Source organism: Paraglaciecola sp. 2405UD69-4 (assembly GCF_047525415.1).
GTDB lineage: Bacteria > Pseudomonadota > Gammaproteobacteria > Enterobacterales > Alteromonadaceae > Paraglaciecola.
In genome coordinates this window covers 1-57,671 of record NZ_JBLIXM010000005.1, presented here as the reverse complement: position 1 = coordinate 57,671, position 57,671 = coordinate 1, and the positions used below count along the sequence as shown (strand labels likewise).

The 57,671-nt window shown below is 39.8% G+C and carries 57 protein-coding genes; 35 read left to right on the top strand and 22 right to left on the bottom strand.

The window, feature by feature from the left end:
* Positions 1-93: 93 nt before the first annotated feature.
* Positions 94-822: a DUF1499 domain-containing protein gene (locus tag ACMUMK_RS15635; protein WP_414702081.1), complete on the top strand. Its 729-nt coding sequence runs from the start codon at positions 94-96 to the stop codon at positions 820-822.
* A 103-nt stretch (positions 823-925) separates the two neighbouring features.
* Positions 926-1,513 carry a cytochrome b gene (locus ACMUMK_RS15630; protein WP_414702080.1) on the top strand — a complete coding sequence of 196 codons (588 nt, stop codon included), beginning with the start codon at positions 926-928 and terminating at the stop codon, positions 1,511-1,513.
* Between the two features lie 300 nt (positions 1,514-1,813).
* On the opposite strand, the gene ACMUMK_RS15625 is transcribed toward ACMUMK_RS15630, so the two are convergent.
* Complete coding sequence (locus ACMUMK_RS15625; protein ID WP_414702079.1) at positions 1,814-2,089, bottom strand: DUF1330 domain-containing protein; 276 nt, start codon at positions 2,087-2,089, stop codon at positions 1,814-1,816.
* Positions 2,090-2,181: 92 nt separating this feature from the next.
* On the opposite strand from ACMUMK_RS15625, the gene ACMUMK_RS15620 reads away from it, so the two are divergent.
* The 6 genes from ACMUMK_RS15620 to ACMUMK_RS15595 all read left to right on the top strand — a co-directional run bounded on the left by ACMUMK_RS15620 (position 2,182) and on the right by ACMUMK_RS15595 (position 6,975).
* Entirely contained in the window at positions 2,182-3,084 is a 903-nt protein-coding gene (locus tag ACMUMK_RS15620; RefSeq protein WP_414702078.1) for a LysR family transcriptional regulator, read from the top strand.
* Between the two features lie 85 nt (positions 3,085-3,169).
* The gene (locus ACMUMK_RS15615) at positions 3,170-3,415 is read left to right on the top strand and encodes a Rho-binding antiterminator (RefSeq protein WP_414702077.1); all 246 of its coding nucleotides are present in this window, start codon (positions 3,170-3,172) and stop codon (positions 3,413-3,415) included.
* An 81-nt stretch (positions 3,416-3,496) separates the two neighbouring features.
* Positions 3,497-4,483: an NAD(P)/FAD-dependent oxidoreductase gene (locus tag ACMUMK_RS15610; RefSeq protein WP_414702076.1), complete on the top strand. Its 987-nt coding sequence runs from the start codon at positions 3,497-3,499 to the stop codon at positions 4,481-4,483.
* A gap of 104 nt (positions 4,484-4,587) precedes the next feature.
* Positions 4,588-4,773: a DUF2970 domain-containing protein gene (locus ACMUMK_RS15605; RefSeq protein ID WP_414702075.1), complete on the top strand. Its 186-nt coding sequence runs from the start codon at positions 4,588-4,590 to the stop codon at positions 4,771-4,773.
* A 218-nt stretch (positions 4,774-4,991) separates the two neighbouring features.
* A complete protein-coding gene (locus ACMUMK_RS15600; protein ID WP_414702074.1) occupies positions 4,992-6,458 on the top strand; it encodes a methyl-accepting chemotaxis protein in 1,467 nt (488 codons plus the stop codon).
* Positions 6,451-6,975, top strand: a complete 525-nt coding sequence (locus ACMUMK_RS15595) for a DUF6436 domain-containing protein (protein WP_414702073.1) — start codon at positions 6,451-6,453, stop codon at positions 6,973-6,975. Before ACMUMK_RS15600 ends, ACMUMK_RS15595 begins: the two co-directional genes overlap by 8 nt.
* 9 nt (positions 6,976-6,984) lie before the next feature.
* Here ACMUMK_RS15595 and ACMUMK_RS15590 read toward each other — a convergent pair whose 3' ends face one another.
* Complete coding sequence (locus ACMUMK_RS15590) at positions 6,985-7,677, bottom strand: Crp/Fnr family transcriptional regulator (protein WP_414702072.1); 693 nt, start codon at positions 7,675-7,677, stop codon at positions 6,985-6,987.
* Between the two features lie 106 nt (positions 7,678-7,783).
* Here ACMUMK_RS15590 and ACMUMK_RS15585 point away from each other — a divergent pair, with 106 nt between their 5' ends.
* The gene (locus ACMUMK_RS15585) at positions 7,784-8,539 is read left to right on the top strand and encodes a class II aldolase/adducin family protein (protein ID WP_414702071.1); all 756 of its coding nucleotides are present in this window, start codon (positions 7,784-7,786) and stop codon (positions 8,537-8,539) included.
* 131 nt (positions 8,540-8,670) lie between these two features.
* Here the strand turns inward: ACMUMK_RS15585 and ACMUMK_RS15580 are convergent, their stop codons facing one another.
* On the bottom strand, positions 8,671-9,447 hold the full coding sequence (locus ACMUMK_RS15580; RefSeq protein WP_414702070.1) for a hypothetical protein: 777 nt from the start codon (positions 9,445-9,447) through the stop codon (positions 8,671-8,673).
* A gap of 192 nt (positions 9,448-9,639) precedes the next feature.
* On the opposite strand from ACMUMK_RS15580, the gene ACMUMK_RS15575 reads away from it, so the two are divergent.
* From ACMUMK_RS15575 to ACMUMK_RS15555, 5 genes are all read left to right on the top strand, one after another.
* Positions 9,640-10,767: a 4-phosphoerythronate dehydrogenase gene (locus ACMUMK_RS15575; RefSeq protein WP_414702069.1), complete on the top strand. Its 1,128-nt coding sequence runs from the start codon at positions 9,640-9,642 to the stop codon at positions 10,765-10,767.
* Between the two features lie 57 nt (positions 10,768-10,824).
* Positions 10,825-11,841, top strand: coding sequence for an aspartate-semialdehyde dehydrogenase (locus tag ACMUMK_RS15570; protein WP_414702068.1), 1,017 nt, complete (start codon positions 10,825-10,827; stop codon positions 11,839-11,841).
* A gap of 423 nt (positions 11,842-12,264) precedes the next feature.
* Entirely contained in the window at positions 12,265-16,110 is a 3,846-nt protein-coding gene (locus ACMUMK_RS15565; protein WP_414702067.1) for a FimV/HubP family polar landmark protein, read from the top strand.
* A gap of 143 nt (positions 16,111-16,253) precedes the next feature.
* Positions 16,254-16,895 (top strand): methylamine utilization protein, encoded by a 642-nt coding sequence (locus ACMUMK_RS15560; RefSeq protein WP_414702066.1) that lies wholly within the window; start codon positions 16,254-16,256, stop codon positions 16,893-16,895.
* Positions 16,888-18,156 carry a hypothetical protein gene (locus tag ACMUMK_RS15555; RefSeq protein ID WP_414702065.1) on the top strand — a complete coding sequence of 423 codons (1,269 nt, stop codon included), beginning with the start codon at positions 16,888-16,890 and terminating at the stop codon, positions 18,154-18,156. Before ACMUMK_RS15560 ends, ACMUMK_RS15555 begins: the two co-directional genes overlap by 8 nt.
* A 24-nt stretch (positions 18,157-18,180) precedes the next feature.
* On the opposite strand, the gene ACMUMK_RS15550 is transcribed toward ACMUMK_RS15555, so the two are convergent.
* Positions 18,181-18,492, bottom strand: coding sequence for a cupin (locus ACMUMK_RS15550; protein WP_414702064.1), 312 nt, complete (start codon positions 18,490-18,492; stop codon positions 18,181-18,183).
* Positions 18,493-18,711, bottom strand: coding sequence for a DUF1272 domain-containing protein (locus ACMUMK_RS15545; protein WP_414702063.1), 219 nt, complete (start codon positions 18,709-18,711; stop codon positions 18,493-18,495).
* 110 nt (positions 18,712-18,821) lie between these two features.
* Between ACMUMK_RS15545 and ACMUMK_RS15540 the strand changes: the two genes are divergently transcribed.
* Entirely contained in the window at positions 18,822-19,799 is a 978-nt protein-coding gene (locus ACMUMK_RS15540; RefSeq protein WP_414702062.1) for a GlxA family transcriptional regulator, read from the top strand.
* A 67-nt stretch (positions 19,800-19,866) separates the two neighbouring features.
* On the opposite strand, the gene ACMUMK_RS15535 is transcribed toward ACMUMK_RS15540, so the two are convergent.
* From ACMUMK_RS15535 to ACMUMK_RS15525, 3 genes are all read right to left on the bottom strand, one after another.
* Entirely contained in the window at positions 19,867-20,607 is a 741-nt protein-coding gene (locus ACMUMK_RS15535) for a YdiY family protein (RefSeq protein WP_414702061.1), read from the bottom strand.
* Between the two features lie 100 nt (positions 20,608-20,707).
* Positions 20,708-21,412, bottom strand: coding sequence for a YdiY family protein (locus ACMUMK_RS15530; protein WP_414702060.1), 705 nt, complete (start codon positions 21,410-21,412; stop codon positions 20,708-20,710).
* A 207-nt stretch (positions 21,413-21,619) separates the two neighbouring features.
* Positions 21,620-22,465, bottom strand: a complete 846-nt coding sequence (locus ACMUMK_RS15525; protein ID WP_414702059.1) for an HDOD domain-containing protein — start codon at positions 22,463-22,465, stop codon at positions 21,620-21,622.
* Positions 22,466-22,803: 338 nt separating this feature from the next.
* Here ACMUMK_RS15525 and ACMUMK_RS15520 point away from each other — a divergent pair, with 338 nt between their 5' ends.
* A complete protein-coding gene (locus ACMUMK_RS15520) occupies positions 22,804-23,730 on the top strand; it encodes an alpha/beta fold hydrolase (protein WP_414702058.1) in 927 nt (308 codons plus the stop codon).
* 76 nt (positions 23,731-23,806) lie between these two features.
* On the opposite strand, the gene ACMUMK_RS15515 is transcribed toward ACMUMK_RS15520, so the two are convergent.
* The 3 genes from ACMUMK_RS15515 to ACMUMK_RS15505 form a co-directional block, all read right to left on the bottom strand.
* Positions 23,807-24,070, bottom strand: coding sequence for a DUF1289 domain-containing protein (locus ACMUMK_RS15515; protein WP_414702057.1), 264 nt, complete (start codon positions 24,068-24,070; stop codon positions 23,807-23,809).
* A gap of 21 nt (positions 24,071-24,091) precedes the next feature.
* Positions 24,092-24,790: a hypothetical protein gene (locus tag ACMUMK_RS15510; RefSeq protein ID WP_414702056.1), complete on the bottom strand. Its 699-nt coding sequence runs from the start codon at positions 24,788-24,790 to the stop codon at positions 24,092-24,094.
* 69 nt (positions 24,791-24,859) lie between these two features.
* Positions 24,860-26,920: a M13 family metallopeptidase gene (locus tag ACMUMK_RS15505; RefSeq protein ID WP_414702055.1), complete on the bottom strand. Its 2,061-nt coding sequence runs from the start codon at positions 26,918-26,920 to the stop codon at positions 24,860-24,862.
* Between the two features lie 195 nt (positions 26,921-27,115).
* Between ACMUMK_RS15505 and bglX the strand changes: the two genes are divergently transcribed.
* The 3 genes from bglX to ACMUMK_RS15490 all read left to right on the top strand — a co-directional run bounded on the left by bglX (position 27,116) and on the right by ACMUMK_RS15490 (position 30,580).
* Positions 27,116-29,500 (top strand): beta-glucosidase BglX, encoded by a 2,385-nt coding sequence (bglX, locus tag ACMUMK_RS15500; protein WP_414702054.1) that lies wholly within the window; start codon positions 27,116-27,118, stop codon positions 29,498-29,500.
* Between the two features lie 73 nt (positions 29,501-29,573).
* The gene (locus ACMUMK_RS15495) at positions 29,574-30,023 is read left to right on the top strand and encodes a DUF302 domain-containing protein (RefSeq protein ID WP_414702053.1); all 450 of its coding nucleotides are present in this window, start codon (positions 29,574-29,576) and stop codon (positions 30,021-30,023) included.
* Positions 30,024-30,151: 128 nt separating this feature from the next.
* On the top strand, positions 30,152-30,580 hold the full coding sequence (locus ACMUMK_RS15490; RefSeq protein ID WP_414702052.1) for a DUF6515 family protein: 429 nt from the start codon (positions 30,152-30,154) through the stop codon (positions 30,578-30,580).
* A gap of 76 nt (positions 30,581-30,656) precedes the next feature.
* Here ACMUMK_RS15490 and ACMUMK_RS15485 read toward each other — a convergent pair whose 3' ends face one another.
* The 7 genes from ACMUMK_RS15485 to ampD form a co-directional block, all read right to left on the bottom strand.
* The gene (locus ACMUMK_RS15485; protein ID WP_414702051.1) at positions 30,657-31,409 is read right to left on the bottom strand and encodes a hydratase; all 753 of its coding nucleotides are present in this window, start codon (positions 31,407-31,409) and stop codon (positions 30,657-30,659) included.
* 79 nt (positions 31,410-31,488) lie between these two features.
* Positions 31,489-32,919: a dihydrolipoyl dehydrogenase gene (lpdA, locus tag ACMUMK_RS15480; RefSeq protein ID WP_414702050.1), complete on the bottom strand. Its 1,431-nt coding sequence runs from the start codon at positions 32,917-32,919 to the stop codon at positions 31,489-31,491.
* 149 nt (positions 32,920-33,068) lie between these two features.
* Positions 33,069-35,039, bottom strand: coding sequence for a pyruvate dehydrogenase complex dihydrolipoyllysine-residue acetyltransferase (aceF, locus tag ACMUMK_RS15475; protein WP_414702049.1), 1,971 nt, complete (start codon positions 35,037-35,039; stop codon positions 33,069-33,071).
* Positions 35,040-35,065: 26 nt separating this feature from the next.
* Positions 35,066-37,741, bottom strand: a complete 2,676-nt coding sequence (gene aceE, locus ACMUMK_RS15470) for a pyruvate dehydrogenase (acetyl-transferring), homodimeric type (protein ID WP_414702048.1) — start codon at positions 37,739-37,741, stop codon at positions 35,066-35,068.
* Positions 37,742-37,841: 100 nt separating this feature from the next.
* Positions 37,842-38,597: a GntR family transcriptional regulator gene (locus ACMUMK_RS15465; RefSeq protein WP_414702047.1), complete on the bottom strand. Its 756-nt coding sequence runs from the start codon at positions 38,595-38,597 to the stop codon at positions 37,842-37,844.
* A gap of 189 nt (positions 38,598-38,786) precedes the next feature.
* Positions 38,787-39,611, bottom strand: coding sequence for a beta-lactamase regulator AmpE (ampE, locus tag ACMUMK_RS15460; protein ID WP_414702046.1), 825 nt, complete (start codon positions 39,609-39,611; stop codon positions 38,787-38,789).
* A gap of 52 nt (positions 39,612-39,663) precedes the next feature.
* Positions 39,664-40,209: a 1,6-anhydro-N-acetylmuramyl-L-alanine amidase AmpD gene (gene ampD, locus ACMUMK_RS15455; RefSeq protein WP_414702045.1), complete on the bottom strand. Its 546-nt coding sequence runs from the start codon at positions 40,207-40,209 to the stop codon at positions 39,664-39,666.
* Between the two features lie 117 nt (positions 40,210-40,326).
* Here ampD and ACMUMK_RS15450 point away from each other — a divergent pair, with 117 nt between their 5' ends.
* The 13 genes from ACMUMK_RS15450 (at position 40,327) to trxC (ending at position 50,774) form a co-directional block, all read left to right on the top strand.
* Entirely contained in the window at positions 40,327-40,830 is a 504-nt protein-coding gene (locus ACMUMK_RS15450) for a TIGR02281 family clan AA aspartic protease (RefSeq protein ID WP_414702044.1), read from the top strand.
* Positions 40,831-40,865: 35 nt separating this feature from the next.
* Positions 40,866-41,711 carry a carboxylating nicotinate-nucleotide diphosphorylase gene (nadC, locus tag ACMUMK_RS15445; RefSeq protein ID WP_414702043.1) on the top strand — a complete coding sequence of 282 codons (846 nt, stop codon included), beginning with the start codon at positions 40,866-40,868 and terminating at the stop codon, positions 41,709-41,711.
* Between the two features lie 190 nt (positions 41,712-41,901).
* Entirely contained in the window at positions 41,902-42,339 is a 438-nt protein-coding gene (locus ACMUMK_RS15440) for a pilin (RefSeq protein WP_414702042.1), read from the top strand.
* A gap of 70 nt (positions 42,340-42,409) precedes the next feature.
* Positions 42,410-43,624 (top strand): type II secretion system F family protein, encoded by a 1,215-nt coding sequence (locus ACMUMK_RS15435; protein ID WP_414702041.1) that lies wholly within the window; start codon positions 42,410-42,412, stop codon positions 43,622-43,624.
* A gap of 109 nt (positions 43,625-43,733) precedes the next feature.
* On the top strand, positions 43,734-44,648 hold the full coding sequence (locus ACMUMK_RS15430) for a prepilin peptidase (RefSeq protein ID WP_414702040.1): 915 nt from the start codon (positions 43,734-43,736) through the stop codon (positions 44,646-44,648).
* Positions 44,645-45,256: a dephospho-CoA kinase gene (gene coaE, locus ACMUMK_RS15425; RefSeq protein ID WP_414702039.1), complete on the top strand. Its 612-nt coding sequence runs from the start codon at positions 44,645-44,647 to the stop codon at positions 45,254-45,256. Before ACMUMK_RS15430 ends, coaE begins: the two co-directional genes overlap by 4 nt.
* A 94-nt stretch (positions 45,257-45,350) precedes the next feature.
* The gene (gene zapD, locus ACMUMK_RS15420; protein WP_414702038.1) at positions 45,351-46,103 is read left to right on the top strand and encodes a cell division protein ZapD; all 753 of its coding nucleotides are present in this window, start codon (positions 45,351-45,353) and stop codon (positions 46,101-46,103) included.
* A 25-nt stretch (positions 46,104-46,128) separates the two neighbouring features.
* Positions 46,129-46,365: a DNA gyrase inhibitor YacG gene (gene yacG, locus ACMUMK_RS15415; protein WP_414702037.1), complete on the top strand. Its 237-nt coding sequence runs from the start codon at positions 46,129-46,131 to the stop codon at positions 46,363-46,365.
* A gap of 133 nt (positions 46,366-46,498) precedes the next feature.
* Positions 46,499-47,239, top strand: a complete 741-nt coding sequence (locus ACMUMK_RS15410; RefSeq protein WP_414702036.1) for a glutathione peroxidase — start codon at positions 46,499-46,501, stop codon at positions 47,237-47,239.
* Positions 47,240-47,526: 287 nt separating this feature from the next.
* Positions 47,527-48,549 carry an alpha/beta hydrolase gene (locus tag ACMUMK_RS15405; protein WP_414702035.1) on the top strand — a complete coding sequence of 341 codons (1,023 nt, stop codon included), beginning with the start codon at positions 47,527-47,529 and terminating at the stop codon, positions 48,547-48,549.
* A complete protein-coding gene (locus ACMUMK_RS15400) occupies positions 48,549-49,088 on the top strand; it encodes a DUF1697 domain-containing protein (RefSeq protein WP_414702034.1) in 540 nt (179 codons plus the stop codon). Before ACMUMK_RS15405 ends, ACMUMK_RS15400 begins: the two co-directional genes overlap by 1 nt.
* A 130-nt stretch (positions 49,089-49,218) precedes the next feature.
* Positions 49,219-50,343 carry a glutathione S-transferase N-terminal domain-containing protein gene (locus ACMUMK_RS15395; RefSeq protein ID WP_414702033.1) on the top strand — a complete coding sequence of 375 codons (1,125 nt, stop codon included), beginning with the start codon at positions 49,219-49,221 and terminating at the stop codon, positions 50,341-50,343.
* Positions 50,343-50,774: a thioredoxin TrxC gene (gene trxC / locus ACMUMK_RS15390; RefSeq protein ID WP_414702032.1), complete on the top strand. Its 432-nt coding sequence runs from the start codon at positions 50,343-50,345 to the stop codon at positions 50,772-50,774. Before ACMUMK_RS15395 ends, trxC begins: the two co-directional genes overlap by 1 nt.
* Before the next feature lie 107 nt (positions 50,775-50,881).
* Here trxC and ACMUMK_RS15385 read toward each other — a convergent pair whose 3' ends face one another.
* Complete coding sequence (locus tag ACMUMK_RS15385) at positions 50,882-51,802, bottom strand: DUF480 domain-containing protein (protein WP_414702237.1); 921 nt, start codon at positions 51,800-51,802, stop codon at positions 50,882-50,884.
* Positions 51,803-52,027: 225 nt separating this feature from the next.
* Here ACMUMK_RS15385 and ACMUMK_RS15380 point away from each other — a divergent pair, with 225 nt between their 5' ends.
* Both ACMUMK_RS15380 and serA read left to right on the top strand, forming a co-directional pair.
* Positions 52,028-52,912, top strand: a complete 885-nt coding sequence (locus ACMUMK_RS15380; protein ID WP_414702031.1) for a WYL domain-containing protein — start codon at positions 52,028-52,030, stop codon at positions 52,910-52,912.
* 216 nt (positions 52,913-53,128) lie between these two features.
* Entirely contained in the window at positions 53,129-54,358 is a 1,230-nt protein-coding gene (gene serA / locus ACMUMK_RS15375; protein WP_414702030.1) for a phosphoglycerate dehydrogenase, read from the top strand.
* Positions 54,359-54,454: 96 nt separating this feature from the next.
* Here serA and ACMUMK_RS15370 read toward each other — a convergent pair whose 3' ends face one another.
* A complete protein-coding gene (locus ACMUMK_RS15370; RefSeq protein WP_414702029.1) occupies positions 54,455-55,183 on the bottom strand; it encodes a 16S rRNA (uracil(1498)-N(3))-methyltransferase in 729 nt (242 codons plus the stop codon).
* A gap of 521 nt (positions 55,184-55,704) precedes the next feature.
* On the opposite strand from ACMUMK_RS15370, the gene ACMUMK_RS15365 reads away from it, so the two are divergent.
* Positions 55,705-56,529: a mechanosensitive ion channel family protein gene (locus ACMUMK_RS15365; RefSeq protein WP_414702028.1), complete on the top strand. Its 825-nt coding sequence runs from the start codon at positions 55,705-55,707 to the stop codon at positions 56,527-56,529.
* A 59-nt stretch (positions 56,530-56,588) separates the two neighbouring features.
* Here the strand turns inward: ACMUMK_RS15365 and ACMUMK_RS15360 are convergent, their stop codons facing one another.
* Both ACMUMK_RS15360 and ACMUMK_RS15355 read right to left on the bottom strand, forming a co-directional pair.
* Positions 56,589-57,266: a M48 family metallopeptidase gene (locus ACMUMK_RS15360; protein WP_414702236.1), complete on the bottom strand. Its 678-nt coding sequence runs from the start codon at positions 57,264-57,266 to the stop codon at positions 56,589-56,591.
* 266 nt (positions 57,267-57,532) lie between these two features.
* A partial coding sequence (locus tag ACMUMK_RS15355) for an integrase core domain-containing protein (protein WP_414702016.1) occupies positions 57,533-57,671 on the bottom strand: 139 nt, incomplete at its 5' end.

Sequence of the window (57,671 nt, the reverse complement as noted above, 5' to 3'; positions counted from 1 at the left end):
TTTATAGTTAGCGTGCTAACATAAGTCGATGTAGCGTCGTATAGAAATAAATTAAAGCGACATTTTTTATTTATTACTTTTAAAGGAAACAACATGGGTCAGGGTTCGTCGCGTATTGGCACTATTTTACTGTCTCTGACTTTTTTGTCGGTGTTAGCCATTTTAATTATGATGTTTGGCGCTCGTTTAGGATTCTGGGATCCTATTGTTGGTTTTGGTTATTTTAGAACTTACCTTAACCCTATTGGTTATGTTTTAGTTGCACTTGGTGTCATTGGCTTTTTGTTAACACGTCGAGGTTCAGGCGCGGTTAAAGCTATCATCACGGCTTTGGTTGGTTTGTGCATTTTGGCACCTATGATCCATGGGATAGTTAAACCTGTAAAACGTGGGCCTCCTATCCATGATATTACAACAGACACTAACAACCCACCTGTGTTTTTATTTTTGGATGACAGCCGAGAAGGAGCTAAAAACACTTTAGTTTATGCCGGTGAAAAAGATGCAGAAATACAGAAAAAGTTATATCCGAATATTGCGCCAATTCAATCTGACTTATCAGCGGGCGCAGCGTTTGAAAAAGCATTGAATATTGCCAAAGATAAGGGCTGGGAAGTGGTTGCGCAAGACTCTGTAGCTCTGCGTTTTGAAGCGATTGCGAGAACCTCTGTGTTTGCATTTATGGATGATGTTGTTGTGGTTGTGACTCCTGCAGTTACAGGTAGCCGTGTAGATATACGTAGTGTGTCTCGTGTGGGCCGCAGTGACCAAGGTGTTAATGCCGCGAGAATCAATGATTTTATTGCAAGCTTTAACCAATAATTCAAATACATGCTTTACGCTTTTTGCTAGTTTATACAAAGAGCGTAAAGGGATTTTGTTATGTTAATCATTTATTTACACAACAATAAAAAGAGAAAATGTTATGGCTTATAAAAATACTGCTGAAAACTATGGTGTTGTGGCAAAGTGGCTTCACTGGGCCACGGCGCTTTTATTTTTAGCTGCTTATGCCAGTGTGTATTACAGAGAGTGGTTTACTGAATCGAGAACGCCTGAAAACTTCTCTGTACTTCAGATTCATTTTTCCATTGGAATAAGTATTGCGGTGGTGGTTTTTCTGCGGGTTTATTGGCGCTTAACTAGCATTACACCTAGTCCAGAACCTGGTACAAAATTAGAGCACTTAGCGGCTCATGCTGGCCACTTCGCTTTGTACGCTGTGATGATTATTATGCCTATTACTGGGTATATTGGAACTGGCTCTAATACTGATTTCTTTTTTATGTTCGAAATTCCAAGCTTTAAGAGTACTTGGTTGTTTGAACAAGTAGTTGCCAATGGTTTGGGGATGGAGTTTGAAGCTTTTGAAAAGCCATTTGATTTAATTCATAAAAGAATCTTAGGTCCGTGGTTAGCTTGGATGCTGATTGTAGGCCATGCAGGCGCCGCTTTTTATCATCATTTTGTTAAGAAAGATCGCACCTTATTGAAGATGACTAGCGGTAAATAAACCTCCTCAGTTTTATTGAATTACTCAGTAATTTTGATTTCAACAGTATGCCCACTCTCAGAGTGGGCAGCCCTGTAAAACCATTCGTATTTATTAATTAGCTTTTTAATCAGCTCTAAACCAAAGCCTAGCTCGTTTGTTATTGGCTCTCGTTCTTTGAAGCCGCTATCTCAAAGGTGCATTTAACGGTGTTTCATCTAGGCTTTCTAAAAAACTGACGCAGATGACACATTGAATTGAAGTTAGTGGGGGAATAGTAAATAACGCCCCTTGCTAGTGCCTGCAATTCAACATTTTCAATCACAATAAATGAAACTGGCTTTGCATGCCTTGTTCTCTTAAAGATATTAAGTCTTGGTAGGCTTTGCTCTTGTACCAGTTTTTAGCGTTTTGCTTATCTGGAAACTCAATAACCGCTTTCATGGGATGTTTTGCATCACCATGTAACACCTCTACAGGCCCTTTGGCTATAAAGATTCCGTTAAAGGGTTTTAAAGTCTCAGCAGCTTGCGCACTGTACTCGGCTAGTTTTATTTTGTTGATAGGAGTGATGTCGACTATGACTAGGGTTTTCATTTTTATGCCTCTTAGTTTGATTAAGTTGACATAGGTTACGGTTGCAATTTAAGTTAAACAATAGATTAAAAATTAACTGGTTGTTTAATTATATGAACACTGTAAAGCTCGCACCTTTGTTGCTTATTTTTGTTGAGGTAGCGAATAAACGCTCCTTTACTGCAGCAGCTAAAAAATTGGGGTTGACCAAGTCAGCTATTAGCCAACAAATTAAACGTCTTGAAGAGGCCACAGGGCAGCAATTACTGATACGTAATACTAGAGGGGTAGTATTGACTGCAGTAGGCGAGAGTTTATTGGCCCGCAGCGAGTTGTTAAGTGAGCAGTTGAGTTTGGCATTAACCGAGCTTGATAATGCTAAAGAGCAGCCTAGTGGAGACTTTAGAGTATCTATTCCTCCCTTTTTTGAGAAGAGTATAGTCATACCAGCCATAAAACAGTTGAGTATAGAGTTTCCAAAGTTAAGGCCAGAAGTGATTATCGCTGGTGAATGGCAAGATTTGATAGAAAACAATTTAGATGCAGCGATTTTTGGTGGAGATATCAAAAACTGTGATTATCGCGCATTGTCTGTTGGTAAAGTCTCAGAGATATTTTGTGCGTCTCCCCGCTATCTTAAACAGTATGGAAAGCTTAGTGAGTTACAACACTTGGCTAAACATAAGTTCATTGCCACGGCTTGGCAGCACGATACATTGCACTTGTTTGATAATAACCTAACTAATAAACAATTAGTTGATGTTCAACATTGGGCAAAGGTGAATACCTTGAGTTCGGCGTTAGAAATGGTGTTGAACGATATGGGAGTAGCTTTGTTTCCAGAGTTTTTGGCTCAAGCTCACCTAACTGATGAGCGAGTCGTGAGGGTATTACCCAATATTCGTGGCCGCGCTTGGCACTTTTATTTTTTACATCAATATAAGGGTGAAAAGCCTGTCCACATTACTCGCTTCTATCATTTGTTTTGTCATTACTTTGCCAAGGCGAGTGCTTAAATTATTTTTTCACACTTTTTGATGATCTAACCAATCCATATGTTAGTTCGCTTCGTATTGGCTTAATTAAAATGAGGACATGTCTATGTTGAGTTGCAGTCAATATGACGAACTTGAAGTGGTATGCCTATACAGATATCCCATTGAGTTAGTGCTCAAGGATAGTAGCTCTCTAGAAGGTGTTGCTATTGATATTCAATACAATACTCTGCGCCAAGAGTGTCTTACGGTGCAGATAATTGATGGTAAAAAATATATACCATTTAATGATGTTCTAAGGTTAAATGTGTGTGTAAAAAATGCAAAGGTGCAGCAAATTTCGTTTGTTTGAGTTTGGCTTTAAACGAATTTTTTGAGTCAATATTTTGTTTAACACTAAGTTGTTTTGTAAAAAGGAATCATTAGCTTACCCATGAAACTCTCTATCGCTATTATCGGGGCGGGATTATCTGGTTTAACCTTAGCTCATAAGTTACAGGGCAAAGCTGAAACCACAATATTTGAGAAGTCCCGTGGTGCTGGTGGGCGTATGTCTACCCGTTATACAGATGATTATCAGTTTGACCACGGTGCGCAGTTTTTCACTGCTAGATCTAAGTCCTTTCAGCAGTTTTTAGCCCCTTTTAGAGACTCTGGGATAGTGCAGCAGTGGTTACCAAAAGTGTTAACTCTGGGAGTGGGTAAAAAACCATACAAACGAGATTGGTTTGAGCCTCATTATGTGGGAGCTCCCAAAATGAACTCCCTCTGTAATCACTTAGCTAAAGCACATAATGTAGAGTTTAATGTTCATGTTTGTGAGATAAAAAAACAAGGCAGCGGCTGGCTGCTAATCGATTCTGACCAAAATGAATATGCCCCTTTTGACTGGGTAGTAAGCTCTGTTCCAGCTAAACAAGCAGCAGAGCTTTTTCCTGTGGAATTTCAAGAATATAGCGAAATTAACGGCGTTACCATGATGGGGTGCTACTGTTTAATGCTAGGGTTTTCTGAACTCCCAAAATTTAACTGGGACGCTGCAAAGGTTAACCATTCGTCTATTGGCTGGTTGTCGGTAGATTCCTCAAAACCGGGCCGGGATTATGGGGCTTGTGTAGTAGTGCACTCCACTAATGAGTGGGCTGAAAAGCATATAGATGAAGATCAAGAATATGTCTCTAAGGCGCTGATGGATGAATTACATAAAGTGGCAGCTATAGATGCGACTGAATCCCAATATCAAAGCTTACATCGTTGGCGGTATGCGAACACTTTTTACAATGAAGACGATGACGACAATGCGAACATGTATTTAATTGACCATAACCTTAATTTGGCCGCTTGTGGCGATTGGTTGATTAAAGGACATGTGGAATCAGCTTATTTAAGCGCCGAGGCATTAGCGAAAGCCCTAGGCTAAGCTTTATGTAAAAAAAATGTTAAGTTTTTAGCTTGTTCTGTGCCACACTTCATACACAGAGTCTAAGGTTAATAACCTTGGACAATTACATTGGGTGAAGTCAGATGAAACAGTTAAATTTTTGGCAAATTATTAAAAGTGTGGCTGCCAGTATGTTAGGAGTACAAAGTCAGGCTAATTACAAAAGTGATTTTGAGCAGCCCTCCTTTATACCCTTTATTGTGGTCGGTGTTTTAATGGTGCTGAGCTTGATTGGTATTTTGATCTGCATTGTAAATTGGCTTGTATGAAAATCATACATGAGACTTGATACACAACAACTTTTTGTATTTTAGTTGGTGGCGAAATTGAGATTGCTAGACTAGATTCTAGGAGGTGGTTCCAAATAAAAGTGAATAGATGTGGTGCTCATTAAGTGATCAGTATTGTTAAGATTCATGTGTTTTTGCCGATATAAATTAACAACAGATAAGTTTTATGATTTTTAACTCTAGGGAAGTTCCGTCCAATGAAATCAACTAATACCTTGTTTACCTATTTGTTTGCAGCTCTTTTTGCTGAAAGCATACTACTCGTATTTTTTTACGGTTCTTTAATTTCTACATTAGTGATTGCAATTCCTGCATTGCTAGTGCCTTTATATTTCCATCGTGTGTTACCTGAAGCGACTATAACAAAGCACGTTACTGCTATTGCAACTATGGTGTTTGTTGCTTTGCACATACATCAAACGGGAGGGCTAATAGAAGTTCACTTTGAGATTTTTATTCTCATGGCACTGTTAATTATTTATAAAGATTGGCGTGTGTTTGTGACCTCTGTCGTAGCAATAGCGGTTCATCATCTTTCATTTTATTTTTTACAATTGAATGATGTAGGCGTGTTTATTTTTGATGAGGACAGATTAGCATTTACCACAGTTCTGATTCATGCGGTGTATGCCATAGCAGAAGCCCTTATTGCAGGTTACATGGCTAACCTCATGGCTAAAGAGAGTAAAGTTGGAGAGGAATTAGCCTTTGTGGCCAAGGATTTAATGGCTGATGAAAACTCCATCAATCTTAATGTAAAAACAGATGCTGGAAATAGCCCAACACTTCATTCTTTTAATGAATTACTCGGGCTGCTGTTTTCAATTATATCGAATGTCAAAGAACAGGTAGTCGAGTTGAATACCAACTCTAATAAGTTAATTAAAACCAAAGGTGATTTAGATAGTTCATCCGCTCAGCGTCAATTAGAGACAGATGTGATTGCGACTTCTGCTGAAGAAATGGCGGTGACTGTGGCTTCGATATCTAAAGAAACTAGTCACCTGAGTACTCAAATGCAAGAAGCTAACGAGTACACTAATGCAGCAAGTGAAGACATATTAATAATCAATGAGCGAAATAAAACACTTACTGAGGCCCTAGAGAAAACTAACGAGCAAGTTAATGAGCTTGCCAACTCAACCGAAGCAATAGCGACGGTATTGTCAGAAATTGCAAGTATTGCTGAGCAAACTAACTTATTGGCACTTAATGCCGCCATTGAAGCCGCCAGAGCGGGAGAGCAGGGTAGAGGGTTTGCCGTTGTGGCAGACGAAGTTAGAGCATTAGCTACTCGAACCAAAAGTAGTACCAGTAAAGTTGAAGGTACATTGACTCTATTGAAAGGGTACTCGACTTCAACCACTACCTCTATGACTAATAGTATTGATATTGTTCAATCTGTAATTGAGTCTGCAAACAAAGCACAAGAGCAAATTGTTAGTGCTAAAAATATAGTGGAAAGTGCTAGTGGCATATCCATGAACGTGGCGGCAGCAGTAGAGCAACAAGCCGTTGCTACTGATGATATTGCTAAAAGTGCAGAAAGGCTCAGAAGTACAGTTCAACTAGATTCACAAAGGGTTGCTTTATTAGGAACTGAAGCTGTGAAGGTAAGTGAAATCGCTGGTGGTTTAGAAAACAGTACGGCTCGCTTTGAATAGTAAGACAAGAAAACGTCATTTTATTTTTGTATTTTTATGGCTGGGATTTACGGTACTAGCCTTTGCATTTTTCTCTAAGCAAAGGTTAGTAAACTTTGATAATGAGAACACTTTATTAGATATAGACTACGTGCAACTTGGCCATTATTTGCAACGGTATTCTTCTCCCGATAATAATGGTTTAGCTAGTAGTGTTATTCACTTTTCAAAACCAGGCTGTGAATGCCAGCAGTTTAGTGAGTCTCATATTGAAGATATCAACAAGCTGGCTTTAGGTAGCCAGTTTAAGATTCAAAATGTAGTTTTAGACCATGATGAGATCATTCCTGCGGTCCCTTCTGTAGCCATAATAGACCCAACCGGAGAAGTTATTTACTTTGGCCCATATGGGCAAGGGTTAGGATGTTCTCAAACCACCGGCTTTGCTCAAACTATGTTAAGTAATTTTCTTAAAGGGTTTGCTGCAAATATTGTCATTCGAGAAGCAAAAGGGTGTTACTGCTCGCTACAGGCATAACATTAAGGTTTAAACTAGACTCGACTCTTCTAGTTTTGCTGGGTCGAGTATTACTATATAACCGTAATGCACTTCTAAAATTTGCTCCACTTGCAAGGCTTGCAGTATTTTATTTATGGTTTGCCGAGAGCTATTAATTAGTTGGGCAAGGGAGTCTTGAGAGATCATAAGTTTGTTGCCAGCACTTTGTTGTGACTGTTGTTGTATTCCTTTATGCATCAGACTTAAGCGTTTACACAACAAGCCTTTTAACGATAGGCACCCAGTTTCATCAATAAGAGAAAATGTAGAGCGTACTCTTTGACATAACAATTCAGTGATAGCTTGCTGCCAACTTGGGTATTGTTGTCGCATCAGTTGAAAGTCTTTGTTGGATAGTTTTAAGATGCTTGTTGCTCCCTCTGCATGGGCATCATGGGTACGAGGAAGGCCGTCAATTAGCGATATTTCACCAAACCAACTGCTAGGTAAAATCCAAGTAAGTACTAATTCCTTACCTTCTAGTGTGAAATTACTTACCCGTATTCGCCCATTTAATACGCAGTGAAACCCGTCTGCAACATCATTCTTTTTATGTAAAAGTTGTTTGTCTTTTAGATGTTTTATTTTGCTTCTGTTTACTAGGGTATCCGCTAGTTCTGATGGTAAAGATGCGAACCAAGGATTTTGAATGAGAACATCATAAATTTCATTTTGCTGCATAACCCACCAGAGTATCTTTAACCTTTAGAATGTCAATTGCGCGACAGTTTACATAGTAAACCTTAGCTTATCTTAGTGCTATCGATATGCAAATGAGAGATACAAAATGACAAATTCAATTCAAGCCCAAGTGACAAAAGAAGAGTGGCAAGCTCGTGTTGATTTAGCCGCCTGTTATCGAGCTGTTGCTATGTATGGATGGGATGATTTGGTGTTTACGCATATTTCAGCAAGAGTACCCGGGCCTGAGCATCACTTTTTGATAAATCCTTACGGTATGATGTTTGAAGAAGTGACCGCGTCAAGCCTTGTCAAAATTGACTTGCAGGGTAATAAAGTTATGGAGTCTGATTATGATATCAATCCTGCCGGTTTTACTATCCATAGCGCTGTACATGAAGCTAGAGACGACGCTAAATGTGTCATGCATTTACACACCCTTGCCGGTATTGCGGTATCAACCTCTAAAAGAGGCTTATTGCCTTTGAGTCAGCAGTCCTTGTTTGCACTATCTTCATTGTCTTACCATGACTATGAAGGAGTCGCCCTTAACCCTGATGAAAAAGCACGGTTGGTGGCTGATTTGGGTGAAACCCATTTCATGATATTGAAAAACCATGGTTTATTAACCTGTGCAGAAACCATTGCTGATGCTTTTTTGTATATGTATTTATTGGAATGTTCTTGTCAAATTCAGTTAAAGGCACAAGCAAGTGGTGAAAGTTTGCAGCAGATACCCAAAGACATTTTAGCGGGAATTCAAGCCCAAGCTAAACAGGTAACGCGCTCTGCAGGTGGTGCGTTAGCCTGGCCAGGTATTTTACGTAAATTACAACGTACTAACCCAGGATACGACCAGTAATATAGGTACTAGCTAAAGTATCAAGCTGGTATTTTTCAAGCTTTAAATGGGCGACTAATTCTATGTAGGTAAATGTGGCAAGCAAAATGAGGCGTTTAAACTCAAAGCTTGCCGTTAATTTATTAGGTAAGTTAGTTTGCTTTGAGGGCTTTTTTAGCGTGTTTTCGGATTTTTGAATGTATGGATTTATCTTTGATGATTTTATTCAATAATGGTGAGTATTTTTCTTTGTCCACCTTGGCTAAAGCTTTGCAATACCAAGCTAGCATATCTACATGTAATTTGTTTTCTGCATGATGAGCTTGTAGTTCTAATTGTGCTGCCATCCACTCAAGTACACTCGCATCTGTGCTGCCGATTCTATGGATATCTTCGGCCCCATAGCGACTCATTTTTCTATCGTCACTTTGCAGTAAATTTAATGTTCGCTTAGTTTGTAAACTTTGGTTTTCAAGGAGTGAGTCGTAATTTTGCATGATAGTGTTTCGTTTCTGGTAGAAACTAATGTTTTTCATTGATTCGTGAGCTCTATTTCGGACATTTCGATTTGAGCTTGCTTCTAGGATTGAATTTAATGTCACCCAATATTCAGAGTTGCCAGAAGAGGCTAAGGCCATAATGAGTATTTTGACTTGATTTACACTTTGGTCATCTGGTTTTTTTATTTCAAGAAGTTGCTGATGTTTTTTCTTGAGGATTTCAGCTACTTTTTCAAACAAGCGTTTGTCACTTAGGCCACTGAACCTAATAGTATTGGCTAGATCATAAAGCTCATCATCTTCAGCATTTATTAGTTTACTTATGTAACTATCTATTTCTTGGGTTTGTCTGCTTGTTAAATCATCTGCCAACAAAGTTGTTGAAAATAAAGATAGTAAAATGGCAAAAGCAAAGCTGCGTAGATTCATGGATTTTCCTTTTTATAAGACGAGTCTATTACCCGAATACAAAGATTATATTCATTGAAGGTTATCATTTATTGGTTAACTGCATCGCTTAATTTGCATAGAGGTTTCTGTTTATTAATTAAGTTAAACAATTGGGTAAAAGGCGTTTTGTCATGTCATAATCTTAAAAATTGAAATCATTAGAGCCAAATTATGAAAATTTATTACGAAGACAGTATGCCCTATGCAACTGAGTTTTTTGCTGAGCTAGGTGAGTGTCAGGTGTTTTCTCATAAGACTATTGATGCAGATACCCTAATCGATGCAGATGTTCTACTGACTCGTTCTACCACTAAGGTTAATCAAGCTTTACTTGAGAAAAATGACAGATTGCAGTTTGTTGGCACGGCAACCGCTGGTACTGATCATGTTGATAAAGCTTATTTAGCATCAAAGGGCATTCCTTTTACTTCAGCAGGTGGCTGTAATGCCGTCGCGGTTGCCGAATATGTGCTTAGCGCCATTTTTGTCATGGCTGAGCGACTAAACTGGCAAGTTGCAGATAAGACTGTGGGAATTGTGGGTGCTGGCCATGTGGGAACTGTCCTCTCTAATGTTTTAAGTGTGCTTGGTATTCAGCACAAGCTGTGTGATCCGCCCCTGAAAGATGCAGGAGATCCCCGTGAAATGGTAACAATGGATGATATTATGAGCTGCGATGTCATCAGTTTACATGTACCGTTTGTGGCCGATGGGCCATATCCTACCTTGGATTTATTTGGTGCAGCCAGGCTGTCACAACTCAGCGAGAAGCAACTCCTAATCAATGCCTGTCGTGGTGAAGTCATAAATAATAAAGAAGCATTAGCGCTATTTAAACAAGGTAAGAAATTGAATCTCGTGTTAGATGTATGGGACAAAGAGCCCAATATTGAAACCGAGCTGGTTCCTTATACAGCGTTAGCCACTGCTCATATTGCTGGGCATACTATTGAAGGTAAAGCTCGGGGTACAGAAATGTTATATTTTGCACTGTGTAAGCAGCTTGGAGTAAAGCCTACTAAACAATTATCTGACTATTTACCCATTGCTGCCAATAGTCAAAAATCATTGCCTGACACTGAAAATTTTTGGGATGTGATTAAGTATTTGGTGCTAGATGTGTATGATATTTCTGTTGATGATAAGCATTTTAAAGAGAAACATGATGGTGCCGAATCATTTAGATATATCCGAAAGCACTATCCTATAAGAAGAGAGTTTTCTGCAATGACGGTAAATGCTGGAAATTCTGTTCATTCAAAGGCAATCTACGGCCTTGGTTTTTTAGCACCGAACTAAGTGCTAGAAAAACTGTATATAAACTATTTATTTTAATTTTTTAGGAGTATTAGAACCATGTCTCGGGCCTTTGATGTCGCAGTGTTGGGCGCTACTGGATTAGTAGGACAACATATGATCGAAATTCTTGAACAGAGAAATTTTCCGATCAACAAACTTTATCCATTAGCCAGTGCTCGTTCAGCAGGTGGAAAGGTGACCTTCAAGGGAAAAGAGATTACCGTTCTAAATGCCGATGAGTTTGATTGGAGCCAAGTGCAACTTGGGTTTTTCTCTGCTGGTGGCAGTGTATCTGAAAAGTTTGCACCTATCGCGGCTGAAGCAGGGTGTGTAGTGATAGATAACACTTCGCAATTTCGTTACGAACCAGATATTCCCTTGGTTGTTCCAGAAGTTAACGGTCATGCTTTAGCAGATTTCCGTAACCGCAATATCATAGCCAATCCAAATTGCTCAACTATTCAAATGATGGTTGCATTGAAACCTATTCATGATGCTGTTGGTATAGAACGTATTAACGTGTCTACATATCAATCAGTATCTGGTGGTGGTAAATCAGCAATAGACGAGCTAGCTCATCAAACTGCCGCTTTATTGAGTGGTAAAGAAGCGAAGCCAGAAGCTTTTAGCCGTCAAATCGCCTTTAATGTTATTCCACAAATTGATGTGTTTTTAGATAATGATTACACCAAAGAAGAAATGAAAATGGTGTGGGAAACTAAAAAGATAATGGGCGATGAGTCGATTTTGGTTAATGCGACTGCAGTTCGTGTTCCTGTATTTTATGGTCACGGTGAAGCGATTCACTTAGAAACACGTTCTCCTATTGATGCAGAGGAAGTTAAAAACCTTCTAGAGCAAGCGCCTGGCGTAGTTCTATACCGAGATAGAGAAGAATTTCCTACTCAAGTTAGCAGTGCAAGCGGAAATGATGAGACCCATGTTGGCCGTGTTAGGAATGATATTTCTCATCCTAATGGCATTAATTTATGGGTTGTTTCTGACAACGTTCGTAAAGGTGCAGCTACTAATAGTGTGCAAATTGCAGAAGCATTAATTAAAGATTATATGTAATTTTAGCTACTGCTAAAAATTACCTGTGAGGGTCATACCAGTTCTGGTTGTTCTGGCCCTCATGATCACTGAAAATCTGCCGATGACTGAATACCTACTTTATTTTTATAAATGTGTTTGGTCATTGCTTTTATCTTTTCAAAAATTGAGCAATCTAGATCAAACCATGCATCTGGTTTATAGTTGTGGCTGATTTAGGTGTATATTTCGATCTTGGAATACGAATTGCTAATCTCAACAACTAGGCCTGTTTTAAGACAATAAAATGACTATGGGTAGAACTACATAAGTTGTTAAATTGTAAGAAATAAACCCTTTTGATAAAGAGGGACTAAAGACTTATATGGCTAGTAAGCATTTAGTGTTAATTTGTACCACAACATATAATTAAAAAATTAATATCATTGAGCAAGAAGGAACCATATGAATTTGCGACTAGGTGCATTGTCACTTTTGATATTGCTGAACTTCATGGCAGCTACCTATGCTGCAGACTTCGAACAAGTTAAGCTCAGAGGTCCTAAAGAGTCTACTGCACACCTTTCTGGCGTAGTCTATGGCCCTATAGAATCCACAGATACTTTGTGGCAAATCGCGCAACGTTACCGAACTAATTCTGACCACTCTATTTATCAAATCATGCTTGCCATTTATGAGTTAAATGAAGGGGCATTCGAAAGACAGAATATTAACCTTTTACGAGATGGGGCAATGTTACATATGCCTTCGCAAAGGTATTTATCTCGGGTTGATAAAGAACAAGCTAAACGAAGATCTGAACAGGATGATAAAAAGCTCAATGCTGCAACCACTGCATCAGAACTTCCTAAAGATAAACAACCTGTAAGTGCAGAAGCACTCGATCAAACAAAAGAGATAATTGAGAAAAAACTCGGGGCGATGGATGAGGAACAAACTCGCCAGTTTATGGAGATTAGGAAGCAGTTTGCCGAATCTATTAGTAACGTACAAAGTATTCTCGATGAAAATCAAAAGCTATTCGAGCGCCTTGATAAAGTTAACTCTGACATTGATGAGATAAGAAGCCAGGAAGAAGGCAAAGCCCAGCAAATGGAAGTCATGGGGCAAAGTATAGAAGAACTGCTAGCGAAAGCCCGTCAGGCAGAGTTAGATCGTGAAGCCCAGTTACAAGCATCACAAAAGTCATGGTTTGATGAACCATTAAATCTTATTTTAAGTTCTGTGTTGTTTGTTTTTATTACCTTGGTAGGGATTGCTATATGGTTAATAAAGCGCAAGAGCAATGTACCTGAAGGTGAAGTAGACGATGAATTAGAAAATCTACCTTTGGATATCCATGCAGCAGAAATGGATGATTTATCCGATGCCCTTAGTGCAGAGTTAGAAAGTGACGCAGACGATGAACTAGACGACGATAACCTATTTGGTGATGACGATATCTTAGATGATGTCCTAGCAGAGGAACTAGAGGAGTCTTTGGATGATTCTCTAGACGATATTATTGATGAGTCCTTAAGTGATGATACTGAAAATGTATTTGATGATTTAGGTGATGACGTACTAGATGATGATTTTGAAGTTGGCTCAGATACAGTGGCTCAAGAAGACTTAGATAGCTTATTCGACACCGATGAAGAGTTGCTAACTGAAGTTAGTGAAGTAGATGATTTATTAAGTGAAGAAACCACTGATGATCTAGATGATATTACAAGTGATTTAGATGAAGAGCCGACTCAAAATGATGGGGTTGAAGATCTTATAGAAGATGAGGTGTTACACGATGGCGAAGATGGGCCAGATGAAGAGGTCAGCATTGAGCCTGTGGACGATGAAAGCGAGCAGCCAGAAATCAGCATTGATGAGCTATTAGATGAGCCTGAATCTGAAGAGTTAGTGGCTGACACTTCTTTATTGGATGAGTCTGATGAACTAAACGAAGACATATTAGATAATTTAGATAAAGAAATTAATACCCAAAATGAAGAGCTTGATGCTGTTACTGGAAGCTTAATTGATGAGTTAGAACAAGTTGAGCAAATGGCTGATATGTTGGGGGATGACACCCTTGATGACACTGAAGACTCACAACTTGGGATCCAGAGCTTCGACGAATTAGCTGAAGATATTGATGATGATTTGCTGTTAGGAGACGATGCAGATTCAGAACCAGAGCTTGAAGCTGAACCAGAACTTGAAGCAGAACCAGAGCTTGAAGCCGAATCTGAGCCTGAAGCTGAATCTGAACTTGAAGCAGAACCAGAGCTTGAAGTAGAACCAGAACTTGAAGCAGAGCCAGAACTTGAAGCTGAGCTAGAGCCTGAAGCAGAGCCAGAACTTGAAGCTGAGCCAGAGCCTGAATCTGAGCCGGAACTTGAAGCTGAACCAGAACTTGAAGCAGAGCCAGAACTTGAAGCTGAGCTAGAGCCTGAAGCAGAGCCAGAACCTGAAGCAGAGCCAGAAGCTGAACTAGAGCCTGAAGCTGAGCCGGAACTTGAAGCTGAACCAGAACTTGAAGCTGAACCAGAACTTGAAACTGAGCTAGAGCCTGAAGCTGAGCCGGAACTTGAAGCTGAGCTAGAGCCTGAAGCTGAGCCGGAACTTGAAGCTGAGCTAGAGCCTGAAGCTGAGCCGGAACTTGAAGCTGAACCAGAGCCAGAAGTTGAACCAGAGCCAGAAGCTGAACTAGAGCCTGAAGCTGAGCCGGAACTTGAAGCTGAACCAGAACTTGAAGCTGAACCAGAACTTGAAGCTGAACCAGAACTTGAAGCAGAGCCAGAGCTCGAAGCTGAGCTAGAGCCTGAAGCAGAGCCAGAACTTGAAACAGAGCCAGAACTTGAAACAGAGCCAGAACTTGAAGCCGAACCAGAACTTGAAGCTGAACCAGAACTTGAAGCTGAACCAGAACTTGAAGCTGAACCAGAACTTGAAGCTGAGCTAGAGCCTGAAGCAGAGCTAGAGCCTGAATTAGAGCCTGAAGCTGAACCAGAACTTGAAGCTGAGCCAGAACTTGAAGCTGAGCCGGAACTTGAAGCCGAACCAGAACTTGAAGCTGAACCAGAGCTTGAAGCCGAACCAGAACTTGAAGCTGAACCAGAGCTTGAAGCTGAACCAGAGCTTGAAGCTGAGCCAGAACTTGAAGCTGAGCCAGAACTTGAAGCTGAGCCAGAACTTGAAGCTGAGCTAGAGCCTGAAGCTGAGCCGGAACTTGAAGCTGAGCCAGAACTTGAAATTGAGTCAGAACTTGAAGCTGAGCCAGAACTTGAAACTGAGCTAGAGCTTGAAGCTGAGCTAGAGCCTGAAGCAGAGCTAGAGCCTGAAGTTGAACCAGAGCTTGAAGCCGAGCTAGAGCCTGAAGTAGAGCCTGAAACTGAACCAGAACTAGAGTCAGATCTTGAATTAGAGCAAGCCCTAGAGAGAGAGCTTCAGGAGCACGACTCTTCCGATGAAGACTTGTTCGAGCAAGCTCTTGAAGATTTTGAAAATGAAGAGTTGGATGAAGTCTTGGAAGACCTAACTTCAAATGAGAACGCTTCTATTAGTTCCCTTGATGAGCTGGAATTTTCAGCAGCGGCAGATGATTTTATGGAACATTCTGAGCCGTCAATAGAAAAGGCTCTAGAGGACTCACTCAATGACTTGCCTGATCTAAACGATATTGCATCAAATACCGATTTTGACGACTCTATCTTGGAGGAGGCTTTAGAAGATGAGCATGACTTACCTTCTGAAGTGGAAAATAGTGAACTAGCGGATATGCCAGGGTTAGGTGATTGGTTGACTGAAGATGATGAGCCAAGTGCGACTACAGCAACCGATGATAGTCTAGCCATGGGCGAACTTGATGATTCTAGTTTTGATGAAATGTTAGAAGCCTTGGATAAAGATAGCGATGATGATCTAGGTTTTGATATCCCAGCTTTATTAGATGAGTCTTCAAGCCCAGTTGACACGCCTACCGAAGATGTAGACACTCAATTAGATGAAGAAGAGGAAGACTTTTTAGATGTAGAGTCTTTACTTAATGATAGTGTTAATGCTGAATCTGAAGAGCTGACGGAAAACGATTTTGATTTAGACATAGAGCTTGAACCCTTTGTTTCTGAGGAAGATAATCTAGAAATGATTGATGTTGATGCAGATGATGGATTAGGGGCTAAACTAGATTTAGTTCAAGCATATATTGAAATTGGTGAGAATGACTCTGCCAAAGAGTTAATAGATGATGTTATTGCGAACGGCTCTGCTAAACAGGTCGAGGAAGCAAAAAGATTGTTAGATACTCTTTAATATTTTTTAACTAAATACAGTAATTGTTGAATGGATTTTCTGAAATTTCCTGTCTTTATAACTTATCGGTTTAAACGTTTTGCTTAGAGCACTCTAAACAAGACGTTTGAAACATTAATGATTAGTCAAAATTGGATGGTCTCGTGAAAGTTTCTACTCTTGTTTTTAGTTTGTTTTTGAGTACTGGTGTTTTTAGTAAAGACGTATCGGTTTCGGTGGTAAGTAATGAAAATATCGCTATTCCTAATGTTGTGGTTACCCTCAAGCCCAAAATAACTAAGCAGTATAACGACCCAAGCGATCTAGCCATTATGGATCAAGTGGACACCCAGTTTCTGCCTCATATCTTAATTGTCCAAAAAAACAGCAAGGTTGTTTTTCCAAACTCTGACTCTATTAAGCACCATGTTTATTCGTTTTCATCGGCTAAAACATTTGAGTTGCAACTTTACAAAGATTTGCAGGCTGAGCCTTTGCTTTTCTCTAATCCTGGAGTTGTTGAGTTAGGGTGTAATATTCATGATTGGATGCTTGGCTATATTTTTGTAGCTGATACGCCGTATTTTGCAAAAACAAATTCACAAGGGAAAGTAAGCTTAGATGTTCCTGACGGTGAATATTCCGTACAAGTGTGGAGTCCAAGGTTTCAAGAAGAAAGCGACGTTTTATCTATCGATATGACAACTCAAGTGCAAGATAGCATTGAGGTCAAGTTGGTAAATTCACTGCTGCCAGATCTAAGTGAGTTTGAAGAAGGTAACGACGACTTTTCTGATTATGAATAAGTTAACCTTGAAGCAAAACTGGTTTTTGCTGTTAGTTAAAGGTCTATTATTTATACCCAAACGTATTTGTTTTCTATTTCTTTGGGCTTGTGCATCAAATGCTTTTGCCATAGAAATTGAAGGTGTTATTCAGGCAAATTTTGTTATTGCTGATGACCAAGCCTCTTGGTTTGAACAGGATACTGGGATTTTAGCGTATTCTGAAAACGGCCTGAATATTCAACAAGCTTTGGTTAAAGTGTCTGATAACTATTCAAATGGTGTCAGTTTTGATTTAGTCGCTAACTATTATCAACTTGGTTCTCAAAAGTTAGGGATTTCCCAAGGGCAAGTGGCGTATAAACCGCTAAGCAATAGCAAAATAAGATGGCGTGCTAGAGCTGGTTTTTTTTATCCTAAAATGTCCCTTGAGAATGTTGATACAGGCTGGATATCCCCCTTTACTTATACCCAATCAGCCATTAATAGCTGGATTGGCGAAGAGCTACGTATTGCTGGTGCTGAGTTCACTGTATTTAGCCCTGGCCGTAGTAGAAGGAGCCCTTTGTCATGGGAGCTTCACGGTGCAGTGTTTAAAGGGAACGACCCACTAGGAACCGTTATCAGTTGGCGTGGTTTTGCGCTGCATGATAGGCAAAGCCTAAATAATGATTCAGTTCCTTTTGCTATCTATCCTTCAGTGGCTCAAGAAGATTTGATCTTTCATCCAAATTACGTTGAGCCTTATCATGAGTTAGACGGTAGGCTAGGGTATTATGTTGGCGCTCATTTAGATTATTTTAAGCAATCTAATTTGCGTTATTATTTTTATGATAATCAAGCCGACCCTCTAGTTGTTAACTCTCAGCGACTTTATGCGTGGCGCACTAAGTTTCATTCTTTAGCCTTACAACATAAATTTACACCTAATACTCGTGTCATTGCTCAGTGGATGTCTGGAAGCTCAAATATGGGACAAAGATTTGTCTATATCAATTTTGATGCTTGGTACATTATGCTTAGCCATAAACATAAGGCCCATAGGTTCTCAGCTAGGTTTGACGACTTCCAAGTTAGAGAAGATGATATGTTTCCTTGGGATCCCAATAATAGTGACGGCAAGGCTATAACTTTAGCCTGGCGCTATGATTTAAATAAGCACTGGCAGTTAGGTATAGAACAACACTTTAATGAAAATGCTGCAGATATAAGAGCAACCATTGGCCAAGAGATTAGTATTGATCAACAGCAAAGCTTGGCTGTGTTGCAATATCGTTGGTGATGTATTTTTTGATGTAAGGACAAGCTAAAGGCTTCCTTGCTTCTCTATGACGAGTATCCTTGCCTCCCCAATAGGTGTTGCTTTATGTTTGGTGCCTAGTGAACCATAAAATATATCTCCTGGTTTTAAAACAGAAGACTCTATAGCGCCTTCTGTTTCGTACTCCATAATTACTTCACCAGTTAATACCGCAAACACTTCCTGACCATCATTCACATGCCACCGGTAAGCCTGATTAGTCCAATGTAAACGGCAAGTAATTCCGTTCATATTCGCTATATCTAATGCGTCCCAAGCTTGCTTTGGAGTAAAGTTTTTTGCTCTATGGATCTGCATTTAAGGTAACTTCTTGGTAGATGCTGGATACTTTAATAAAGCTTTTGTGGGTCTGATGGGTCTTTTTTCCAGATTCCCTTTGCAGCTAGGGCAAGTATATTGATGTAGCTTGTCACTACACGTTTCACAATAGGTACATTCAAAAGAACATATGTAAGCAATAGACTGTGGCGGCAAGTCGCAATCACAGGTTTCACAATTAGGCTTTAGTTTTAGCATGTTTTTCTCCAGTTATTAGGATTGTGCTCAATATTAGTAGGGTATGTTGTTGACGTAAATGACATAAAAATATAGTTTTCTGCCAAGGGTTTTATTTATGAAAGAGCTATATGGATAAAAATTTAAGTAGTCATTTATGCCGCAGAGTGTTTTTTATCCTGTTTGATGGGTTTGAGTTACTAGATTTATCTGGGCCTTCAAGTGTGTTTAATACTGCTTCACTTTTACTCAAAGAGCCAAGTTATCAAATTTATACCTTGTCGACTTTAGGAGGCATGGTTAGGTCTCGAACTGGTATAGAGGTAAATAGCCAGTCAATTGACTCTGTGTCGATTAACGCTTTTGATACGGTTTTAATGGTTGGGGGCAGTGGAACTGGATTAGATAAAATGGCTAAAGATCTAGCTCTTAAAGCTTGGCTGGCTACACATTTAAGTCAGTTTGAAAGACTTGGCTCTATCTGCTCTGGAGCCTTAGCTCTTGCAGCATATGGCTTTTTGGACAGTAGAACAGCAACTACCCATTGGGCAGATGTTGATAAAATGCTAAGTGATTTTCCAAAGGTGAGAGTGAAGCCTGATGCTTTGTATTGTGTTGATGGCAAAATATGGACATCTGCAGGAGTCACTACGGGCATTGATATGGCCCTAGCTATGGTTGGTAGCGACTATGATAGTAAATTAGTACATGAGGTCGCACGTTGGTTAGTTGTATACGCACATCGGCCTGGGCATCAATCGCAATTTAGTGAATTATTAGCGGCGCAAAGTAGCGATTCATTTACGGATATTATTTTGTGGCTTGAGAGTAATTTACATAAGCAAATCAAAGTTGCAGATATGGCCAAGCAAGTTTCTATGAGCGAACGTACTTTTTATCGAAAATTTACCGATGAGGTTGGAACCAGTCCTTCTAAGTTTCTTGAAATGAGGCGTTTATTTAGAGCCAAACATTTATTAGAAACTGGGGTAGCTGTAAAAGCTGTGCATTTAAAAGTAGGGTATCAATCGGAGTTGGGGTTAACTAATGGCTTTAAGGCTAAATATGGCGTGACACCGGCTATGTATAAAAAGCTTCATTGCAAATAGCTTTGAATAAAAACATGGGATTGAAATCTAGCAGGTATATTTAATATACCCGCTAGATAGCAGTGATTTAGAAGAAGCTATAAACCAAAGTAAGTGAAGTCTGTGTATCTAATTTTTCAGTACCTTCAGTTACGTCAGAGTTATGATCCATGATTAAAGATACTTTCATAGATAATGCGCCACTAATTTCAGCTGATACAGAAGTTTCTGATTTTGACTTAGTATTGTCACTACCAATCTCTGTACTAAACAGCTGTTTGAATGTAGAGGTATCAGAGATTTTCCACTGATAATCAAACGCGCCCCTAACTATAAAGCTATTTTGTTCTTCACCTTCGATGGTTTCGTTAAATGCATAACCAGGACCAATACTGTAATTAAATTGGCTAGTGTCATTTTCCCATACTTTTTGTGACCAACCAGCAGCAAGTGTTGATTGATAGTTGTAACTACTGAATCTGTTATCTGAGTATGATGCAAAAGCAAATAATCTATGGTCAGGATTTTCTAGCTTATAGTTTCCTTGGCCAGATAAGAAAAACTGCTGTGCAGTCGTTTCAGAAGGCTGTAATACGCCATCGTCATCTTCTAATTTATCTTTTTTGTATAAAGCTTCGACAACGAAATCATTGCTCCACTTAGTTAGCTCTTGGTGTGCAGATAGCTTACCTTTAAGGGTGCTTGTTTCTGTGTTACCTGTAGTTGCGATGTAGCCAAACTCGCCATCCATTGTGAACGGTTTTACTTCGTCTGCTGCGTAGGCATTTCCAGCTGCACAAAGCGTTAATAAAATAAGATGTTTTTTCATTTTACGGTCCTGTTGTAAATTTCGATATTAGTAAAACTAGCTTTTTACATAGCTTGAGATGTACGCCAATAAATTGGAGTACTTGCCAATACCGTGGTTTTTAAAGAAATTGGTAAACTAAGGTGACAGCAGCTTCAGTATCTAGCTCTTCATCCTGATTGTTAATTCCAGTGTCGTGGTTGAGTATTATACTGAGTTTCATCGCTAACGCACCCGAAAGACGGGTAGATAAAGAACTTTCTGATCTAGTTTTAGTATATTCAGTATCAGCTTCGGTACTAAGATACTGTCTGAAGGTTGCTTGGGGAGACAATTGGCACTTGTATTCGACAGCGGCCCTAACAATTAAGCCTGTTTGATCTTCTACTGTTGAATCGTCGTCTTCTTCAGACATACTGTAACCTGGTCCGATGCTATATCTAAATTGACTTTGTTCGGTATTCCAGAGTCTAGAAGACCAGCCCGCAGCTATAGCTGCTTGATAATGGTATTCGTTGAATCTGTCTCTCTCATAATCACCATAGAAGAATAAGCGATTGTTAGGGTCTTTTAATTTGTAATCAACTTGGCCTGATAAAAAAACTTTTTGAGCACTAGCTGCATTATCTTTTTTACCGTCTACTTCTACTTCACTTTGAGTATATAAAAAGTCACCTAAAAGTTGATAACTCCAAGCTTTTAGTTCTTGACTGATATTGAGTTTAGCATTGGTGGTGAAAGTATTAGTATTGCCGGTGGCGAGTAAAAAACCGAATTCACTTATAACAGATAATTCTTCTTCATCTAGGTTTTGTCGCTCAGACATATACATTGACTTCATTATGTCTGGTCTAGCGTAACTACTTTGAGAAGCTAGTAGTAATATAAAAACTAAAATCTGTCGCATTTATCAATAGGTATTTTATTTAATATGTATTGTTTCGCAAAAGTATATCGAAAAGAAAGGGTTAAGTGGATATTTTATCTAACAAAGTGCTTCCCATATCTTTTCAATAAGCGCTATTTGAGAAGTTTATGACAGTCTAGGGTTCATAATGTTCAAAATACTTTCAGATTCCATATGGGCAAATTTGATTGCGTCTTGTAAGTCATCTTTGTCAATATTTAAGTAGTTCATTACTTCTGGTGTGACTAAATCACTGGTGGAATAAAAGTCATTGTTGGTCATAGCCACTGCAGCTCTGACTGATGTATAGATAACTGCTACATCAATATCTTTTAATGCCTTGCTTTCATTATGGGCATGCATTACGGGTAAATAGAGCTGAGAAGGTATTTGCCATAATTCTAGTAAACTAGAACTACAATTTGCATAGTTAAACCCCAAGATTTTTTGCTGCAAGCTCCAAGGAGCAGTTTGTTTATCATAGGTACCGCATTTAATAGCTAATTTGGGGGCATGCATAGCAACCAATAACTCGCCAATATTATGTAATAGACCTAAAAGAAAAAATCGCTCACTTCCTCTAATTTTGATGATTTTAGCTAAATGTTTCGCAACTAATGCAGCATAAATACTTTGCAGCCAAAACCTTTTTAAGTCGATCACATCGCTGCGGAAGTGTTCAAACGCAGTGCTGGCCGTTTCAGCCATAACTAGATTGTATAACGCCTCACCGCCTATGACATTTATAGCTTTTGAAAGAGAGTCAATCTGGGATTCAAATCTAAATAAAGGGCTATTGGCAAGCTTAAGAAGTTTTGAGGAGAGCAAAGGATCTAACGCAATCAAGCTACCTAAATCGTCTAAAGAGGACTGCTCATCATCCAACATGGTGCGTATACGCATACAAACATCTGGCAACGCAAATGATTGACTTGCTACTTTAGCAATATCTAAGGGTTGAATGGGGGGCATGTTTTATCCTTCTGCATTTAATATATTTATATAGTAAACGAGAGTTAAATAATTCTGCGTGTCTTCTTGACGTATTAGGTATGAGTAAAGATATATAACCACTAGTCGATGTAAGACTTTTATGTATACGTATTGCACAATTTACTGAGAAAATTCCACTTACGAATGATTGCGTTTAGAAAAATGATCTGTAGTTTTTTATTATTTGGAAAAATATTTATCACTTCACATACAAATAAAAAAGCACTCTTGTAATTACAACTATTTAAGTAAATGTATTCTAGATTTAGATTGAAAATAGAAGAACTTTACCCTTATAGTCGAAGATGTTTTTTTGATTGGAATATAAAATTTACGTGTCTAGCCCCAAATACACCCCGGAACGTTTGATTTCTGCAAACGGCATTGAGATTGCCTACGACAGTTACGGTAACCAAGAAGATCCTGCCATTATTTTAATTATGGGTCTTGCCACTCAAATGATATTTTGGGAAAGCACGTTTTGTGAATATCTAGCATCAAATGGGTATCATGTGATTAGGTTTGATAATCGCGACGTCGGTAAAAGCACCTGGTTTGACGGGGCTGCCGCTCCGTCTCATTTGGCGTTATTGGCAAATATTGTACTAGGCCGACCTTTACATGGGCCCTACAGTTTAGATGATATGGCCACTGATACCTTAGGGTTAATGGATCAGTTAAACATAGACCAAGCCCATATAGTTGGTGCTTCAATGGGGGGAATGATTGCGCAAACTTTGGCAATAAAGGCGCCGCATCGCGTAAAAACCTTAACCTCTATTATGTCCACCACAGGAGATAGGCAGCTTCCTAAGCCTAGATTTACTTTTCTGAAAAATCTTTTTAAGCGGCCGCCTAAAAAAGCAGAGCAGTTTGTGCCTTTTGGGTTAGCCTTATGGCAAGCCCTGCATGGTGATACCTATGGGTTTCAAGAGGGCAAGATAACTGAATTACTAACTTTGTCCGTTAATCGAGGAATTAATCCAAAAAGTAATATTAGACAACTTGCTGCCATACTCAGCGCTAGTGATAGAACCGAGGCGCTGAAAGATGTAACTGTACCTAGTTTAGTTATCCACGGTGCAAGTGACCCATTAATTCCAGTAGCATCTGGTTATGCAACCGCTAACGCCCTGGCTAATGCAAAGTTAAAGGTTTATCCAGGAATGGGGCACACCTTGCCTGAAGAGTTATTGACAGATGTAGCGAATGACATCCTTGGGCTAATTAAATATAGTAACTAAAGCTAATATCAATCAAGCTCCTTAATTAAGCACATTTAAATTTTTGCAGAATTACTACTTATTAATGGGGGGATAACTATTTTTGGGGTGGGGGCGTATCAAGTAAGTTTAGTTGTGGTGAGATATTCTCAACTGTTTTTCTACGTTTTGTATTTTGCTGGGCGCGCTTTTTACGAATGCCACAAGCTTTGACTATTTTACTTTGTACATCTTCTTCTAATTTGATCCAATGTAAACGTTCGTCTCTAGTGCGATAACAGCCGAGGCAAAACCCTTTTGGCCCTGATTGGCAAACACCAACGCATGGGCTAGTAATTTCAAAGATTTCAATCTGCTTCACATCTGCCTCTAACTAAACCGGTTAAAGATTGTAATGGTATTTAATTCTAGCATACCAAGGTTTTACGACTGAAAAATAGACAAGTATCAAACCTGTTATTGTAAATAGTAAGGATAAAATTGCAGCGCTAATCAAGAGAGGATTATTAAAATCGTCTCTGTCTTGATAATCCATAATATGTAACATCCAGAAAAAATCATAAAGACGCCAAATATCACTTCTTACTGAAGCTATCTGACCCGACTGGGGGTGAAGATAAAAGCTGGTATGTATCCAATCATCAAAGTTGACTTGATATAGCGGTAGCGTTAAATGACGAACTTCGAAAGGAATGGTTTTTAGATTTATGACGGTTTTAGCCTTTGCGCCAGTAGCATGACGAGACTCAGCTAATGCGCGAACGTTCGTTTGGGTAAGGTATGGAGCTGGTTTTCCTGTATCAGGGTTTAGCCAGTATGTTTGGCCTTTACTATCTGTCGCTTCTAGTACCCAGTTGTTTAGGCTTAGTACCCAGCTCAGACTTTGCCAACTATAGAGTGATATATCGTTTGTAACTTCAGGCTTATCAATATCTTGCTTTAAACTAGGAAGTAGTAAGTGTTTACCCCGCACATTTTCAATAGGAAATGCACTCATTACCACTCCACCACTTATCCAAAGTAAGAGCTGTAAACCTACTAGACAGGCTATCCATTTATGTAGTTTTCGCCAAAATTTCATCTGACTCTCAATGGGTGAAAAAAGACCGCATGATTGCGGCCTTATTGGTTTATTGTTGTTGGCGTTAAATTACCAAATTCTGACTCTTTGTTCTGGTTTAATATACATACCGTCACCTTCTTTAACATCAAAGGCTTCATAAAACGCGTCAACATTGCTTGCTATACCGTTTACTCGATATTCTCCAGGAGAATGGGGGTCACTTAATAACCCTGCTCTTAGGGCGTCTTCACGGTACTTACTGCGCCATACTTGAGCATAGCCCATGAAGAAGCGTTGATTACCCGTTAATCCGTCAATAACTGGTGCGTCTTGGCTTTGTAGTGACATTTGGTAAGCTTTGTAAGCTATGGTTACACCTGATAAGTCACCGATGTTTTCTCCCAGGGTTAGCTCGCCATTTACGTGTTGACCTTCTATGGGTTCAAACTGATTGAATTGCGCTACGAGTTTTTTACCTAAGGCATCGAAAGCTGTTCTGTCTTGGTCTGTCCACCAATTACGTAAATTACCTTCTCCATCGTATTTAGAGCCTTGGTCGTCAAAACCGTGACCAATTTCATGGCCTATAACGGCGCCTATGGCTCCATAGTTCACAGCGTCGTCAGCACTCATATTGAAAAATGGTGATTGTAAAATGCCTGCTGGAAATACTATCTCGTTGCGTATCGGATGGTAGTAAGCGTTAATTGTTTGTGGGGTCATCCCCCATTCTGAGGTGTCTACGGCTTTACCAATTTTGTTGACTTCAAAGAAGTGATAAAAACGGCTGTATCTGAGGTAGTTGCCTACCAGATCGTCAGGCCTTATTTCTAAATCAGAATACTCACGCCACTTGTCTGGGTAACCTACCTTTGGGGTAAAGGTGGCTAACTTAGCCAGGGCTGCTTGTTTTGTTTCGGCCGTCATCCAGTCTAATTGTTGAATGCTGTCACCATAGGCTTTAATTAGATTTTTGACTAAGTCATCCATCTTAGCTTTTGCCTGTGGAGTAAAGTATTTCTCTACATATTGTTGGCCTAGAATTTCGCCAAGTACACCACTGGTAGAGGCGACGGCACGTTTCCAACGTGGTTGCTGCTCTGGGATCCCATTTAAGGTAGTGGAGTGAAATGCAAAATGTAAATCTACAAAGTCTTGACTCAAACGTGGAGCATAGGTGTCGATAAGCTTATAGGTTAAGTAGTCTTTCCATGTTTCAAGGTCATGGTCCGTAAAAATACTACTCACTTTTTCAAAGTAAGGCATGTTTGTGACAATGACTTCTTGAACTTGCCCTATACCGCCTATGTCTGCGTAAGCTTGCCAATCAAAACTACCTAGTAAGGTGTTTACGTTGCTCGCGCTTTGTTTGTTGTAATTTTTTTCAGCGTCACGGCGCTCAACACTGGATATATGTTTGCTGGCAATATCTTTTTCTATGGCCATTACTTTGTTCGCGGAGCTTTCAGGAGATGGGTGTCCAGCTTTGGATAGTACGTCTGCCATGTAAGCTTGAGTTGCACTTCTAAAGTTAATAAATTTTTCTTCTTCTTTGCTGTAGTAGTCTCTATCAGGGAGAGTTAATCCGCTTTGATATAGGTACAGGGCTTCAAAGCCGGGATTTTTAGCATCAGGAGTGTTGTAATAACCAAATGGACCCTCTACCCCTAGCACATAAAGCTCACCAAACATTTGTGATAATTGCTGCATGTTTTTTATGGCATTAATATCATCTAATATTGGCTGCAAGGGTGTTAGACCTAGAGTGTTAGCTAGGTCAATATTCATATAACTGTTGTACATATCTCCTAGCTTTTGAAGGTTAGAGCCTTTTTCTGCGTTACTTTGTGCAGCATTTTGAATTAAGTCTTTAAGACGTTCTTGTGTATCATCATATAAGATACTAAATACGCCATAGCCTGACTTATCAGAAGGGATCTCGATTGTCTTTAACCATGTACCATTAACGTGTTTAAATAAATCATCTTGAATGCGCACGGTTTTATCTACTGCGGTTAAATCGATACCTGAAGTCAGTGTATTTGGTACGTCTACTGTAGCTTTAGCGTTTTCCGAGGATTGAGGAGTACACGCACTCAATCCTAGTGCAATACTGATACTTAGCATTAATAGTGTATTTTTTTTCATCTGTCTGCCTGTTTTTGTAAGTTTACGAGAATAATTCTACTCATTGTCTGTTAGAGCTGCAAAAATAAAAAAACTATTGTGTAAGGAATGGTAACTACCTATGTTTTACTTGAGATTTAGTGTTTAGGTAATTAATACAACTATTTCTCTTTGTGCCGGTCTAAGATATTCATACATGTAACTAAAAAGGCCTCTATGAATCTTTGTATTAAAATCAGCAGCTTTGCTTTAGTTTTTTTGTTTTCTCAATTCTCACAGGCTGAAGCCACTATGTTTAGGGATGTGGTTCATCCACACACTAATCAAAAATTATCCAAAAATGATTGGCGTAATGAAAGCCGAGCGATGGATACATTTATTGATGATCTACTAAGCAAAATGACACTAGACGAAAAAATTGGCCAACTGGATTTGCAAAGTGGTTATAGGGGGGTGACTGGCCCTTTTGTGAATGCCGCATACGAACAGCAAATTAGAAACGGTAGCGTGGGCGCTATTTTTAATGCCTATGGAGCACAGTTTGGTAAACGCCTACAAACTATAGCTGTAGAGCAAACTCGCTTAGGAATTCCGATTATTATTGGCCACGATGTTATCCATGGTCATAAAACAATCTTTCCCCAATCTATTGGTGAAGCAGCAAGCTGGGATTTAGATGCCATTAAGCATAGTGCTAGGATAGCCGCTAAAGAGGCATCGGCTGATGGCATTATGTGGACCTTTGCACCTATGGCTGACATGGTCAGAGATCCAAGGTGGGGTCGAGTATCAGAAAGTGCAGGGGAAGATCCATTTTTAACATCGGCAGTGTCGGTGGCAAGGGTTAAAGGTTTTCAAGGAGAAAATATCAGTCTAAACGACACTATTATGGCCACTGCCAAGCATTTTGTTGGATATGGCGCTTCACAAGGGGGCCGCGACTATAACACAACAGATATATCCGAAAATCGTTTATGGAATCTATACTTACCCCCTTTTAAAGCCATGTTAGATGCGGGTGTTACCACCTTCATGACAGGTTTTAACGACCTAAATGGCATACCCGTTACAGCAAACCAATATTTGCTTGAAACTGTGTTAAGAGACAAGTGGGGCTTTAAGGGCTTTGTAGTGACCGACTATACAGCTGTGAATGAATTAGTGGCTCATGGATACGCGAGAGATGAAAAGCATGGGGCGCAAATCGCATTTAATAGTGGCGCTGATATGGACATGGTTGGGCAGACTTACCTTAAATATCTAAAGCCTTTGATTGCAGAAAATAAAGTCACTGAGGCTAGGCTTAATGAAGCGGTTCGACGAGTGCTTGAAATGAAATGGCGCTTAGGGTTATTTGAAGACCCTTACCGTTACCACGATGAAAGTCGAGCGGCGCAGCGTATCCTTACGAAAGAAAATCTAGAGGCGGCCACAGATATGGCTAGGCGCTCTATGGTGTTATTAAAAAATCAGAACCAAGCCTTACCAATTGATAGTAACAAAGTTGACAGTATTGCACTTATTGGGCCTTTAGCTGATAACCGCTTTGACATGATAGGTAATTGGGCGGGAGCTGGAAACAGAGATTCTCAACCAGTGACAGTGAGAGAGGGGCTTAGCAATCTCTTGGACGATAAAGTAAAAATACGTTATGCCAAAGGAGCAACTCATTCTTATTTGTTATCTCATACGGGCATGTCTTCACTTATGGGGATAGATGTCCCGGTTTCAGGTCAAACTAAACAAGATTTACAAAGTGATATAGATGAAGCTCTTAAGATTGCTAAAGCGTCTGATGTAGTGGTTATGGTTTTGGGTGAAGACCAAAGAATGTCAGGAGAAGCGTCTAGCCGTACTGAGTTAACTTTACCAGGTAATCAGCAAGCGTTGATGGAAGCATTACGTAGTTTAAATAAACCACTGATACTGGTAGTGATGAGTGGACGGCCCAATGATCTTAGGTGGGCAGATAGCAATGTTGATGCGATTCTCCATGCTTGGTACCCAGGAACCATGGGAGGACAGGCCGTGGCTGATGTGCTTTTAGGGAAATATAACCCAGCTGGAAAGCTACCCATGACGTTTCCAAGAACGGTAGGGCAAGTTCCACTGTTTTACAATCACAAAAATACGGGAAGACCTATAGCTTCAAGCAACCCGGCGCATACTCCTGCGGAATATACATCTCGTTATGATGATTCATTAAATACGCCGCTCTATGCCTTTGGCCATGGATTGAGTTACACCCAATTTAAGTATGATGCACCAACATTAAGTAGCACTAGGCTAGATCAAAATGGTGAGCTTACTTTAACTGTTAAGGTTACCAATATTGGAGATAGGGCAGGTGAAGAAGTGATTCAGCTCTATACGCATCAAAAAGTTGGCTCTATTACTCGGCCCGTTAAAGAGCTTAAGGGGTTTCAAAAGCTAGCCTTTGAAGTGGGAGAAACCAAAACAGTGGCGTTTACCTTAACCCCGGATGATCTTGCTTTTTACCGAGCTGATATGAGCTGGGGTACTGAACCCGGAGAGTTTGAAGTTATGGTTGGTGGGGCTTCTAATAAGGTTCAAACTCTAACATTTACCTTGGTCGATTGAACCCGCTTAGGTATAAAATCCTAGCTTTTTTTACGTGATATAAAAATATTTTTTAATTGGTTTGGAGTATGAAATGAATAAGTTTGTTGTGTTGTTTTTGGTTTTAATGGCAACCTCTGTTGGGGCCGCCTCAAGTGAAGGGGTAATTCGCTACGAAAGTCCTTACTCGGTCAGTGAAACCATGGCTCGATTTGAAAAAATAGTGGCTGATAAAGGCTTCACTGTATTTTCGGTGATAGATCATCAGCAAAATGCAGCTAAAGTAGGTTTGGATTTACCTGCTACTCAAGTCATCCTGTTTGGCAATCCTAAAGTTGGAACACTTTTAATGCAATGTGCTCAGAATGTAGCCATAGATTTACCACAAAAAGTTATGGTAGCTGCAGTAAATGGCAAGGTGTGGTTATCCTATAACGACCCAGAATATTTAAAAAAGCGCCATCAAATTAAAGGTTGTGAGCAGGTTATTACTAAAATATCAGGGGCATTGGGTAAATTTGCACAAGCTGCAATAGCAAAATAAAACTAGTTTTTGTGCGCCCCTATTGCTTTATGAATTGCACGATTTTTCCTTAATTCATCATGAAATTATCCTTACTAAATATGTCTAATCCACAGTGATTAACTTTATTTGTAACTGGACACAATTTTATGAAGTTTCAAAAAGTAATAGGTTTTATGTGCTGTATTGTTGTTTCGTCTTGCGCCATAGGACCAGGTGGGCGAAGAGGTGGTGGTTCAGTCCATGGCCATGTGCAAGTAGGTAACCCGGGAGCAGCTCTTATTCTCGGGGCGGGTGTTTTAATAGGGACGATTATTACCTCGTTACCGAAAAAACATGTGGCAGTGAAAGAGGATTTATATCTATCCGATGGTGTGTTTTATAAATCAACCCCATCGGGATATGTCGCGGTTTCTGCTCCTGTAGGTACTTGGGTGGCAAGTATTCCTACACAGCATGATGTAATACATATCAACAACCATGAATACTTTAGAAATAATTCAAATTGGTACCAGTTTGATTATGACAAAAACCAGTATCAAGTTGTAAAAAATCCTTTTTCTGTAAGTAATAATTAAAGTATGGGTTATTTGCTACCATATGAGTCTAAAACAAAGTGTGTAAAGCCTAGGCTCTACACACTTTGTGAAGCTGCTACATCAAGGCTTTGAAGGTCACTGTATAATCCGCTAGGCCTTCATAACCTATAGTGGTTTTAACATCAAATGGCATCTCTAAAACGCCTTTAAATGATCCGGTTATTATCACCTCACCCGCTTCAAAGGTAACGCCCCGTTTAGTCATGTAATTGATTAACCATAGTAAACCGTCAATTGCACGGGGATTAGGGTGTTTACCATCTAAGGCCTGAATATCCTTATCTTGAGTGATATTGAGCTGAACTGTGCTTAAGTCTATTGCAATAGATTTGTCTACTTCAGGTCCAATAAATACCCCTTGGTTCACCATACAGTCGGCTAAACTATCTGCAAACTGTTTGCCTGAATCATCTGCATATCGGCTCTGTATTAACTCTAAGGCCATATGGGTAGTGCCAATAGCGTCAATGATTTCAGGCTCACTATAGTCGCCACTTTTCGCTGCTAACGGTTTAGCCAAAACAAAGCCAATCTCAGGCTCTACCCGGGCCACGCCATTATCTGCGTATAGTTCAATAATATTCGTGTCTTGTTGTACATCAAAAATGGGAGCGACAACTATTTTTCCTTCAGCAGGCGGTAGTAAGCACTTCCAACCTTTTACCTTGTGTAGTTTGGCCATTTCACCTTGAATAGCTAATGCATCGTCATTGCTAGTTGGGCGGATTGATTCATCTAAGCAAGGGGCTTTGGTACCTGCTTTACGGCGGCTAAGTAGTTCTTTGGCTGCTTTTTCAAAACTATTCATTTACCTTCTCCATGTATGTTTTTGTTTAGATAATAAAAAAGGGCCTACAGGCCCTTTTAAACATGATAAACACTAGGTTTTACTTCTTCTTTTTAACGGCTTTAGCGTTAGGTAAATCAGTAATTGACCCTTCAAATATTTCAGCTGCTAGGCCGATTGATTCGTTAAGTGTTGGGTGAGCATGAATAGTTAAGCCCACATCTTCAGCGTCTGCGCCCATTTCAACGGCAAGACATACTTCACCTAACATTTCACCAGCATTGATGCCGACAATTGCACCGCCTAAAACACGGCCAGTTTCTTTGTCGAAGATCATTTTAGTTTTACCTTCGGTGCGGGCAGATGCGATAGCACGGCCAGATGCAGCCCAAGGGAAGTTAGCAACTTCAATTTTTAAGCCTTGCTCTTTTGCTTCACGCTCTGTAACACCAACCCAAGCCATTTCTGGATCGGTATAAGCGATTGATGGAATACAGCGAGGGTCAAATACATGCTTCTTACCAGAGATAACTTCGGCAGCACAGTGTGCTTCGTGTACCGCTTTGTGAGCAAGCATAGGTTGACCAACAACATCACCGATAGCGAAGATGTGGTTAACGTTAGTACGTAACTCGTTGGTTACATTGATGAAGCCACGCTCATCTACTGCAACACCGGCTTTGTCTGCATCGATTAGTTTACCGTTAGGCTTACGACCAACAGCAACTAAGATCTTGTCGTAACGAACTTGTCCTTCTGGTGCGTTTTTGCCTTCAAAAGTAACGTATAAACCATCTTCTTTAGCATCAACTGCGACAACTTTAGTAGACAACATAATGTTGAATTTTTTCTTGTTGTAGTTGGTATAAATTTTAACTATGTCTGCATCAGCTGCAGGTACTAGTTGGTCTGCAAATTCAACAACAGAGATGTTAGATCCTAAAGCGTTGTAAACCGTACCCATTTCTAGGCCGATAATACCGCCACCAAGCACTAACATTTCTTCTGGAACATCTTTAAGTTCTAAAGCACCAGTTGAATCAATTACGCGAGGATCGTCAGTTGGAATAAATGGTAAATCAACAACAGACGAGCCCGCTGCAATAATAGCGTTGTCGAATGTAATTGTGGTTTCTTTACCGTCGTTACCAGCAACAACTATTGTTTTGTCAGAAGTAAATTTACCAAAGCCATAAACGGTTGTAACTTTACGGCCTTTAGCCATACCGCCTAATCCACCCGTTAATTGGCCGATTACGCTTTCCTTCCAACCGCGGATTTTGTCTAGGTCTATTTCTGGTTTGCCAAAAGTTACACCGTGAGAAGCCATCGCTTCTGCATCGTCGATTACTTTAGCTACATGTAATAAAGCCTTTGAAGGGATACAACCTACGTTTAAGCAAACACCGCCAAGTGTTTCACGGCTTTCTACTAATACTACATCTAAACCTAAATCTGCTGCACGGAACGCTGCTGAATAACCACCAGGGCCTGCACCTAATACCACTACTTGAGTTTTAATTTCGCTCATTTGAACCTCAAATTATCCTGTTATGACAGTATGTCTGGTTACGCTTTTTATATTGAGTAAACCATACACTGTGAATAAATCTTTTTTAACCCTAATTTAGGGGTTAATTAAAAATCGGTAACTATATAGTGTTACCGATTCCATATCTTTTAAAGTACTAGGCGGCGTAAATCAGTTAGGTTATTTGCAATCTCAGTAGAGAAAGCTGCACCTTCAGCGCCATCAATTACTCTATGGTCGTAAGACAAACTTAATGGAACCATTAGGCGCGGTACAAACTCTTTACCGTTCCACTTAGGTTTAAAGTCTGACTTAGATACGCCTAAAATACCTACTTCAGGAGCATTTACGATAGGCGTAAATGCTGTACCACCAATGCCACCTAAACTAGATATAGTAAATGTACCGCCTTGCATATCGGCTGCTTTAAGCTTGCCTTCACGGGCTTTACCAGAAATAACAATTAACTCTTTAGATAGTTCTTCTATGCCTTTTTTGTTCACGTCTCTGATAACAGGAACAACTAAGCCGCCAGGTGTTGCCACTGCAATACCAATGTTGACGAACTTCTTAAGAATTAAACTAGCACCGTCATCAGATAGAGTTGAGTTCATATTAGGGAACTTCTCTAATGCCCGTGCTACGGCTTTCATTACGAATACGAGTGGTGTAATTTTTAAGCCAGTCTTTTTCTTCGCATGGTATGCATTTTGTTCTTTACGGAAGTCTTCAATATCCGTGATATCTGCTTCGTCGAACTGAGTTACATGTGGGATAGTTGCCCAGTTGCGGTGTAAGAATGGACCAGAAATTTTCTGAATACGACCAAGTGCCACTTCTTCAATTTCACCAAACTTACTATGATCAACAGGTTTAACAGGAACAATTTGTAATACGTTGTCACCCACTACTGCACTGCTGCCAGCTGCCGCTTTAGGCGCTGCAAGCGCTGCTTTTACATATGCTTGAACGTCTTCTTTTAAGATACGTCCTTTACGGCCCGTTCCTTTTACTAAGCTTAAATCTACACCAAATTCACGACCTAAACGGCGAATAGCCGGAGAAGTGTATACTGGACCTGATGACTTAAAGTCACTCGGTGCAGCTGACGCTGGAGCTGGTTTCGCTTGAGGAGCAGGGGTTGGCGCTGCTGCAGGTGCTGGTGCCGGAGCAGGAGCTGCTGCCGCTGGAGCTGGTGCAGAACCGCCACCTTTGGTCTCAAGTTTAACAACAACTGAACCTTGCTTAACTTTATCACCAGTTTTGATGAAGACTTCTTTCACTGTTCCAGCATGAGTAGAAGGAACATCCATAGTTGCTTTATCAGTTTCTAAGGTGATTAAACCGTCTTCTTCTTCGATTTCATCACCTACAGCTACAAGCACGTCGATAACGTCTACTTCACCGTCTTCACCAATATCAGGCACAGCTACTTCAAGGATTTCACTTGCTGCAGGTGCGGGAGCGGTGGCAGGAGCCGTTGCTTCTGGCGCTGGAGCAGCAGGTGCTGCACTAGCCTCAGATGCAGAGCCAGCCGTTTCTAGTTTAATAACTAGGGTACCTTGCTTAACTTTATCACCAGTTTTGATGAACACTTCTTTTACTGTACCGGCATGGGTAGAAGGGACATCCATAGTCGCTTTATCAGTTTCTAAGGTGATTAAACCGTCTTCTTCTTCAATCACATCGCCTACAGCTACAAGCACGTCGATAACGTCTACTTCACCATCTTCACCAATATCAGGTACGGCTACTTCGATAACTTCACTGGCACCAGATGCTGCCGGTGCTGCTTCTGCTGGAGCTGGAGCGGCTTCTGGTGCAGGTGCAGGTGCTTCTGCTGCCGGCGCTGCAGGCTCTTCAGCTGCTGGTGCAGTTGCACCTGCAGCTTTGATTTCACCAATCACATCGCCTTCTTTGATTTTGTCACCTACTGCAACTGATAAGCTGGCTAGCTCACCAGCAAAAGGTGCTGGGATATCCATTGAAGCTTTATCAGTTTCAACGGTAACAATCCCTTCATCAGCTTCTAGTGCATCACCAACGGCAACACAAATTTCAATGATTTCAACTTCTTCGCCACCCACATCAGGGACTAGAATTTTTTGAATATCAGACATATATAAGATTCCTTATCTAGTCGCTATTAAGCGTACAGTGGATTAAGTTTATCAGTATTGATATCGAAACGTTTAATTGCTTCGCTTACAACACTCTTCTCTACTTCGCCACGCTTAGCTAATTCGTACAATGAAGCTACAACTATATATGCAGCGTTTACTTCAAAATGAGTACGTAAGTTTTCACGGCTATCACTGCGGCCAAAACCGTCTGTACCTAGACAACGGTAATCAGTATCAATGAAAGCACGAACTTGATCAGAGTAACCTTTAACGTAATCGGTAGCTGCAATAGCAGGACCAGCTTCTTTGGTGATTACTTTGCCAATGTGCGCTGTCATAGGCTCGGCTTCTGGGTTTAACATGTTCCAACGTGTAACGTCTTGGCCTTCACGGGCTAGCTCGTTGAATGATGTAACAGAATAAACATCAGAAGATACATTGTAATCAGCACTTAGAATTTGAGCGGCTTTACGTACTTCGTTTAATATAGTACCTGAGCCCATTAACTGTACGTTTGAGCTAGCTTTCTTGGCTTCAACGCGCTCTAACTTATAAATACCTTTAATGATATCGGCTGCCACTTCATCACCTTCTGGCATAGCAGGGTGCTGATAGTTTTCGTTCATTAATGTTAAGTAATAGAAAACATTTTCGTTTTCACCATACATACGACGTAAGCCGTCTTGTACGATAACTGCTACTTCGTAACCGTAAGTTGGGTCGTAAGTAACACAGTTAGGTATTAAGTTAGCTTGAACATGTGAATGTCCGTCTTGGTGCTGTAGGCCTTCACCGTTAAGGGTAGTTCGGCCAGCTGTTGCTCCAAGTAAGAAACCACGTGCTTGGCTATCGCCCGCTGCCCATGCTAAGTCACCCACACGTTGGAAACCAAACATTGAGTAGTAGATGTAAAATGGAATAGTTGTCGCATTACAAGTTGAGTAAGACGTACCAGAAGCAACCCATGATGCCATTGCGCCTAGCTCGTTAATACCTTCTTGTAGTACTTGGCCTTTTTTATCTTCACGGTAATAAGCAACTTGGTCAGCATCTTGAGGAACATATTTTTGTCCTTCGCTTGCATAGATACCTACTTGACGGAATAAGCCTTCCATACCAAAAGTACGGGCTTCATCAGGAATGATAGGCACGATACGCTTACCGATTTTCTTATCTTTCAATAGGCTGTTTAGTACACGTACGAATGTCATAGTAGATGAAACTTGACGGTCACCTGAGCCTTTAAGTATCGCATCAAAAATGGATAACTCTGGCATTTCAAGTTGTTCTTCAGCTTGCATACGACGTTGAGGTAAAGTGCCGCCTAATGCTTCACGACGCTCTTTCATGTACTTATATTCAACGCTGTCTTCAGCAAACTTGAAGTAAGGTAAGTCTGGAATCGCTTCGTCAGCAACTGGAATGTTGAAACGGTCACGGAATTGTTTAATTGAATCAACGTCCATTTTCTTAACGTTGTGAGCAATGTTTAATGCTTCACCTGATGCACCTAAACCAAATCCTTTAACGGTTTTAGCAAGAATAACAGTAGGACGACCTTTAGTATCCATAGCTTTTTGATAAGCAGCAAATACTTTAACGGGATCATGTCCACCACGGTTTAAGCGGAAAATATCTTCGTCAGACATATTAGCAACAAGTGCTGCAGTTTCTGGGTATTTGTTGAAGAAGTTTTCGCGAGTGTACTTGCCACCTTTAGCTTTACAGTTTTGGTATTCACCATCAACGGTTTCGCTCATAAGTTGTAAAAGTTTACCTGATTTATCACGGGCGATAAGTGCATCCCAGTAACTACCCCAGATAACTTTCACTACTTCCCAGCCTGCGCCGCGGAAAGTACCTTCAAGTTCTTGGATGATTTTACCATTACCACGTACCGGTCCATCTAAACGTTGTAAGTTACAGTTAATTACAAACGTTAGGTTGTCTAGTCCTTCACGGGTAGCTAAACCAATTGCACCTAATGATTCTGGCTCATCGCACTCACCATCACCCATGTAGCAATATACACGTTGACCTGAACAGTCTTTAATACCACGGTCAGTCAAATATTTTAAGAAACGAGCTGTGTAAATAGCTTGTAGTGGGCCAAGACCCATAGAAACGGTTGGGAACTGCCAGTAGTCTTTCATCAAGTGTGGGTGCGGATAAGACGATAAGCCTTCGCCATCACATTCTTGACGGAAGTTATCAAGTTGTTCTTCTGATAATGCGCCTTCTACGAAAGAGCGAGCGTAAATACCAGGAGAAATATGACCTTGAGAAAAGATAAAGTCGCCACTGTCTTTTTCATTTGGCGCTTTGAAGAAGTGGTTGAAACCCACATCGTACAACATAGCAGATGAAGCAAAACTACCGATATGACCACCTAGCTCTAAATCTTTCTTAGAGGCTCGTAATACAATCATCAAGGCGTTCCAACGAATTGCAGCACGGATACGGGCTTCAATTGTTTGGTCACCAGGCATTTTAGGCTCTTGTGATGGCGGAATAGTATTTACATAAGCTGTTTTCGCATCAAATGGTAAGTGAGTACCACTGCGGCGAGCTTGATCTATTAACTTCTCTAAAAGGAAATGAGCACGCTCTGGACCTTCATTTTCCAAAACGGCTTCCAATGATTCAAGCCATTCTTGCGTTTCAGCTGAATCTAAATCGATGTTAGGGAGCTCAGACATAGTATTTACTTAGTCTCCAATGTTGTAGGGTAAAAATAATTAAATGACTAAAATGCATAAATTAGCCAAGGTGTATTTCACTAATGCGTAAGTTAAAAACTTATGCGTATCGTTGCATTCCACTTCTTGAACGGCGCATAGCGCTTTGTTCTTGGGTCTGCAGTAACAATTCTTTTTCAACGAATGTTAAGTGGGTATGGCTTTCGTTCCACGCTCTTTGTGGTTTGCCACTTAAAATCGCTGCTAATAATTTCTTATGGTAATTGCGCATTCTTTCAAACATATCTGGACTTCTGGCCAGCATAGTAATGTGACGTTCTAAATTATCTGTAATTAGACTCGCCATGCTTCTTACTAAATGTAAAAAAATGCTGTTTTGTGATGCCACGCAGATCGCAATAAAAAATTCAAAAACGGCTTCTGCTTCTAAGCGAGGGTCATTTTCGATTTGTGCAAGTCCAATAGCTTCAAATTTGTTCTGTACAACTTTTAAGTCACTTGGTGTGCCGCGCATAGCTGCATAATAAGCAGCCATGCCCTCAACACCTAATCTAAACTCTAGTAAATCAAATTGAGTGCTAGGTGTTTTTGACATTAGGTCAAACAAGGGATCGGCTAGCCCTTTTAATTGGTTGTCGCACACAAAGGTACCACCACCTTGTTTACGAATAACTAGGCCTTTCGCTTCTAGCTTTTGTATGGCTTCTCGTACCGAAGGGCGAGACACTTCAAATTGTTCTGTTAATGTTCTTTCTGGAGGAAGTTTTTGACCGGCAGCTAATCTACCATCAAGCATCATGGACTCTAATTGTTCCATTATGTCATCAGATATTTTTCTTGATTGCACTCGGCGCATTTAATTTTTCCATCCAACCAGAGGGGTTAGCCTTTGGTAAATTGGTAAGACCATTGGGTGCAATAGCTTAGTAAACATTTAGTCTGGGGTAAATGTTAATTTTTATTTCACTTGGCATAAGATGTTCGTAAAGCCCTTAATGCCAAGTAAATAAAGGAGTTTTAGTAAGATTTTTTGTGGTCAGACCTGTTAAGGGATCCAGCCAGAAATTGATAAAATTGCGATCACTACTAACAAAAACATCACATTTCGCTTCGCCAACTTGACTAAAGTACAAGGCTCTTCAGTGCAATTTTTTTCGTCAGGCTCAATTTCTTCTGCTTTTTTAGATACATCTAATAATAAAGTTTTGGCAGATATCGTAGGGTCTGGTAAGTAGCTCAGCCAAGTGGGTAATGCACGTGAAAAATGCCCCACCACTAAAAAGCCTAAAGCTGTGATTCTAACAGGAACCCAATCTAGAATATTTAAGAGGCGTTTAGCTTGAGCCGCGGCCTGTGGGTTGTCTGCTTCTAATTTAGCAGCTAACTCGCGAATTAATACATATAAAACCGCTCCCGCTGCTCCTAATGCAACAAACCATAAAATAACAGCGGCATAATGACGATAGTTTTGCCAAATTAAGTTTTGGCCAAGCGTTAGATGTTCATTGGAATTATTATTTATTTGTTGTTCGTACATACTGCAGGCTTGCATGTCGCCACGGTTGGCTGCTTCTAAAAAACACTTATAAGTTGCGCGAATAATTGGGCAACCCATGCAAACCATAAGAATACCTGTACTTAATAGTAATTCGATTAGTCCACCTGTGAACTTTTGTACCAACAAATAGATGCACAAGACAGGTATTACAATAACTACGGCTAACACCCATGATTTTGAAGAAGAGTTTAACCAATCTTTTGATTTGATTATTTCTAGGTACTTGTTGGTGTAAAGCTCAGCTTGCCAGTAAGTAGATTGAGTTGTAACTCTTTCTATTAATAAAACCAGTAATAAACTGATTAATGTCATGTAAATAACCTTTTAAATTAGTTTGATAACAACAGCTAAACTATATCACTGTCTATTTGCAAAGTAATAGTTGTCTGTATCTACCCCAGTCAAAAGACACACCTGGGTCGGTTTTTCTTCCGGGAGCGATATCATTATGGCCTACGATGCGGCCTAGCGTTATCGATGGGTAAGTGCGTTGCAAAGCAATACTAAGGTGTTGCAAGCTTTTATATTGCGCATCTGTATAAGGAATATGGTCAGCACCTTCAAGTTCAACACCAATACTGTAATCGTTGCATCTATTTTGTCCTTGAAAACTCGATAAACCAGCATGCCAAGCTCTTTTGTTAAAGGGCACAAATTGCACAATATGACCATCTCTTTGAATGAGACAGTGGGCCGATACTCGCATTTGGTAAATACTCAAAAAATAGGGATCAAGCTTAGGATCTAGCTTGCCGGTAAAAAAATACTTTATATAGTCGCCGCCAAATTCGTTTGGTGGCAGCGATATATTGTGAATAACTAGCAAGGAAATATCAGTGTTTTCTGGCCTATCGTCACAGTGGGTGCTTGGGTAATATTCAGCTTGTGTTAAAATTGCTTGCTTAATCAATGTATTGGCTATTTTGATTGTTCTGTTGCCATTATCATAACAAAGTGAAAGGCAGCTATCGCGTTATTTTAATGGCCTAAATGTAGCTAAGCAGCCAATTAAAATTTAGAGGTCGTTATGCAGCAAAGTAAAATGGGCAAGGGCATGTTAATTGTTGCTTGGGTGATTGGTTTAGCCCTGCTGACCTATATGTTTGAAGAACAACTTGCCGAACAGTTTAATCCTAATGAGGAGCCTATTTCATCCATACGCGGAGATGGAGTAGAAGTTAAGTTAAAACAAAATAAAGCGGGTCACTATGTAACGGGCGGCGCTATTAATGGACAGCCTGTCGTGTTTTTACTTGATACAGGGGCAACACAGGTATCTATTCCTATGCATTTAGCTAAGCAACTTAATTTACAGCAGGGTAGGGCCTACAGAGTACAAACCGCTAATGGTAGTGTTGAAGTGGCGCAAACTAATATAGAGCGTTTGTCTATTGGCGACATTCAATTGTTTGATGTTGATGCTCATTTGAATCCAGCCGTTAGCAGCAACGAAATTTTGCTAGGTATGAGTGCCTTGAAGCAATTAGAATTCACTCAAAAAGGTGATTGGCTTATTTTGCGCCACTTATAAGCTGTTTACATATTTCATTTATATATAGAGACGTTATGCACAATATTGATATTCCACTAGCCGTTCAATTAGCCTTATCAGAAGATTTAAACGGCCAAGATGCAGATTTAGGTGATATTACTGCCAACCTAATTCCCAAAGAGCAAGAAATCACTGCAGCTATTATCACCCGAGAACACTGCGTATTAGCTGGTAGTGCTTGGGTAACAGAAACCTTCTTACAATTAAATAAAGGTATAGATTTACAATGGCTTGCAAAAGATGGAGACAAGCTCACTCCAAATCAAACCATTGTTAAAATTACAGGTAATGCTAGGCATATATTAACGGGCGAGCGCACCGCATTGAACTTTTTGCAAACCCTATCGGGTACGGCAACAGCTGTGGCTGACTGTGTAGCAGAGCTAGCAGGCACCAGTACACAACTATTAGATACACGCAAGACCTTGCCCGGTATGCGCCTTGCCCAAAAATATGCAGTTCGCTGTGGCGGTGGTACTAACCATCGCATTGGGTTGTACGATGCATACCTAATAAAAGAAAACCACATTTTAGCCTGTGGCTCTATTGAAAACGCAGTAAAACAAGCACGTCAAGCCCATTGTCAACTAAAAGTTGAAGTAGAAGTTGAAAATATTGAAGAGTTAAATCAAGCCATATCTGCCGAAGCTGACATAGTTATGTTAGACAACTTTAGCAATGAAATGATTGAGCAAGCAGTGGCGATAAACGCTGGGAGATGCAAGTTAGAAGTATCAGGAAATATTACTAAACCTAGGCTAAAAGCGCTCTCTGGGCTAGGTGTTGATTATATTTCCTCTGGTGCATTAACTAAAGATGTGAAAGCTATAGACTTATCTTTAAGGGTGTTAGCTGAATAAAGTTAAGGGGTAAATAAGTAAAACGTAGGGGTGAAATTCCTTAAGTGTTTGAAACCATACACTTAGGTATATTTGTGAATACTTGCCAGTTTAGCAACTCGATCTATACTGATTACGAATTCAAAAACAACGCCCTGAACCGGCAAACTGATTTACCTAAAAACTTAACTTTATACATCGGAGATACACCATGAACATGACTAAAACTAACACTATGAAAAAACAAGGCGGCTTCACTCTAATCGAATTAATGATTGTTGTTGCTATTATCGGTATTTTGGCTGCAATCGCATTGCCTGCTTACCAGTCTTACACAGAAAAAGCTCGTTTTACTGAAGTGACAAATGCTACAGCACCAGCAAAGACAGCAGTTGAAATTTGTGTTCAGATGGGAAATGCACTTAGCGCTTGTAATTCAAGTACAACTTCTGATCCAACTGACATCCCTGAAGCTGTTACAGCGGCAGCTGGAATTCCTGGCTTAAGTGTTGCTGCAGGAATTATAACAGCTACTAAGCCTACAGACTCAGGGATTAATGGTACAGGCTCTTATACCTTGACACCAACAGTAGCGACAAACGGTGGGATTACTTGGGCGGAATCGTGTACTCCATCAACACTTTGTTAAGTTATTCATTCTTGAGGTGAGCCCGGAATATCCGGGCTTTTTTGATTCTACAACCTAGAGTGTAACCATTATGGCATCTACGACCCCAACGACTTTTACTTATCAAGGCAACAATAAAAATGGCCAAGCTGTAAAAGGTGAGATTTCGGCCATGACAGTCCTTGAAGCTAAAAACCAGCTTCGAAGGCAAGGTATTGCAGCCAAGCGAGTGAAAAAATTAGCTAAGCCGCTATTTGGTAAAGGGGGAGAAAAAATAACTCCTGCAGATATTGCTATGTTATCTAGGCAAATAGCAACTATGTTAACTGCAGGTGTAAGCCTAATACAAACCTTAGAAATGATAGCCACAGGCCATGCTAATGTGAGTATGCGCAAGCTTTTGGTTGAAATTACCGCTGAAGTTAGTGCTGGTAATCCATTGTCTAACACTTTACGCAAGCACCCTAAATATTTTGACGACTTATATTGTGATTTGGTTGAAACTGGTGAGCAGTCTGGTGCCCTAGAGACTATTTATGACCGAATAGCTCTATATAAAGAAAAGGCCGAAGCCTTAAAATCAAAAATTAAAAAGGCCATGTTTTACCCCATTGCCGTTGTAGTAGTGGCGTTAATTGTTACGACAATTTTGCTTATTTTTGTAGTGCCTCAGTTTGAAGAGATATTCTCAAGCTTTGGGGCTGAGCTTCCGGCTTTTACCCAATTTGTATTAGGTATATCCAGATTTATGCAAGACTACGGGGTATTTGTGGGCATGGGATTGTTTGCTTTCGGATTTTTGTTTAAAAAAGCCCATGCAAAGTCTCGAAACCTAAGGGATTCGGTAGATAAAAAGGTTTTAAAAATTCCTGTAATAGGTGAAATTCTTAAAAAAGCATCGGTGGCTCGGTTTACCCGAACCTTATCTACAACCTTTGCTGCAGGTGTACCTTTGATTGGTGCCTTAGACTCTGCTGCTGGTGCAGCCGGTAATGCAGTATTTAGAGATGCCATTTTATTCGTTAAAAAAGAAGTGGCCGGTGGTATTCAAATGAATGCGGCCATGCGCTCTACTGGGACATTCCCAGAGATGGTGGTGCAAATGATAGCTATAGGTGAAGAATCAGGATCTGTGGATGAAATGTTAGGTAAGGTGGCGAATATTTATGAGGCTGAGGTGGATGATATGGTTGATGGCTTAACTAGCCTGTTAGAGCCTATGATTATGGCTGTATTAGGTGTGGTTATCGGGGGCTTAATTGTTGCCATGTACCTACCAATATTTGATATGGGCAATGTGGTTTAGCTCTATTTAAAATTACTTTTAGTAAATCTAAGCTGTTTTTAGCCTTGTGATAGCTTGCTAATTCAAAATCTGGCAAGCTACCTTTTCATTTAACTTATTAAGTTTAAGTATGCACTCTTCTTTACAACTTATGGCGGATAATCCCGCCTTATTTATATCTGTGGTTTTTATTATCAGTCTGTTGGTGGGCAGCTTTTTAAACGTGGTGATTTATCGTTTACCTGTGATGATGGAAAGGGGCTGGAAAGCAGAGATTGACGAGTATCTTTTATCGCAAAAGGAGGCTTCTCAAGCTAGTGGCTCCCAAACAAAAGGTGCTGCCCTAAGTACCACAGAAACCTTTAACTTAGTTAAACCTGACTCAACTTGCCCTAAGTGCCAACACAAAATTAAACCTTGGGAAAATATTCCAGTACTTAGTTGGTTAGTTCTTGGCGGAAAATGTAGCCAATGCAAACTACCTATTCCGATCCGTTACCCACTAGTTGAGTTAGCCACAGGCTTGTTATCGGCTTTAGTTGCCTGGCATTTTGGATTTGGCTTGGCTGCTGTTGCTGCCGTTGTAGCGACTTGGCTATTGATTGCAATGACATTTATAGACTTAGATACTATGTTATTGCCCGACCAATTAACCCTACCGCTACTGTGGATGGGACTTTTACTGAGTATCAACAGCAGTTTTGTCACCCCAACTGATGCCATCATTGGAGCGGCAGTAGGTTATTTGAGCTTATGGAGTCTTTATTGGGCTTTTAAGTTGCTGACTGGTAAGGAAGGCATGGGATATGGTGATTTTAAGCTACTGGCAGCTATAGGTGCATGGGTAGGTTGGCAGCATTTACCTGTTGTTATTTTACTCTCGTCATTTGTGGGTGCAGTGGTTGGTATTAGCTTATTGACAATGCAGGGCAAAGATAAAAGTCAGCCTATTCCCTTTGGACCTTATCTAGCTGCAGCTGGCTGGTTAACTTTAATGTTTGGTGACTGGTTGGTGGCACAATATTGGGTACTGATCCTGCCATGAGCTCGTATGTAATAGGGGTAAGCGGTGGAATTGGCAGTGGAAAAACCACAGTCACTGACTGTTTTAAGCAGTTTGATATCGACGTCATTGATGCTGATGTAGTGGCAAGGCAGGTAGTTGAACCTGGTACCCAAGGTTTACAAGCCATAACTGAAAAATTTGGCCCGCAAATACTAGATAAGCAGGGTGAGCTTAATAGAAGTCAGCTTAGGCAATTGATTTTTAGTAATGCCGAGCATAAAAACTGGTTAAATAACTTGCTGCATCCCGCCATTAGAACTGAGATGGCAAAACAAATACAAGACGCCAAGTCTAGTTATTGTTTATTGAGTGTTCCTTTACTGATTGAAAATAAATTGTATGAGATGGTCGATAGAGTATTAATTGTTGATGTTTCTGAAAGCCAGCAATTGGCGCGAACCATACTCAGAGATAAAAGTAATACTGAGCAAATTCAAGCAATTATGAAATCCCAAGCCACTAGGGAGCAAAGGTTGGCGTTTGCTGATGATGTAATTGATAACAATGGCCCAACTGAAAATTTACAGCAACAAGTCAGTTTGCTACATCATAGATATTTAGATTTGGCTAAAAATAAAACTAGCTAACAATTTTAGCCTATTGATTTGACTAAAAATTCTTTACAATGGTATTTACTCGTTCAATAACGTGAATTACCACGTAACAAATTTAAAGGTCACAATGTCTCAAGCTATTTATGAATTTCCTCTCAATGAAAAGGTGCGAATTTACCTCAGACTTGAGCAGTTATTTAAGCAGCTTGAGCAAGGCAAGAATGCTGTTGAAGACTGGCAATATATCAATTTTTTAGACTGTCTCTTTACTCTGTTAGACTTAACAGAGCGCATAGACCTGCGTAATGATGTGCTCAAAGATATTGAGCTCCATGAAAAAAACCTAGTGATTTGGTCTAAACACCCCAATATTGATGAAGAGGCATTGCAGTTTGCCCTTAAAAAAATATTACGCCTTAGAGAATCATTAAGAACTAACAAAAAAGTTGGTGCAGAATTAAAAGAAGACCGCTTACTGTCATCAATAAGACAAAGGTTTTCTATTCCTGGTGGCACCTGTAGTTTTGATTTACCTAATTTACACTATTGGTTACAACAACCTCTAGCTTTTAAACAACAGCAGGTGTTGGCATGGTTAGAAGAACTTAAGCCAATTCAGCAATCGATGGAAGTTACTTTGTCCTTTTTAAGAGAAAGAGGGCGCTTTACAGACGTTGAGGCCGAAAAAGGCTTTTATCAAGGTATTGCTGAAGACAAAAACGAGTTGATACGAGTATTGGCTGCAACTGACCAAGGATATTATCCTATGTTATCAGGCAATAAATACCGTTATGCAATTCGTTTTACGTTATTTGTCGCTGATATGAATGGTAGTACCGCTGTCGACTCTACCGTTAACTTTAAATTAGCTTGTTGTTAAATAAACCATAAAGAGCAATATTAATATGCCTACTGTAGTGAATTGCCCCCACTGTCAAACCAAGGTTGAGTGGATACCTACAAGTCAATTTCGTCCATTTTGTAGTAAACAATGTCAACTCATTGATTTAGGTGAATGGGCTGAAGAAGGAAAATCTATTCCTTGTGGGGCAAGTAAAGACGCAGAAACAACAGAACTTCCTGATATTGAAGATATCGAAGCTATGTTGAGCCAACAAGATAGTGGCTTTTTTAAAGATTAGATTTAGAGTTAATCTAAAAAATAGATTGTAGATATCTATTTTAATCATTTTTAATATTTCTATCATATGGTTATTATAATTTCACTTTGAGGCACAGGCCCCATTCAAGCAAAACATGTAAGGATAAAAATTTATGTCTAATCCAAATTTCGAAAATAAAGAAGGTCAAGCAGTCCCTAGTTGTACTTTTCCAGCTCGTGTTAATGATGAGTGGGTAAAAGTGTCAACCGATGAGCTTTTTAAAGGTAAAACAGTGGTTGTATTTTCTCTTCCAGGAGCATTTACACCAACTTGTTCTTCTACTCATTTACCTCGCTACAATGAACTAGCAAATGTTTTCAAAGCTAATGGCGTAGATGAAATTGTATGTATGTCAGTTAACGATACCTTTGTCATGAATGCTTGGGCTGAAGATCAAGAGTCAGATAATGTTACTCTAATCCCTGATGGAAATGGTGAATTTACCGATGGCATGGGCCTATTAGTAGATAAGGCTGACTTAGGATTTGGAAAGCGTAGCTGGCGTTATTCTATGTTGGTTAAAGATGGCATAGTGGACAAAATGTTCATCGAGCCTGACTTACCAGGCGACCCGTTTGAAGTATCTGATGCAGACACTATGCTTGAGTATATTGCTCCAAGTGCTGTTAAACCTGAGCCAGTAGCTGTGTTAACTAAACCTGGCTGTCCATTCTGTGCTAAAGCAAAGAACCTGCTTGACGAAAAAGGTTTAGCTTATGAAGAGTTTGTAATGGGACGTGAGATTTCTTTCACTGGTCTTAAAGCTCTATCTGGTAATGAGTCTTGGCCTCAAGTCTTTATCGGTGGCAAGCTAATTGGCGGCTCTGATGATTTAGAAGCTTATTTCGCATAAGTAAAAAGTTATTAAGATTATGAATGGCGCCTTAGGCGCCATTTTTGTATGTGGTGTTTATCAGTGGATAGAGCTAATCTAAAAAGGCATTTTTGCTGAAGTGTTAAGGGAGCTTTTCATAACGTCCATGTAACACAAGGGATTTTGCTAACCCTTGTGTGCCTCTTATTTATGCTGCCTTTCGTTAGTGGCTTAACAAAAATCCTAATTATATTCGTAGGTTATGGTTGAACACTTGAGGTGACTAAGATTAGTATGAGTACAATTTAAAACAAGACATACTCTATATGAAAACGTCTATCCTAGTACTTTTTTTAACTACCACTTTTTCATTTTTTGTTGCTGCTCAAAGCATTGAACCTATTTTTGACGAGTTTGATGGACTTTATCAGGCAGAGCTTGGGTCTACACAAGGCTGCGTAAATCCTGAGGTAAATGTGTTTAGGGTTTGCTCAAGTGCGTTAAGAAATGACAAAAATGCCCCTTATATTTTGCATCACGGTGCTAAAACTGAAAAAGTGATGGTGTTGTTTCATGGCCTAAGTGACTCACCGTTTTACTTTCGCTCTATTGCTAAAGCCGTCTATCAAGAAGGCTTTAATGTGGTTGTGGCGCTGCTTCCTGGCCATGGAAAAATAGATCCAGACGCTGATATGGAAGACTCAGAGCTTGCTGATAGATGGCGTTCACATATTGCTAAGGTGACTGCTATCTCTGAGCAACTAGGTGATAAGATTTATTTAGGTGGGTTCTCAACGGGCGGTGCATTGGCTACCGAATACATTTTACAACATCCCGAAAAAGTGAGTGGTTTAACCTTGTTTTCAGGTGCCTTAGCATTAGATCCCAACGTAGAGTTTATGGCGAATATATGGGGAATACAGTTACTCGCAAAGTTTTTAGATGGTGATTATCAATCCGAGAATGCCAATCCATATAAGTACCCCCAGGTCGCGCGTTTTGCTGCTTTTGAATTGGTTGAAGTGATTTTTTCAGTTAGGGAATTATTAGAAAAAGGTGCCAAGGTAGACTTACCTATTTTTGCCGCCCATTCTACTGCCGATAGAACTACTCCAATTGTTGGAGTTAAAAGTTTGATGGAGTACAACCAGGCTACTAGTGTTTTGTATGAATTACCTAAAGAGCTAGAAATTTGCCATGCTGATGTGGTTATTAATGAAGAGCAAGTTTCTGAGATTGGTATAGATGGCTCGTTACTTGAAGAAATTATGCCTTGTGATGTACCAAAGGCTAACCCTAAACATGCAGAAATGCTTACTAATTTAATGGCTTTTTTGGCGGCTAATTAGTGAAACAGTTCATCGTACTATTAAGAGGCATAAATGTTGGTGGCAAAAATAGTTTGCCCATGAAACATTTGTCATCCCTTTTAATGGCAATGGGTTGTAGTGAGGTTAAAACCTATATTCAAAGTGGCAATGTATCTTTATTCCATCAAAGTGAGAATGCCGAGTTATTGGCATCTGAAATAAAAGCCAATATTAATAGTAAGTTTGGTTTTAATATTAATGTGATGGCCTTTACTGCTGAATCCTTTAGTGATTTAGCTAACAGTAATCCTTTTAAAAATGCAGAACTAGAACCTAAAACCCTGCATGTATATTTTTTAGCAAAGCCTGCTGCTTCTGCAGATTTACAAAGTTTAATGGGGTTAAAAGCCGCGAGTGAAACCTTTGAGCTATTGGGCACGGCTTTTTATCTGCATGCACCAGATGGAATTGGCCGCTCAAAATTAGCGGCAAAAGTAGAGAAGTATTTAGGTGTCGCAGCCACAGCTAGAAATTGGAATACTGTGAGTAAGCTATTGAGTATGACAGACATCAAATAAAGACTTGCAGTTAGGGTTGATAAGGTAATTTATTGTTATGTATTCGTAAAATAAATGGCGTTTATTTGAAAGGTATTTAGGCTTAAGGCGGTTTAAGCAATGTCCCTTTAGTCTCTTTAAGCGAATTTACATGTCTAACGAATACACTTTATATGGTGCGCCAATGTCACTTTACACAGGCAAGGCTAGATCATATCTAAATTATAAACAACTAGCTTACCGTGAGGTTTTTTCCTCATTAAAAGTGTACAAGAATGTAATAGTACCTAACACTGGGGTACGTTATGTTCCGGTGTTAAAAACTCCTGCTGGTGAATATTTACAAGATACAGCTCATATAATAGATACCCTAGAACAAGCCCCCACGAGTCGCTCTGTTACCCCAGTTACTGCTAAGCAAAAACTTGTTTCTCAACTATTTGAAATATGGGGAGATGAGTGGCTGGTAATACCCGCTATGCATTATCGATGGAATAAAGATAATTTTCCTTTTATCTATGAAGAATTTGGAAAAGTCGTATTCCCTAATATGCCGAGTTTTGTTCGTGCTTATGTAGGTAAAAAAGTAGGTGCGAAGTTTAAGGGCTTTGTTCCTATGTTAGGGATAACCGAGAAAAGTATTCCTGCGATTGAGGATTGGTATGAAAATCATGTGTTAAAGCTTTTGAATGAGCACTTTGCTGAGCATGATTATTTACTTGGGACGAAACCCTGTGTTGGAGATTTTGCATTAATGGGGCCCCTTTATGCCCACCTATTCAGAGATCCTGCTCCAGGGAAAATTATGCATACACTGGCGCCCAATGTTGTTAAATGGGTATTGAGGATGAATCAAAAAAATGTTCCAGAAGGTAGGTACTTAAACAATGATGAGGTTCCCACGAGTTTACTTTCCTTGTTAAAAAGGATGTTTAAAGAGCAGTGGCCCGTACTAGAAAGTACGGTTAAACATCTTGAAAAGTGGAGCACAGAGAACCCTGACAACACAGCAATACCTAGAAGCATTGGTGAGCATAGCTTTACAATCGGCGAAGTTACCGAGCGCCGTGCGATAGCTAGTTTTCATCAATGGAAAGTACAAAGAGTATTGAACTGTTATTATCAATTTAATGGATCTGAAAAACCTTTGGTTGATAACTTTTTGAAAGAAATTGGAGGATTAGATGCCATGCAATTACACATTAAAAATTGGATAATAAGGGAAGATAATCAACTTACATTTTCTAACACAGATATATTATCAATAGGATTATAATGCATTTAGTTTGCTCTCATTGTTTTGCCATTAATCGAATACCCGAAGGTAAAAGCCATACTTCAGCTAAGTGTGGTAAATGCAAAAAAGTAGCTGCTCCAAGCACTTATGTTGACTTGACTGGCTCTAATTTCTATCGCTACATCGAAAAAAACGATTTACCAGTGATCGTTGATTTTTGGGCGACTTGGTGTGGACCTTGTCAGGCTATGGCTCCGGTTTTTGAAACTGTAGCCAAACAGTCTGAGTCTATACTTTTTGCAAAAGTAAATACGGAACAAGCCCAGCAAATTTCTGCTGAAGCTAGTATTAGAAGCATCCCCACTTTAATATTTTTTCACCATGGCAAAGAGATAGAAAGAGTCTCCGGTGGCTTGTCTGAACAGCAGCTAAAAGCATGGATACTACAGTGCTTAAAGAAACTTTCATAAGTTAGACTCGCCATACCCTAATTATTAAAGGTGTGGCGACGTTACTCATTTGCTTCATTGACATTTTTTGCAGAATCAAAATAGGCTGAGAAAACAATCTTTGTTAGTTATTTTTGTGCTGCGATGACGGATATTTCTACTAGTAGTTCCGGTCTAGCCATTGATGCTTGTACACAAGCTCGAGCCGGAGCAAAACCTTCAGGAACCCAGTTATCCCACACTTGATTCATGGCCGCAAAATCTTGCATGTCTTTGATATAGATAGTTGCACTGAGCATATGCTCTTTATCACTGCCAGCGTCAGCTAACAATTGCTCAACTTTATCAAGCATGGTTTGAGTTTGTTGCTCTATCCCTTGGGTAGCATCTGCGCAAACTTGTCCACATAGGTACACTGTACCTTGATGAATAACAATGCGACTCATACGTTGCTTGGTTTCTTTGCGCTCGATCTTGTTTGAGCCTGTTACATTTGCCGTAGAGGGATTCGAGGCTTGTAAAGGCGTATTTACCTCTGAATCTATGTCACCGCAGAATAGGTGTCCATAACGGGACTCTCGCTTGCCGGGCTCTCGTTCTAATTTAGTGATCAACTGCAGATCATTTAAGTTATGTAGGGAACCAAGCGCGGTTTCTACTTCATCAACATTCGCAAACTCAGCTAATCGGTTGGTACGAGTTCTCAATTCACCGGGTGTTTGCGGGCCACGTAATAACATAACGCATATAATAGCTAGTTGTTGGCGGCTGAATTTCAGATCACTAAATTCAGTATTACAAAATCTATGTTTGTATTTAGTCACTCTGCTACCAGAGCTTGTATGTTCAAAAATTAATTTTTTATCTCGTAGCTCGTCTAAGGTGTTTTGTACCTCAGACTCAGTTAATTGCATAACAGGCTCTCGATTACTTTTTTGGTTACAGCCTAGGGTGAGAGCATTCAAAGAAAGGGGGTATTGGTCTGGGGTAGTGATTTCTTTCTCAAGTAATACACCAATAACTCGCGCTTGGAGTGGTGAAAGTTGCAATAGCATTTTGTAATTCCTTAAGTACGACTAATTAGCTGCATTATAAAGGTGAAGTCTAATTGGATCACATACACGGGCTTAAATTATTTAATTTGGATTTGAAATAATAGATATAGAAAATCAACTCATGAAAAAGATGCAATCAAAATGATTGTATTTAAGAAGGGTGTGATTTAATCTGGATATATCGACTCATTATGAGTCTTTCTATGAAAGGAGCACAAAATGGCCAATGACACTTTAATTCAAAAAAACTTAGCTGAGTTACCCCATGCACAACGAGATCGCTTAGCTTTTATTGATTTTAGTTTGCAGTTCTTTGGGCATGTTGCACGGACTGATTTAATTCATCGCTTTAAAACAGGGTTAGCAGCAAGTACTCGAGATTTTAGTACTTATAAAGAGTTAGCCCCCAACAACCTCGTGCTCCAACATCAAACCAAGAGTTATCATCGCACCGAAGACTTTCAGGCTATATTTCGTCATGATCCTGAAGTGATTTTGTCATCTTTAAGCCGTGGCTTTGGTAACGGGATTTCGACTGGGGTTCAACCCACAGAACAATGTTTTGATGCTGTACGTTTGATCCATCCTGATACCCATATTATTAGTGGTCTGATGCGAGCTATTCATAATAAAAAGGCAATTAAGTGTGGTTATGTATCAGTTAGCTCTGGGGAAACCACAAGAGCTATTGTTCCCCATTCATTGGTTAATAATGGTCATAGGTGGCATGTGCGTGCCTTCGATAGAAAAAATAATAGATTTAGAGACTTTGTGTGTACCCGTTTTACCTTTATTGATCTTATGGAAGAAGCGCTTCATGTTCATGAGGCCAGTCCCTATGACGAACAGTGGAACCGGTTTGTAGAATTAATACTTATCCCTCATCCTAAGCTCAACCAGTCTAGGGCAATCGAAATGGATTATGGAATGGATAAAGGTATGTTAGCGATTAAGCAACGAGCTGCTGTAGCAGCCTATGTGTTGCGTCAGTGGCAGGTAGATTGCTCTGAAGGTTATGGCCTTTATGGGAATGGTTGCCAGTTAGCTCTGCAGAATTTAGACGCGCTTGAATGCCTTGAAAATGTTTCTTTAGTGCCGAGCTAAACTATAAAATAGCACTTGAAAAGCAGGCAGTAAGCACTTGGTTACTGCCTGCTTTTTAGTGTTCTTTTAACAAGTGTTTTTTCGAAGAATATCTAATTAATAAATTGGTCTAACTAATCCAATCTTTTACCTTTCTTAATGCTTAGCTTTCTGTTATTTTCTCATCCAAATAGACGTCCAGATGTCTTTAATTGCAATTCTTAACTGGGAATCCTTATGAGCAAAGTGTCATTACCTAAAGAAAAAATTAAAATTTTGTTGTTGGAAGGCTTGCACCAAAGTGCAGTAGACACCTTACATTCCAATGGCTATGAAAATATCGAGTACCTAAAAACGTCACTACCAGAAGATGAGTTAATTGAAAAAATTAAAGATGTTCATTTTATCGGTATCCGCTCTCGCACCCAATTAACGGAAGCGGTTATTAATGCTGCGAACAAGTTAGTGGCCGTTGGCTGTTTTTGTATTGGTACCAATCAAGTTGATCTTAAAGCCACACAAAAGCGTGGTATTCCAGTTTTTAACGCGCCATTTTCGAATACTAGATCGGTTGCAGAGCTTGCCCTTGGCCAAATGATTTTATTACTAAGAGACATTCCTGCTAAAAATGCGAAAGCTCACCGTGGTGTGTGGGATAAGAGTGCTGTCGGTTCATTTGAAGCCAGAGGTAAAACCTTAGGTATCATTGGATATGGGCATATTGGTACGCAATTAAGTATTCTCGCTGAACATTTAGGTATGCATGTACAGTTCTATGATATTGAAAGCAAGTTGGTTTTAGGTAACTCAACTCAAGTTAAAACCTTAGAGCAATTATTGAATACCTCGGACGTTGTAAGTTTGCATGTTCCTGAAACAGTACAAACTCAAAACATGTTTGGGCCTAAAGAGTTCGCCATGATGAAAGACGGCGCGATATTAATGAATGCTGCTCGCGGAACCATTATTGAGATAGATGCTTTAGTCGCTGCTTTAGAAAGTGGTAAATTAGCTGGTGCGGCAGTGGATGTATTCCCAGTGGAGCCTAAGTCTAATAATGAACTATTTGAATCGCCGCTGACTAAATTTGAAAATGTTATTTTAACGCCCCATGTTGGTGGTAGTACTCAAGAAGCTCAGCAAAATATTGGTATTGAAGTCGCTGGTAAGTTGGCTAAATACAGCGATAACGGCTCTACTTTATCTGCTGTTAATTTCCCTGAAGTGTCTTTACCTGAGCATACAGATCGATCACGTTTACTGCATATTCATAAAAATGCACCTGGAGTATTAACCCAAATCAACCAAGCGTTTGCTGAAAAAGGTCTAAATATCGCAGCTCAATATTTACAAACAAATGAGAATATTGGTTATGTAGTTATTGATGTTGAAGCCGATTATGCGGGTGAAGCGTTTGAGCAATTACAAAAAATTGATGGCACGATTAAAACAAGAATGCTGCACTAGTAGTATGTTTGATGGCAGTCCAACATGGACTGTCATCATTTGCTAGTTTAACTCTTTGCTAATCCCTTACGTATTTCCCTCTGTTTTATATTCTTGTTATAAGTCGCCGTGAATTGCCTGAAGTGCTGAAATTGAAGTAATTGCTGCTGTTTCTGTACGTAATACTCTCGGACCAAGCTGCACCGTTTGGAAGCCATTCTGTTCGGTTTTATATATTTCTTGATCAGTAAAGCCTCCTTCAGGACCGATTAGTAGCCTCACACCTGCTTGAGGTATGCTGACATGCCTAAAAGCTTGTTCTGCTCTGGGGTGCAGTGTCAATCTTAACTGGTTGGTGGACATGGTAACCCAGTCTGCAAAAAGAGTAGGGGGGTTAAGTATTGGCAGTATATTTCTACCACTTTGTTCACATGCTCCAATTGCTACTTTAAGCCATTGTTCATGCTTTTTTTGCCAACGTTGTGGGTTGAGTTTGACACCACATCGCTCGGTGATGATAGGTGTAATTTCTTTAACGCCCAATTCCACAGACTTTTGAATAACCCACTCCATTCTATCACCACGGGAAATACCCTGTGCCAGATGTATATCTAAAGGTGATTCAATACTGAGTGATAATTTTGAGTCGACACAAGCCACGACTTTACGTTTACTAACTTCAATAAGGTGAGCACTATATTCGTTGCCATCGCCATTAAAGAGCACAATTGCTTGGCCTTCTTTGGCTCTTAATACATTGCTTAAATGATTGGTAGCATCATCGGTAAGGGTGACATGGCTGTCTACGGATAGTTGGTTTGGGTAATAAATTCTAATAATACGCATAGTGGGTACTCTTTTTTACGAATGTTACCAAGTCTCAAGAGCTTAAATCAAAAAGGAGGGCAAAAAAGTTCAACTAGACAGGTTTTTATCCCAGTCCAGTTACTTTACTTAAACGGTTTTAATTCTAAAAATAATTTTTAGTGATTTGAACAGTAGGAGTTATAACAGAGTTTTTCGAGCATGTTTAGTGTGTTTCCCTGTGTCTCTAGTAAGTGAAAAAACTAGCAGTGAAACTAAACATAAAACTAAAAAATAGACAAATAACATTCTCAATTCCTTTAAAAATATTAATATAACTTAACAAATAACCTTGCCTTTTTGAGTCTATCATTAAAATTTATATTATGAAATTTAATATTTGTAAATTATATCGAGTGGTGGAAGTTTGTTTGCAAAATTAGTCTTTTAGTATAATAAATCGCTAATTTTTCTGGCTTTTACTGAGGCGAATATTTATCCTTGCCCCAGTTTTTTGAGTTTGACTGAATAAACTCTGATAATTATAAACAATGGAGAAACATATGTTTGATTTTGATGCTGAAAAAATATCCCAAATGGTTGATACCTACGTCATTCCGTGGGGGATCAATATAGTTTTCGCACTACTTATATACATTATAGGTAAAATGATAGTTGGCGTACTGATTGGCGTTTTCGGAAAAGTAATGGCTCGTTCTAAATATGACGACATGCTTATCGATTTCATCAAGGCTATTCTAAAAGCGGTATTGATGTTATTTGTTATTGTTGCATCATTAGACCAATTAGGTGTCGATACTACTTCTTTGGTTGCTATTTTAGGTGCTGCTGGTTTAGCTATCGGTCTATCTTTACAAGGCTCTTTGCAGAATTTCGCTGCTGGTGTAATGCTTCTTGTATTCAGACCATTCAAAGCCGGTGATTTCATCGAAGCTGGTGGTACTTCAGGTGTAGTTAAGAGCATCAGTATTTTTACAACTGTTATGACTAGCCCTGATAATAAAGAAATTATCGTTCCTAACGGTGCAATCTATAGTGGTAATATCACTAATATTTCTGCCAAGCCAACACGTCGTGTGGACATGGTCGTTGGTATTGGTTATGACAGCGATTTAAAGAAAGCTAAAGCAATACTTAACGAAATGGTTGCTGCTGATGACCGTATACTAAAAGATCCAGCTCCTACAGTTGCTGTAGCTGAGCTAGCTGATAGCAGCGTTAATTTTGTAGTTCGCCCTTGGGTAAATGCTGCAGATTACTGGGGTGTTAAATTTGACTTTACTGAAGCGGTTAAATTACGTTTCGACGAAGAAGGCATTTCTATTCCATTCCCTCAAATGGATGTGCATTTACACAAAGACGACTAGTCTTTTTGAGTATCCTAAAAAGCCGCTATTTAGCGGCTTTTTTATTGGGTATTTTTAAGTTAGCCGCATTTAGGTTTAGTCGTCGCTGCAATATAAAATAACATGGCATTGTCCATGTTCTTACTCAAGTTGCTTATGCGCGTGGCAGGTAATGGATGGGTTGATAGCAGCTCTGCTTGTCGATTATCACCACTTGCCTTTGCCATATTTTCCCAAAGTGTCACTGATTCTCTAGGATCAAAACCTGCTCTTGCCATCAGCTCAAGCCCAATGAGATCAGCTTCAGATTCGTGAGTTCTGCTAAAAGGTAGCTGCACACCAACTTGGACACCAAGGCCTAACCCTGCCATCAATAGGCTGCTGCTAGCAATTTGGTTAGTTTTTAAGAGCTGATTAGTGACTTCAAGCCCAACATTAATTAGGGCACTGCTAGACATTCTTTCGTTGCCATGTTCAGCGATAACATGACCAACCTCGTGGCCTATGACTGCAGCAAGTTGAGCTTGGGTTGTCGCCACACCCATCAGACCAGTATAAACTCCTATTTTGCCACCAGGTAGAGCGAAAGCATTGACTTGAGGTTCATCAAAGACGACCAGCTCCCATTCTCCAGCAAAGACTGAATTTGGCACATGTTGAGTAATAGCGTTAGCAATACATTGTACATATTGATTGGCTACGACTTTATTTGAAACACTTTGCTGAGTTTTCATACTGTCAAAAGCTTGCTCTCCCATGCCAGCTAATTGGGAGCTGGAATAGAGTTTTAATTGGTTTCGCCCAGTGGGAGATTTGGCACAAGCACTTATCAATATTAAGGTAACAACAAATAAAATGTATCTAGATGAGTAATGCAAAGGTATGACTCCTAATGTTGCTTTTGTTCAGATTTATCAGCTTTAAATAGTAAGAGTTTTTGAGTGGTTGCTTTCAAATATTCATATTGCAAACAATATGAAAAAAATTTTTACATATTGTCCCGTCCTAAAATACGTTGACGGTTTTAATTGAAGGCCAGCAGCTTTTGCTCCTGGTCTTTTTTATGCACTTGGTTTGGTGTTTTCATTCCTAAACTCAAGTGCGGCCTCAATTCATTGTATATCAATATTGATTCATCGATAAGCTGCCTTAGCTCTTCTAGG

What these genes read in the sequence shown, in the direction of transcription:
- ACMUMK_RS15635 (WP_414702081.1), top strand. Translation starts at nt 94, where the DNA reads ATGGGTCAGGGTTCGTCGCGTATTGGCACTATTTTACTGTCTCTGACT.
- ACMUMK_RS15630 (WP_414702080.1), top strand. Translation starts at nt 926, where the DNA reads ATGGCTTATAAAAATACTGCTGAAAACTATGGTGTTGTGGCAAAGTGG.
- ACMUMK_RS15625 (WP_414702079.1), bottom strand. Translation starts at nt 2,089, where the DNA reads ATGAAAACCCTAGTCATAGTCGACATCACTCCTATCAACAAAATAAAA.
- ACMUMK_RS15620 (WP_414702078.1), top strand. Translation starts at nt 2,182, where the DNA reads ATGAACACTGTAAAGCTCGCACCTTTGTTGCTTATTTTTGTTGAGGTA.
- ACMUMK_RS15615 (WP_414702077.1), top strand. Translation starts at nt 3,170, where the DNA reads ATGTTGAGTTGCAGTCAATATGACGAACTTGAAGTGGTATGCCTATAC.
- ACMUMK_RS15610 (WP_414702076.1), top strand. Translation starts at nt 3,497, where the DNA reads ATGAAACTCTCTATCGCTATTATCGGGGCGGGATTATCTGGTTTAACC.
- ACMUMK_RS15605 (WP_414702075.1), top strand. Translation starts at nt 4,588, where the DNA reads ATGAAACAGTTAAATTTTTGGCAAATTATTAAAAGTGTGGCTGCCAGT.
- ACMUMK_RS15600 (WP_414702074.1), top strand. Translation starts at nt 4,992, where the DNA reads ATGAAATCAACTAATACCTTGTTTACCTATTTGTTTGCAGCTCTTTTT.
- ACMUMK_RS15590 (WP_414702072.1), bottom strand. Translation starts at nt 7,677, where the DNA reads ATGCAGCAAAATGAAATTTATGATGTTCTCATTCAAAATCCTTGGTTC.
- ACMUMK_RS15585 (WP_414702071.1), top strand. Translation starts at nt 7,784, where the DNA reads ATGACAAATTCAATTCAAGCCCAAGTGACAAAAGAAGAGTGGCAAGCT.
- ACMUMK_RS15580 (WP_414702070.1), bottom strand. Translation starts at nt 9,447, where the DNA reads ATGAATCTACGCAGCTTTGCTTTTGCCATTTTACTATCTTTATTTTCA.
- ACMUMK_RS15575 (WP_414702069.1), top strand. Translation starts at nt 9,640, where the DNA reads ATGAAAATTTATTACGAAGACAGTATGCCCTATGCAACTGAGTTTTTT.
- ACMUMK_RS15570 (WP_414702068.1), top strand. Translation starts at nt 10,825, where the DNA reads ATGTCTCGGGCCTTTGATGTCGCAGTGTTGGGCGCTACTGGATTAGTA.
- ACMUMK_RS15565 (WP_414702067.1), top strand. Translation starts at nt 12,265, where the DNA reads ATGAATTTGCGACTAGGTGCATTGTCACTTTTGATATTGCTGAACTTC.
- ACMUMK_RS15555 (WP_414702065.1), top strand. Translation starts at nt 16,888, where the DNA reads ATGAATAAGTTAACCTTGAAGCAAAACTGGTTTTTGCTGTTAGTTAAA.
- ACMUMK_RS15550 (WP_414702064.1), bottom strand. Translation starts at nt 18,492, where the DNA reads ATGCAGATCCATAGAGCAAAAAACTTTACTCCAAAGCAAGCTTGGGAC.
- ACMUMK_RS15545 (WP_414702063.1), bottom strand. Translation starts at nt 18,711, where the DNA reads ATGCTAAAACTAAAGCCTAATTGTGAAACCTGTGATTGCGACTTGCCG.
- ACMUMK_RS15540 (WP_414702062.1), top strand. Translation starts at nt 18,822, where the DNA reads ATGGATAAAAATTTAAGTAGTCATTTATGCCGCAGAGTGTTTTTTATC.
- ACMUMK_RS15535 (WP_414702061.1), bottom strand. Translation starts at nt 20,607, where the DNA reads ATGAAAAAACATCTTATTTTATTAACGCTTTGTGCAGCTGGAAATGCC.
- ACMUMK_RS15530 (WP_414702060.1), bottom strand. Translation starts at nt 21,412, where the DNA reads ATGTCTGAGCGACAAAACCTAGATGAAGAAGAATTATCTGTTATAAGT.
- ACMUMK_RS15525 (WP_414702059.1), bottom strand. Translation starts at nt 22,465, where the DNA reads ATGCCCCCCATTCAACCCTTAGATATTGCTAAAGTAGCAAGTCAATCA.
- ACMUMK_RS15510 (WP_414702056.1), bottom strand. Translation starts at nt 24,790, where the DNA reads ATGAAATTTTGGCGAAAACTACATAAATGGATAGCCTGTCTAGTAGGT.
- ACMUMK_RS15505 (WP_414702055.1), bottom strand. Translation starts at nt 26,920, where the DNA reads ATGAAAAAAAATACACTATTAATGCTAAGTATCAGTATTGCACTAGGA.
- bglX (WP_414702054.1), top strand. Translation starts at nt 27,116, where the DNA reads ATGAATCTTTGTATTAAAATCAGCAGCTTTGCTTTAGTTTTTTTGTTT.
- ACMUMK_RS15495 (WP_414702053.1), top strand. Translation starts at nt 29,574, where the DNA reads ATGAATAAGTTTGTTGTGTTGTTTTTGGTTTTAATGGCAACCTCTGTT.
- ACMUMK_RS15490 (WP_414702052.1), top strand. Translation starts at nt 30,152, where the DNA reads ATGAAGTTTCAAAAAGTAATAGGTTTTATGTGCTGTATTGTTGTTTCG.
- ACMUMK_RS15485 (WP_414702051.1), bottom strand. Translation starts at nt 31,409, where the DNA reads ATGAATAGTTTTGAAAAAGCAGCCAAAGAACTACTTAGCCGCCGTAAA.
- lpdA (WP_414702050.1), bottom strand. Translation starts at nt 32,919, where the DNA reads ATGAGCGAAATTAAAACTCAAGTAGTGGTATTAGGTGCAGGCCCTGGT.
- aceF (WP_414702049.1), bottom strand. Translation starts at nt 35,039, where the DNA reads ATGTCTGATATTCAAAAAATTCTAGTCCCTGATGTGGGTGGCGAAGAA.
- aceE (WP_414702048.1), bottom strand. Translation starts at nt 37,741, where the DNA reads ATGTCTGAGCTCCCTAACATCGATTTAGATTCAGCTGAAACGCAAGAA.
- ACMUMK_RS15465 (WP_414702047.1), bottom strand. Translation starts at nt 38,597, where the DNA reads ATGCGCCGAGTGCAATCAAGAAAAATATCTGATGACATAATGGAACAA.
- ampE (WP_414702046.1), bottom strand. Translation starts at nt 39,611, where the DNA reads ATGACATTAATCAGTTTATTACTGGTTTTATTAATAGAAAGAGTTACA.
- ACMUMK_RS15450 (WP_414702044.1), top strand. Translation starts at nt 40,327, where the DNA reads ATGCAGCAAAGTAAAATGGGCAAGGGCATGTTAATTGTTGCTTGGGTG.
- nadC (WP_414702043.1), top strand. Translation starts at nt 40,866, where the DNA reads ATGCACAATATTGATATTCCACTAGCCGTTCAATTAGCCTTATCAGAA.
- ACMUMK_RS15440 (WP_414702042.1), top strand. Translation starts at nt 41,902, where the DNA reads ATGAACATGACTAAAACTAACACTATGAAAAAACAAGGCGGCTTCACT.
- ACMUMK_RS15435 (WP_414702041.1), top strand. Translation starts at nt 42,410, where the DNA reads ATGGCATCTACGACCCCAACGACTTTTACTTATCAAGGCAACAATAAA.
- ACMUMK_RS15430 (WP_414702040.1), top strand. Translation starts at nt 43,734, where the DNA reads ATGCACTCTTCTTTACAACTTATGGCGGATAATCCCGCCTTATTTATA.
- coaE (WP_414702039.1), top strand. Translation starts at nt 44,645, where the DNA reads ATGAGCTCGTATGTAATAGGGGTAAGCGGTGGAATTGGCAGTGGAAAA.
- zapD (WP_414702038.1), top strand. Translation starts at nt 45,351, where the DNA reads ATGTCTCAAGCTATTTATGAATTTCCTCTCAATGAAAAGGTGCGAATT.
- yacG (WP_414702037.1), top strand. Translation starts at nt 46,129, where the DNA reads ATGCCTACTGTAGTGAATTGCCCCCACTGTCAAACCAAGGTTGAGTGG.
- ACMUMK_RS15410 (WP_414702036.1), top strand. Translation starts at nt 46,499, where the DNA reads ATGTCTAATCCAAATTTCGAAAATAAAGAAGGTCAAGCAGTCCCTAGT.
- ACMUMK_RS15405 (WP_414702035.1), top strand. Translation starts at nt 47,527, where the DNA reads ATGAAAACGTCTATCCTAGTACTTTTTTTAACTACCACTTTTTCATTT.
- ACMUMK_RS15395 (WP_414702033.1), top strand. Translation starts at nt 49,219, where the DNA reads ATGTCTAACGAATACACTTTATATGGTGCGCCAATGTCACTTTACACA.
- trxC (WP_414702032.1), top strand. Translation starts at nt 50,343, where the DNA reads ATGCATTTAGTTTGCTCTCATTGTTTTGCCATTAATCGAATACCCGAA.
- ACMUMK_RS15380 (WP_414702031.1), top strand. Translation starts at nt 52,028, where the DNA reads ATGGCCAATGACACTTTAATTCAAAAAAACTTAGCTGAGTTACCCCAT.
- serA (WP_414702030.1), top strand. Translation starts at nt 53,129, where the DNA reads ATGAGCAAAGTGTCATTACCTAAAGAAAAAATTAAAATTTTGTTGTTG.
- ACMUMK_RS15370 (WP_414702029.1), bottom strand. Translation starts at nt 55,183, where the DNA reads ATGCGTATTATTAGAATTTATTACCCAAACCAACTATCCGTAGACAGC.
- ACMUMK_RS15365 (WP_414702028.1), top strand. Translation starts at nt 55,705, where the DNA reads ATGTTTGATTTTGATGCTGAAAAAATATCCCAAATGGTTGATACCTAC.
- ACMUMK_RS15360 (WP_414702236.1), bottom strand. Translation starts at nt 57,266, where the DNA reads ATGGGAGAGCAAGCTTTTGACAGTATGAAAACTCAGCAAAGTGTTTCA.